General features: G+C 72.7%; 41 protein-coding genes and 1 pseudogene (1 of these 42 only partly in view). 17 read left to right on the top strand and 25 right to left on the bottom strand.

Going from position 1 to position 57671, the window contains the following annotated elements; genetic code table 11:
* Both ISP_RS24180 and ISP_RS24175 read left to right on the top strand, forming a co-directional pair.
* Positions 1-200 carry the 3' portion of a lipoprotein gene (locus ISP_RS24180; protein WP_013226470.1) on the top strand. Its footprint begins 814 nt before the window's first position, so the window shows 200 of its 1014 coding nt (coding positions 815-1014); its start codon lies beyond the left edge, outside the window; the stop codon is at positions 198-200.
* The gene (locus tag ISP_RS24175) at positions 197-421 is read left to right on the top strand and encodes a DUF5703 family protein (protein WP_004561940.1); all 225 of its coding nucleotides are present in this window, start codon (positions 197-199) and stop codon (positions 419-421) included. Before ISP_RS24180 ends, ISP_RS24175 begins: the two co-directional genes overlap by 4 nt.
* Here the strand turns inward: ISP_RS24175 and ISP_RS24170 are convergent.
* From ISP_RS24170 to ISP_RS24160, 3 genes are read right to left on the bottom strand one after another with little or no spacing between them, the layout of a single operon-like run.
* Positions 418-1155, bottom strand: a complete 738-nt coding sequence (locus tag ISP_RS24170; RefSeq protein ID WP_013226469.1) for an SRPBCC family protein — start codon at positions 1153-1155, stop codon at positions 418-420. The two genes, ISP_RS24175 and ISP_RS24170, sit on opposite strands and share 4 nt — an antisense overlap.
* A gap of 1 nt (position 1156) precedes the next feature.
* Positions 1157-1744: an ArsR/SmtB family transcription factor gene (locus tag ISP_RS24165; RefSeq protein WP_176742088.1), complete on the bottom strand. Its 588-nt coding sequence runs from the start codon at positions 1742-1744 to the stop codon at positions 1157-1159.
* 31 nt (positions 1745-1775) lie between these two features.
* Positions 1776-2153 (bottom strand): MerR family transcriptional regulator, encoded by a 378-nt coding sequence (locus tag ISP_RS24160; protein WP_014467140.1) that lies wholly within the window; start codon positions 2151-2153, stop codon positions 1776-1778.
* Positions 2154-2181: 28 nt separating this feature from the next.
* Here ISP_RS24160 and ISP_RS24155 point away from each other — a divergent pair, with 28 nt between their 5' ends.
* A complete protein-coding gene (locus ISP_RS24155; protein WP_013226466.1) occupies positions 2182-2871 on the top strand; it encodes a methyltransferase domain-containing protein in 690 nt (229 codons plus the stop codon).
* A 2-nt stretch (positions 2872-2873) separates the two neighbouring features.
* Here ISP_RS24155 and ISP_RS24150 read toward each other — a convergent pair whose 3' ends face one another.
* The gene (locus ISP_RS24150; RefSeq protein ID WP_013226465.1) at positions 2874-3755 is read right to left on the bottom strand and encodes an alpha/beta fold hydrolase; all 882 of its coding nucleotides are present in this window, start codon (positions 3753-3755) and stop codon (positions 2874-2876) included.
* Positions 3755-5077, bottom strand: a complete 1323-nt coding sequence (locus tag ISP_RS24145) for a M20/M25/M40 family metallo-hydrolase (protein WP_013226464.1) — start codon at positions 5075-5077, stop codon at positions 3755-3757. Before ISP_RS24145 ends, ISP_RS24150 begins: the two co-directional genes overlap by 1 nt.
* 143 nt (positions 5078-5220) lie before the next feature.
* Between ISP_RS24145 and ISP_RS24140 the strand changes: the two genes are divergently transcribed.
* Positions 5221-5832 (top strand): HAD family acid phosphatase, encoded by a 612-nt coding sequence (locus ISP_RS24140; protein ID WP_013226463.1) that lies wholly within the window; start codon positions 5221-5223, stop codon positions 5830-5832.
* Positions 5833-5839: 7 nt separating this feature from the next.
* Here the strand turns inward: ISP_RS24140 and ISP_RS24135 are convergent, their stop codons facing one another.
* Positions 5840-6781, bottom strand: a complete 942-nt coding sequence (locus ISP_RS24135; RefSeq protein WP_013226462.1) for a substrate-binding domain-containing protein — start codon at positions 6779-6781, stop codon at positions 5840-5842.
* Between the two features lie 153 nt (positions 6782-6934).
* Between ISP_RS24135 and ISP_RS24130 the strand changes: the two are divergent.
* Positions 6935-8110: pseudogene (locus tag ISP_RS24130) on the top strand (CaiB/BaiF CoA transferase family protein).
* A gap of 175 nt (positions 8111-8285) precedes the next feature.
* Positions 8286-8447, top strand: a complete 162-nt coding sequence (locus tag ISP_RS24125) for a hypothetical protein (RefSeq protein WP_165476099.1) — start codon at positions 8286-8288, stop codon at positions 8445-8447.
* Positions 8448-8453: 6 nt separating this feature from the next.
* Here ISP_RS24125 and ISP_RS24120 read toward each other — a convergent pair whose 3' ends face one another.
* The 7 genes from ISP_RS24120 to ISP_RS24090 form a co-directional block, all read right to left on the bottom strand.
* On the bottom strand, positions 8454-9122 hold the full coding sequence (locus ISP_RS24120) for an HAD family hydrolase (protein ID WP_013226459.1): 669 nt from the start codon (positions 9120-9122) through the stop codon (positions 8454-8456).
* Positions 9119-10000 carry a LysR family transcriptional regulator gene (locus ISP_RS24115; protein WP_013226458.1) on the bottom strand — a complete coding sequence of 294 codons (882 nt, stop codon included), beginning with the start codon at positions 9998-10000 and terminating at the stop codon, positions 9119-9121. Before ISP_RS24115 ends, ISP_RS24120 begins: the two co-directional genes overlap by 4 nt.
* A gap of 14 nt (positions 10001-10014) precedes the next feature.
* Positions 10015-10383, bottom strand: coding sequence for a DoxX family protein (locus ISP_RS24110; RefSeq protein WP_013226457.1), 369 nt, complete (start codon positions 10381-10383; stop codon positions 10015-10017).
* 57 nt (positions 10384-10440) lie between these two features.
* The gene (locus ISP_RS24105) at positions 10441-12756 is read right to left on the bottom strand and encodes a glycosyl hydrolase family 95 catalytic domain-containing protein (protein ID WP_013226456.1); all 2316 of its coding nucleotides are present in this window, start codon (positions 12754-12756) and stop codon (positions 10441-10443) included.
* 96 nt (positions 12757-12852) lie between these two features.
* Positions 12853-13617: an SDR family oxidoreductase gene (locus ISP_RS24100; protein ID WP_230468923.1), complete on the bottom strand. Its 765-nt coding sequence runs from the start codon at positions 13615-13617 to the stop codon at positions 12853-12855.
* A 58-nt stretch (positions 13618-13675) separates the two neighbouring features.
* On the bottom strand, positions 13676-17260 hold the full coding sequence (locus tag ISP_RS24095; RefSeq protein ID WP_013226454.1) for a CARDB domain-containing protein: 3585 nt from the start codon (positions 17258-17260) through the stop codon (positions 13676-13678).
* Between the two features lie 205 nt (positions 17261-17465).
* The gene (locus ISP_RS24090) at positions 17466-17906 is read right to left on the bottom strand and encodes a winged helix-turn-helix transcriptional regulator (RefSeq protein WP_013226453.1); all 441 of its coding nucleotides are present in this window, start codon (positions 17904-17906) and stop codon (positions 17466-17468) included.
* 130 nt (positions 17907-18036) lie between these two features.
* On the opposite strand from ISP_RS24090, the gene ISP_RS24085 reads away from it, so the two are divergent.
* The gene (locus tag ISP_RS24085; protein WP_013226452.1) at positions 18037-19233 is read left to right on the top strand and encodes a thiolase family protein; all 1197 of its coding nucleotides are present in this window, start codon (positions 18037-18039) and stop codon (positions 19231-19233) included.
* Between the two features lie 216 nt (positions 19234-19449).
* On the opposite strand, the gene ligD is transcribed toward ISP_RS24085, so the two are convergent.
* Positions 19450-20394, bottom strand: coding sequence for a non-homologous end-joining DNA ligase (gene ligD, locus ISP_RS24080; protein ID WP_013226451.1), 945 nt, complete (start codon positions 20392-20394; stop codon positions 19450-19452).
* A gap of 40 nt (positions 20395-20434) precedes the next feature.
* On the opposite strand from ligD, the gene ISP_RS24075 reads away from it, so the two are divergent.
* A complete protein-coding gene (locus tag ISP_RS24075) occupies positions 20435-21271 on the top strand; it encodes a PHP domain-containing protein (RefSeq protein ID WP_013226450.1) in 837 nt (278 codons plus the stop codon).
* A gap of 118 nt (positions 21272-21389) precedes the next feature.
* Here the strand turns inward: ISP_RS24075 and ISP_RS24070 are convergent, their stop codons facing one another.
* From ISP_RS24070 to ISP_RS24040, 7 genes are all read right to left on the bottom strand, one after another.
* On the bottom strand, positions 21390-23420 hold the full coding sequence (locus ISP_RS24070) for an MDR family MFS transporter (protein ID WP_013226449.1): 2031 nt from the start codon (positions 23418-23420) through the stop codon (positions 21390-21392).
* An 80-nt stretch (positions 23421-23500) separates the two neighbouring features.
* Positions 23501-24337, bottom strand: coding sequence for an SDR family NAD(P)-dependent oxidoreductase (locus tag ISP_RS24065; protein ID WP_013226448.1), 837 nt, complete (start codon positions 24335-24337; stop codon positions 23501-23503).
* Positions 24338-24461: 124 nt separating this feature from the next.
* Positions 24462-25631 carry a glycosyltransferase gene (locus tag ISP_RS24060; protein WP_013226447.1) on the bottom strand — a complete coding sequence of 390 codons (1170 nt, stop codon included), beginning with the start codon at positions 25629-25631 and terminating at the stop codon, positions 24462-24464.
* Positions 25631-26437 carry an alpha/beta fold hydrolase gene (locus ISP_RS24055; protein WP_013226446.1) on the bottom strand — a complete coding sequence of 269 codons (807 nt, stop codon included), beginning with the start codon at positions 26435-26437 and terminating at the stop codon, positions 25631-25633. The genes ISP_RS24060 and ISP_RS24055 overlap by 1 nt, the downstream gene beginning before the upstream one ends.
* Complete coding sequence (locus ISP_RS24050) at positions 26434-26739, bottom strand: acyl carrier protein (protein WP_013226445.1); 306 nt, start codon at positions 26737-26739, stop codon at positions 26434-26436. The genes ISP_RS24055 and ISP_RS24050 overlap by 4 nt, the downstream gene beginning before the upstream one ends.
* Positions 26736-31088 carry a type I polyketide synthase gene (locus ISP_RS24045; RefSeq protein WP_071831474.1) on the bottom strand — a complete coding sequence of 1451 codons (4353 nt, stop codon included), beginning with the start codon at positions 31086-31088 and terminating at the stop codon, positions 26736-26738. Before ISP_RS24045 ends, ISP_RS24050 begins: the two co-directional genes overlap by 4 nt.
* A 5-nt stretch (positions 31089-31093) precedes the next feature.
* Complete coding sequence (locus tag ISP_RS24040) at positions 31094-37924, bottom strand: type I polyketide synthase (protein WP_013226443.1); 6831 nt, start codon at positions 37922-37924, stop codon at positions 31094-31096.
* 737 nt (positions 37925-38661) lie between these two features.
* Here ISP_RS24040 and ISP_RS24035 point away from each other — a divergent pair.
* The 3 genes from ISP_RS24035 (at position 38662) to ISP_RS24025 (ending at position 43888) form a co-directional block, all read left to right on the top strand.
* Positions 38662-39771: a threonine synthase gene (locus ISP_RS24035; protein ID WP_013226442.1), complete on the top strand. Its 1110-nt coding sequence runs from the start codon at positions 38662-38664 to the stop codon at positions 39769-39771.
* Positions 39768-40385, top strand: coding sequence for a helix-turn-helix transcriptional regulator (locus ISP_RS24030; protein ID WP_013226441.1), 618 nt, complete (start codon positions 39768-39770; stop codon positions 40383-40385). Before ISP_RS24035 ends, ISP_RS24030 begins: the two co-directional genes overlap by 4 nt.
* 89 nt (positions 40386-40474) lie before the next feature.
* Positions 40475-43888 (top strand): DEAD/DEAH box helicase, encoded by a 3414-nt coding sequence (locus ISP_RS24025; protein WP_013226440.1) that lies wholly within the window; start codon positions 40475-40477, stop codon positions 43886-43888.
* 1 nt (position 43889) lies between these two features.
* Here the strand turns inward: ISP_RS24025 and ISP_RS24020 are convergent, their stop codons facing one another.
* Positions 43890-44795 carry a glutaminase gene (locus tag ISP_RS24020; RefSeq protein WP_013226439.1) on the bottom strand — a complete coding sequence of 302 codons (906 nt, stop codon included), beginning with the start codon at positions 44793-44795 and terminating at the stop codon, positions 43890-43892.
* 145 nt (positions 44796-44940) lie between these two features.
* Between ISP_RS24020 and ISP_RS24015 the strand changes: the two genes are divergently transcribed.
* The 3 genes from ISP_RS24015 to ISP_RS24005 all read left to right on the top strand — a co-directional run bounded on the left by ISP_RS24015 (position 44941) and on the right by ISP_RS24005 (position 50383).
* Positions 44941-46329, top strand: a complete 1389-nt coding sequence (locus tag ISP_RS24015) for an amino acid permease (protein ID WP_013226438.1) — start codon at positions 44941-44943, stop codon at positions 46327-46329.
* Between the two features lie 136 nt (positions 46330-46465).
* Complete coding sequence (locus ISP_RS24010) at positions 46466-47437, top strand: LacI family DNA-binding transcriptional regulator (protein WP_013226437.1); 972 nt, start codon at positions 46466-46468, stop codon at positions 47435-47437.
* A 114-nt stretch (positions 47438-47551) separates the two neighbouring features.
* The gene (locus tag ISP_RS24005; RefSeq protein WP_013226436.1) at positions 47552-50383 is read left to right on the top strand and encodes a glycoside hydrolase family 2 TIM barrel-domain containing protein; all 2832 of its coding nucleotides are present in this window, start codon (positions 47552-47554) and stop codon (positions 50381-50383) included.
* Positions 50384-50417: 34 nt separating this feature from the next.
* Here ISP_RS24005 and ISP_RS24000 read toward each other — a convergent pair whose 3' ends face one another.
* A complete protein-coding gene (locus tag ISP_RS24000; RefSeq protein ID WP_037374425.1) occupies positions 50418-51260 on the bottom strand; it encodes a TetR family transcriptional regulator in 843 nt (280 codons plus the stop codon).
* Positions 51261-51347: 87 nt separating this feature from the next.
* On the opposite strand from ISP_RS24000, the gene ISP_RS23995 reads away from it, so the two are divergent.
* Complete coding sequence (locus tag ISP_RS23995) at positions 51348-52493, top strand: FAD-dependent monooxygenase (RefSeq protein ID WP_013226434.1); 1146 nt, start codon at positions 51348-51350, stop codon at positions 52491-52493.
* A gap of 34 nt (positions 52494-52527) precedes the next feature.
* Here ISP_RS23995 and ISP_RS23990 read toward each other — a convergent pair whose 3' ends face one another.
* The gene (locus ISP_RS23990; protein ID WP_013226433.1) at positions 52528-53205 is read right to left on the bottom strand and encodes an NUDIX hydrolase; all 678 of its coding nucleotides are present in this window, start codon (positions 53203-53205) and stop codon (positions 52528-52530) included.
* Positions 53206-53283: 78 nt separating this feature from the next.
* Here ISP_RS23990 and ISP_RS23985 point away from each other — a divergent pair, with 78 nt between their 5' ends.
* The gene (locus ISP_RS23985) at positions 53284-54285 is read left to right on the top strand and encodes an SPFH domain-containing protein (protein WP_013226432.1); all 1002 of its coding nucleotides are present in this window, start codon (positions 53284-53286) and stop codon (positions 54283-54285) included.
* Positions 54282-55151: an NAD(+)/NADH kinase gene (locus ISP_RS23980; RefSeq protein ID WP_013226431.1), complete on the top strand. Its 870-nt coding sequence runs from the start codon at positions 54282-54284 to the stop codon at positions 55149-55151. The genes ISP_RS23985 and ISP_RS23980 overlap by 4 nt, the downstream gene beginning before the upstream one ends.
* Before the next feature lie 62 nt (positions 55152-55213).
* Here the strand turns inward: ISP_RS23980 and ISP_RS23975 are convergent, their stop codons facing one another.
* Positions 55214-57439, bottom strand: coding sequence for a glycoside hydrolase family 15 protein (locus ISP_RS23975; RefSeq protein ID WP_013226430.1), 2226 nt, complete (start codon positions 57437-57439; stop codon positions 55214-55216).
* Positions 57440-57671: the final 232 nt, after the last annotated feature.

The raw sequence follows: 57671 nt of genomic DNA, 5'->3' as shown, positions 1-57671 counted from the left end.
ACGCGACGCGCAGCCTGGCGTGGGTGACGCTGACCGAGCGGAACGAAGTGGCCGGGTTCGACGTCCGCGGCGGCGAGCCCGTGGAGAAGTACCGGTTCCCCACCGTGCGCCAGCCGGACTCGGTCGGGGTGGACGAAAAGAGCGGCCGGGTGATCGTCGGCTCGGCCGCCGGAGAAGGGACCCAGGTGATCCAGCCATGACAGCGGTCAGCGAGGCGGTGGTCGAAGGGGATTGGGAGTATCGCCGTCTGCACCTCCCCCCGGGCGTGTCCCGGCGTGCGGCGGCGATCCAGCTCTCCATCCACGCGGAGTTCGCGGGCTGGGAACTGCGCACCGTGCGGCTCTACGCCGACGGGACGCGCCGGGTCTGGCTGCGCCGCAAGAAGACGGCCCAGAGCCTGCCCGGCGCCCTGCCGACCTAGCCGAACACCCGGTTCAGCCACTCGCCCCAGGCCTTCTCCTCGGTCCCGGGGTCGGTTCCCGGCGTGAAGACGTGGTGGGAGGCGACCATCGGCCCGTGGAAGCCGCGCAGGAACCGGTACATCGCTTCCCCGGTGCGCACGCCCACGGCCTGGTCGTTGACGAGGTAGACCACACCCTCCCGGCCGCCCGGCTCGATCCGCACGCGGTCGCCTTCGGCGGGCCGCGCCGGCAGGCCGAGGGCCGTGCCCAGCCGCGTCCACACCTGCTCCCAGTCCCCCACCGGCGGCCCGAACGCGGTCACCGGCACCGCCGTGCGGCCCGCGAAGTACGTGACGTATTCGACCAGGGTGCGGAAGAACAGCGCGCCGCCCGCGGTCATCGCCTCGAACTCGTCCTCCCAGTCGTCGCCGGGCAGGAAACCGCTGGTGACGCAGCGGATCACCGAGCTGCCGCCCGCGCGGCCCTCGACGAGGAACTCGTAGGCGATCCGCCGTCCGTCCGGCGCGGTCTCGCTGCCGTAGGCCAGTTTTCCGGGTGGTTCCCACTCGCGGATCCGGTACTCCGGCTCGTAGCCGCCGAAGGCGCCGCGGACCGTGCCGCCGGTGCCGCCCTCGACCTCGTTGCGGCCCATGAACCACGAGTCGATGCCGGGGCCGGTCGCGATGGCGGCCCACACCTGCTCGGGCGTGGCGCCGACCTCGGCGGTGTCGACGAGTTCGAATTCGGGCCCCATCTCAGGACTCCTCCGGGACGCTCGGGTGCACGGCGACGACCACCCGGTGGCGGCGGCCCTTCCCGGCCGTCTCGTCGTGGTACTTGGCCACCAGCGTCGTGACGGCGGTGGTGAGCTCCTCGGCGAACGCGGCCCGGTCGGCGGCGGAGGCGAACCGCACCTCGCCGTCGAGCGCGAAGGTCGCGACGCGCTGCTGGGCCTTCGCCGCGCCGGTGATCAGCAGGCCGACGTCGCGCACCAGCCGGCCGGCGACCGCGAGCAGCCACCGCGCCGAGAGCCGGTCGGGCGAGCGGGCCGGGTCCGGCTGGACCGCGGCCAGCGCCGTCGGCGAGATGACGTACGAGGCCGCCGTCGCCCGCATCATCCGCTCGGTCACGTTGCCCTTGCGGCGTTCCTCGACCAGCTCCACCAGGCCGTGCTTCTCCAGCGCCCGCAGGTGGTAGTTGACCTTCTGGCGCGGCAGGCCGACGCGGGTGGAGAGCATCGTCGCCGACGCCGGCTCGGCCAGTTCGGCCAGCAGCCGGGCCCGGACCGGGTCCAGCGACACCTCGGCCGCCGCCGCGTCTTCGATCACCGCCACGGGAAACATCCGCCCAGCATCCAGCCGAACAGAGAAGTTGTCAAGAACGCTCGAGCTGTCGGCCGAGCAGGTCCTGGAAGTGCGGGCACGCCATGAGGTCGTCGTGCCGGCAGTCGCCCTCCAGGAGCTCGAGTGCGGCCTGTGCCCGGGCGATCCGGGCCCGCAGCCGCTCGCGCTGCCGGGCCGCCATCGCCGCGCGGTCCGCCGCGGACCGGGCGGTCAGCATCGTCCGGATGTCCGCGAGCTCGAAGCCGGCTTCCTTCGCGACCAGGATGGCGGCCACCCGGTGCACGTCCGCATCGGTGTAGCGGCGCCGCGGACCCACGCGGGCCGGGCTCAGCAGCCCTTCCGCCTCCCAGTAGCGCAACACGTGGGCGGGCAGCCCGAACCGGGCCGCCACTTCGCCGATTGACTTCATCCCGGCATTAAGTCGCAGGATGGGCGCCATGTCCACGTTGCTCACGCTCCTCGACGCCCTCGACGACCGCCCGCAAGCCGTCGACCTGCGGGAACGCACCTACTCGGCCCTCGGTGACGTCGTGGTCGACGTCGGCTGCGGCAGCGGCCGGGCCGTCGGCGAACTGGCCGCCCGCGGGGTGCGGGCCATCGGCGTCGACGCCGACCCGGCCATGATCGAGACGGCCGCCGCCCGCTGGCCCGCCGGCGAGTTCCACGTCGCCGACGCCACCGCCCTGCCCCTCCACGACGGCTCGGTCACCGGCTACCGCGCCGACAAGGTCCTGCACGTCCTGCCCGAACCCGCGCGCGCCGTCGGCGAGGCCCGTCGCGTCCTGGCCCCGGGCGGCCGCGCGGTGCTCACCGGCCAGGACTGGGACACCATCGTGATCGACTCCGACGATCCCGCCCGCACCCGGTCGATCGTCCACGCCCGCGCGGACGGCATGCCCCACCCCCGGATCGCGCGGCGGTACCGGAACCTCTTGCTGGACAACGGGTTCACCGACGTCACCGTCGACGTCCACACGCTCGTGTGGACCGACTCCGCGGCCCTGCCGGTGCTCGCCAACCTCGGTGGCGAAGGGGCCTGGCTGGCCGAGCAGGCCGCCCGGGCCCGCGACGACCGGCTGTTCGTCGCCGTGCCGATCTTCCTCACCGCGGGGACCCGCGCCGGGTGAGCTCAGCTCCGCCGGCTGGCGTTGACCAGCGCCACGATCCGCGGCAGCACCTGGGCCGCGGCCTCCAGCGGCACGACGTGCCCGACGCCGGGCAGCACCACGGCCGTCCCGTTGCCGAGGCCGCGGACCCACTGCTCCACATCGGACGCACGGACGATCCGGTCCCGCTCCCCCACGATCGCCGTCACCGGCAGGTCGGCGACCTGTGCCAACGCCGCTTCGCGGGCATAGGCGTCCATGGCCGGGCGGAACAGCGACACGGTGTGCGGCCAGTTGCCGCGGATCATCTTCACGGTCAGTTCGACGAGGTCCGGGTCCGGGTCGTCGCCGAAGAGCCACCAGCGCAGCCCCGCGTTGACCGCCCGGCTGGTGCGCTCCCGCACGACGCCGAACAGCTTGGAGCCGAGCACCGCCTCGAGGTCACGGGCCAGCTTCCCCAGCGCGTTCGGCCAGGCCGCCGAGACCTCCGCGGCGAGCGTGCCCGACGACGTCGCCAGCAGCACCAGCCCCGCCACCCGCGCGGCGAACAGCTCGGGGTGCCGCTGCGAAAGCGACATGATGGCCAGGCCGCCCATGTCGTGGCCGACCAGCACCACCTGGCCCGCCGGCACCTCGCGCGCCAGCAGCTCGGCGAGGTCGTCGCCGAGCTGGGCCATGGTCGCCGTCCCGCGCCGCGCCCGCTCCGAGCCGCCGTGTCCGCGCTGGTCGTAGGTCAGCACGGCCACCGGCCCGCCGGCGGCGTCCGGCACCAGCGGCGCGATCCGGCCCCAGCTGCGCTGGTCGAGCGCGTAGCCGTGGACGAACACCACGGTCACCGGCGCGCCCGGGTCGCCCCTGCGGATCACCTGCAGGAGCGTGCCGTCGGCGAGCGCGAACCCGGTCATCAACTGGTGCGCAGGAACCGGTCCAGCACGCGGGTGCCGAACTTCAGCGCCTCGACCGGAACCCGCTCGTCGACGCCGTGGAAGAGCGCCGAGAAGTCGAGGTCCGCGGGCAGCTTGAGCGGCGCGAAGCCGAAGTTGCGGATCCCCAGCTCCTGGAACGACTTCGCGTCAGTGCCGCCGGAAAGCATGTACGGCAGCGTCTTCGCGCCCGGGTCTTCGGCCAGGACCGCCGCGCTCATGGCGTCCACGAGCGCGCCGTCGAAGGTCGTCTCGACCGGCGGGAGCTCCATCCACTCCTTCTCGATGTCCGGGCCCAGCAGCTCGTCGAGCTCGCGGTCGAAGGCCTCCAGGCGCCCCGGCAGGATCCGGCAGTCGACGGCCGCCTCGGCGACCGACGGGATGACGTTCGACTTGTACCCGGCGGTGAGCATGGTCGGGTTGGCCGTGTCGCGCAGGGTCGCGCCGATCATCCGGGAGATGTTGCCCAGCTTGGCGACCGAGCCCTCCAGGTCGTCCTCGGGGAAGTCCCAGCCGGTGATCTCGGTGACCCCGGCGAGGAATTCCTTCACCGAGTCGGTGAGCACGAGCGGGAACCGGTGGTTGCCGAGCTTCGCCACGGCCTCCGCCAGCTTCGTGACCGCGTTGTCGCGGTGGATCATCGAACCGTGCCCGGCGGTGCCGCGCACGCGCAGCTTCATCCAGCGGATGCCCTTTTCCGCGGTCTCGATGAGGTAGGCGCGGACGTCGTCCTTGAGCGTGATCGAGAAGCCGCCGACCTCGCTGATCGCCTCGGTGACGCCCTCGAACAGCTCCGGCCGGTTCTCGACCAGCCACTGGGCGCCGTACTTGCCGCCGGCCTCCTCGTCGGCCAGGAAGGCGAAGACGAGGTCGCGCGGCGGCACGACGTTGTGCAGCTTGTAGTGCCGGGCCAGCGCGAGCGCCATCCCGCACATGTCCTTCATGTCGACCGCGCCGCGGCCCCAGACGTAGTCGTCCTGGATCGCGCCGGAGAAGGGGTGGACCGACCACTCCGACGGATCGGCGGGCACGGCGTCGAGGTGACCGTGGATGAGCAGCCCGCCCCGCTCGCGATCCGCGCCTTCCAGCCGGACGATCACGTTGTGCCGGTTCTTCCCACCCGACTCGACGTAGGTGATCTCGTAGCCGGCGTCGGTCAGCTTCTCCGCGACGAACTCGGCCGCCGCCCGCTCGCCGACCAGCGTGTCGGGATCGCCGGTGTTGGTCGTGTCGATGCGGATGAGCTCGCTGGTCAGCGTGACGGCCTCGGCCGCGGCGGCTTCGATCAGGTTCGGTTCGGTCACCGGCCATTCCTATCACCCGGATGGCCGGGTGCGCTGGCCGTGGGAACACCGGGTGCCGTCCACAGTGCACCCCGGCAGAACATGAAACAAATTCGGCTACTTGCCGGTACGCTCCGCCGCGGCGGGCTGGTGGACTGTCAGCCATGTCGTCCACTTCGAAGGCGCGGCTCGCCGTCGCCGGCGTCGCCTCCTCCGTCCTGCTGCTGCTCGGCAGCGCCGGCACCGCCGATGCCCGTTCCGCGGCCGCGCCGGCCGCCGTCTCGGCCGCCGCTCCCGCCTACGCCACCTGGATCGCGGATGTCACCGCGGTCACCACGCCCGCCGCCGACTACCTCGCCGGGCGGCTCGACGTGCCGGGCGGCCGGACCGCGATCGTGCTCGACATCGACAACACCAGCCTGGAGACCTACTACTCCGGCGGGATCACCACCCCCGCGGTGAAGCCGGTCCTGGCGCTCGCCGAGCTCGCCAAGTCCAAGGGGGCCGCGGTCTTCTTCGTCAGCGACCGCACCGAACTCCTCCGGTGGCCCACGGAAGGCAACCTGAAGGCCGTCGGCTACCCGGTCGACGGGCTCTACCTGCGTCCCCTGTTCAACTTCGATCCGGTCCAGGCCAACAAGACCAAGGCCCGGGCCGCCATCGAACAGGCCGGGTACACCATCGTCGCGAACGTCGGCAACAACCGGACCGACCTCGATGGCGGGCACGCCGAGCGGACCTTCAAACTGCCCGACTACGACGGCGTCCTGTCCTGACCCCGGTTCAGGCGACGGGAGCGATCGTCTCCCCGGCCACCGGCGGGCAGGTGAGCAGCCGATGCTCCCCTGCCCCCGTGCCCACCACCACCGACGCCAGCAGCCGCACCGCCTCGCGCCCGAGCGCGCGCCGCGGCAGTTCGAAGCCGCTGATCTCCGGGCCCGCCGTCCCGGACGGCGGGCGGCCCAGGACCGCCAGGGAGACTTCGCCGGGCACCGTCGCCCCGGCCGCCCGCAAGGCCCGCTGCGCCGGGGCGACCACGGCCTCGTCGACCACCAGCGCGGTCACGCCGTCGTCGAGCCAGCCGCGGACCGCCGCCGCGTCGAGGGCGGTGGCGTCGGTGCCGAGCACCAGGCCGGCCGTGCCGGCCGTGGTGCGGATTCCGCGTTCGCGTTCGCGCGCGGCCGGGGTGTCGGCCGGCTCGCGCAGGTAGCGGATCCGCCGGTGGCCCGCCCGCACCAGCCGGGTGATCACCTCGGCCGAGGCCGACGCGTAATCGGCGTCGACGCACGGAACGCGGCCGCCGAGCTCCGCCCGGCGGCCGATGTGGACGATCGGAAAGCCGCCGGTGAGCAGCTCCACGGGAACGGAACCGCCGACGAACAGGCAGCCGTCGGCGAGCCGGGTGCGGCGGACGAGCGCGGGACCCGAGGCGGCGAACATGATCAGGTCCTTGCCGAGCGCGGCCGCCTCCGCCGCGATACCGGCCAGTACCGCCTGGTGCGCCTCGAACACCGGGCCGGCGGCGCAGATCCCGAAGAGGTCGTGGCCCGCCTGCCGCTTCGCGAGTGGATCGGCGTAGCCCAGCCGCTGGGCGGCCTCCAGCACGCGCAACCGCGTCGACTCGGCGAGCCGGACTCCGGTGCGGTTGCCGCCGAGCACCACCGACACGGTCGCCTGGGAAACCCCGGCCACGCGCGCGATGTCGGCCTGCCGCACCCTGCCCATCGGGCACCTCGCTCGCCGCTCGCCGGAGTCAGCTGATCGATTCAGATTGCAAGCCGGGTCGGGGGCCGTCAACGGTTTTGCCCGAAACTCCAGCGGATCCGGCCCGCTCGTCCGCGCACGATCACGCCGGGGTCCGGGTGGCAGGATGCGGCCATGCGCTCCTTGCCCCTCGACGGCGTCACCGTCGTGTCGTGCGAACAGGCCGTCGCCGCGCCGCTGGCCACCCGGCACCTGGCCGACCTCGGGGCCCGCGTGCTCAAGATCGAGCGGCCGGGCACCGGCGACTTCGCCCGCACCTACGACGAAACCGTGCACGGCCTCTCCAGCCACTTCGTCTGGCTGAACCGGTCGAAGGAGAGCGTCACGCTGGACCTCAAGAGCGACGCGGCGGCCGGCGTGATGGCCGCGCTGCTGGACCGCGCCGACGTGTTCGTGCAGAACTTCGCACCCGGCGTCGCGGAGCGGCTCGGGTTGGGCGCGGCCGCCCTGCGCGCGACCCGGCCCCGGCTGATCACCTGCTCGGTGTCGGGCTACGGTTCGACCGGGCCGTACCGCGACGCGAAGGCGTAAGACCTGCTCATCCAGTCCGAAGCCGGGCTGGTGTCGGTCACCGGGTCCGCCGAAGAGCCGGCCAAGAGCGGCATCCCGGCCGCGGACATCGGCGCCGGCATGTACGCCTTTTCCGGCATCCTGTCCGCGCTGTACGACCGTGAGCGGACCGGGCGGGGCACCGAGCTCGAAGTCAGCCTGTTCGACTCGCTCGTCGAATGGATGGGCTTCCCGCTGTACTACGCCGGGTACGGCGGGACACCGCCACCGCGGACGGGCACCAGCCACGCCGCGATCGCCCCCTACGGCACCTTCTCCGCGGGCGACGGGACCGAGCTGGTGCTGGCGGTCCAGAACGACCGCGAGTGGGCGGCGTTCTGCGAGCACGCGGTCGGCCGCCCGGACTGGGTCACCGACGCCCGGTTCGCCACGGGCAGCGCGCGGGTGACGAACCGGGCCGCGCTGGAAGCCGGGATCGACGCGATCTTCGCCGAGCTCACCGGCACCGAGCTGGAGACGCGGCTGGAGGAGGGCCGCATCGCGCACGCCCGCCGCCGCGACCTGCCGGACGTCCTGGCCCACCCCCAGCTCACCGCGCGCGACCGGTTCGCCGAGGTCGCGACGCCGGCCGGGTCGATCCGGGCGACGCTGCCGCCGATCACGGTCCCGGGCCGGGCGCCGCGGATGGACCCGGTGCCGGCACTGGGCGAGCACACGGACGCGGTCCTGAGGGAGTTCGGCTTCGACGCCGAAGTGCTGCGACGCCAGGGCGCGGTGTAGCGCGGCCGGCGTTCGGCAGCGTCGACCCGGCGGCCCAGCTCGCCGGGCACGAAGGGGAACGGCGTCGCGGCCACGAGTGCGGGTAAGGGGTCGGCCGGCGCCGGACTGCGCGTTCACCCGATGCCGGCGCCGGCCCCTCAGGACGATCGTGGGCTCCACGACGAAAGGAGCCGCCGTGCGAGGCGACTGGATCCACGACTGGGTGCAGGTGGAGATGGACTACCGGGCCGGGACGCGCCCGGCACCGGTGCCGAGGGAGCGGCACCCGGCGAAGCCGTGGAAGAACCTGTGGGCCGCGGTGTTCCCGCCCCGCCGGGCCGGGGTGCGCCACCCGTGACGGCGGTCAGCGGGCTCCGGCGTGCACCCGCTCGACCGTCTCGGCCAGGCCGCCGAGATCGGGCAGGACCGCGTCCGCCACCGCCGGGTCCTGCGGACCGGCGTGCCGGTTGACCCACACGCGCGGGATGCCCAGCGCCTGGGCCGGCACCATGTCGTGGAAGTGGCTCTGCGCCACGTGCACCCAGTTCGCGGCCGTGGCGTCGAAGGACGCGGCGAACCGCCGGAAGTGACCGTGCCCCGGCTTGTACTCGCCGACGTCCTCCGCGGTCACGATCGCGTCGATCGGCACCGCGAGCCGCCGCTGGGTCTCGCCGATGAGGTCGCGGTCGCAGTTGGTCAGCAACGCGAGGCGCCAGCCCGCTTCCCGCAACGCGGCCAGCGCCGGCCGGGTGTCCGGGAAGACCGGCCAGTACGGCAGCCCGGTCCCGAGCACCGAAGCGTCGTCCGCCACCAGCTCCAGCCCGGCTTCGGCCGCGGTCCGGCGCACGGACTCGGCGAGCACCTCCCGGTACCGCCGCACCGGCACCTCGGCCTGCACCTGCGGCTCGAACCGGTTGTAGACCTCCAGCAGCTCCGCGCCGCGGCCGGGGTACAGCAGCTCGAGCCCGGTGGCGATGCCGTGGCGCCAGTCCACCAGCGTGCCGAAGCAGTCGAACGTCGCCCAGCGGATCATCGTGTCCTTTCCCCTGCGCCGGCCAGGTCCGCGAAGATCTCCGCGAACTCGAAGATCACCCGCGACCGACGGCCGGATACCCACGCCAGGCACACCTCGTTCGGCGGCAGGTCCTCGACCGGCACGCGCGCCACGTCGGACCGGGTGTAGTACTCCGACGTCGACCGCGGGACGACCGCGATTCCCCGCCCGGCGGCCACGTGCTCGAGCTTCTCCTCCACGCTCCGGAAGCCCCGCCGCGCCGGTGCGGTGCCTTCGCGCAGCTCGACCGCGACATCGCGCCACTCCGGCACCGCGTCCGGATCGTTGAGCAGGTGCTCGTCCGCGAGGTCGCCGACCCGCACCGATTCCTTGCCGGCCAGCCGGTGGCCGGCGGGCAGCACGGCCACGCGCGGCTCGCGGAACAGCGGCCGCACGCTGAGCCCGCGCCGGTCCACCGGCAGCCGGATCACGCTGACGTCGGCGCGGCCGTCGTGGAGGACTTCGGTCTGGTCGTCCCACGTCGTGCGCAGGAGCTCGACGGTGAGGCCGGGGTGCCGCGCCGAGAGCTCGCGGACCGCGCCGGTGACCGTGATGCCCGGCATGAACGCCACGGTGAACGCCGAGGTACCGCGCGCGGCCGTGCCGACCCGGCGGCGGAGGGCGTCGGCCGAGGCCAGCAGCGGCCGCGCGTCCTCCAGCAGCTGGAGCCCCGCCGCGGTGAGCTCGGTGGACCGCCTGTCGCGCCGGAACAGCTGCGCCCGCAGCTCGCCTTCCAGGGCCCGGATCTGCCGCGAAAGCACCGGCTGCGCGATGTGCAGCCGCACGGCGGCGCGCCCGAAGTGCAGTTCTTCGGCGACCGCCACGAAGTAGCGCAGCTTGCGCAGATCGACGTCCATCGGGTTCCAGGGTATTAGCCCGCGAACCGGCCCACCGCCACGAACGCCGCCAGCAGGAGCAGCACGACGTTCATCGGCAGGGCCTTCGTCTCCTTCCGGCGCGCGTGCACGACGATCGCCCCGGCCTGGACGAGCACCAGCCCGGTGGCCGCCAGCGGCGTCAGCACCGGGGCGATGTCCAGCGCCCGCGGCAGGATGAGCCCGAGCGCGCCGAGGACCTCCACCGCGCCGATGCCCTTCACCGCCGCCGCGGAAAAGTCCGCCGTCCAGCCCATGTTCGGGTTTTCCAGCAGCTTCTCGCGCGGGGTCGCGAGCTTCATGCCCCCGGCGAACAGGTACATCACGGCGAGCAGGCCCGCCGCGATCCACAGGACGACGTTCACGGTTACCTCCGGTCGGAAAAGTAGTTGAACCCTACACCGTTTTCCGGAGGACGTGTCTCAACTTGGCCGGACCGTGACCGACGCACCGGGCCGCAAGGTGATCGTTCGCCGCCAAGTCCCGGCCCGGACCTCGAGCCGGGTGCCGCCGACGCTGCGGATCATCGCCTGCGTGACCTTGCCGGCCCGCCATTCGAGGTCGACCTCGAACCCGCCCCGCGCGCCGATCCCGGTCACCCGGCCCGAAGCCGCCCACGCCGAAGGCAGCGCCGGGAGCAGCTCCAGCACCCCCGGCCGCGAGTGGACGAGCATTTCGAGCATCGCGGTGGGTGCGCCGAGGTTCGCGTCGATCTGGAAGATCGTGTAGCTGCCCTGGCTGTACATGTCGAAGAAGTTGGGCGCGGTGCCGTTGCCGTTCGCCACCGACGGCCGCAGCACGGTGAGCAGCAGCTGGTACGCGCGATCGGCGTCCTTGAGCCGCGCCCAGCACGCCGAGCGCCACGCGGTCGCCCAGCCGAAGCTGTCCATCCCGCGCGCGATCAGCAACGCCCGGACGCCGTCGAGCAGCTCGCGCGGGGCCGAGTCGGCCGCGATGCGGTCGCCCGGGAAGAAGCCGATCAGCGGGGACAGGTGCCGGTGCGTGGTCTCGCCGAGGTTGTCCGGCGACATCCACTCCTCGAGCCAGCCGGTCGACGGGCTCACCTTCGGCAGGTACAGCTTCTTCTGCAGCCCGGCGATCCGGTCGCCGTACGCGCGGTCGCGGCCCAGCACCGCGGTGGCCTCGCGGTAGTGCTCGAACAGGTCCCAGACGATCTCCTGCGCGTAGGTGATCCCGCGGGCGTCCTGCGGACCGTGTTCGGGCGACCAGTCGTGGTCGTCGACGAGCACCTCGCGGCCGTCGACGGTCATCGGGATCAGCCGCGCCTCCCAGAACTCGGCCGCCCCCTTGAGCAGCGGGTAGATCCGCGCGAGGTACGCCTTGTCCTGGGTGAAGGCGTAGTGGTCCCAGAGCGAGTTGCACAGCCACGCGTTGCCGCCGGGGTGCCACCACCAGCCGGAGCCGCCGTAGATGTTCGTGGAGAACGCGACCGCCCAGCCGGCCACCTTCCCGCTGGTGTTGCGGAACCGGTTGCGAGAGTCGTTGAACAGCCGGTTCGTGCTGTCCGCCCACACGGGAAGCTGCGCGAGGCAGTAATCGGCCAGGGCAGTGAAGCTCCCGGGCAGCGCCGCGCGGTCGGCCAGCCAGTAGTTCATCTGGAGGTTGATGTCGGTGTGGTAGTCGCTCATCCAGTCCGGCGTGTTGGTGTTCTGCCACAGGCCCTGCAGGCCCATCGGCAGGCCGTCGCGCGAGCCGGTGATCGTCAGGTAGCGCCCGAACTGCAGGTAGCTCGCCTCCAGCTCCGGGTCGGGCACGTCCGGCTGGTCGTGGCGGGCGACCAGCCGCGACCACGTGTCCAGTGCCCGCTTCGCCGACGGTGACTGCCCGAGGTCCACGCTCATCCGGTCGTAGAGACGCCGGTAGTCGGCGACGTGGGTGGCCCGCAGCGCGCGAGCGCCGGCGGCGAGGGCCCCGGCCGCCTTCCGCTTCGCCAAGGCCAGGGGGTCGAGGGATGCGTCGAGGAACTCCCGCGCCGCGTCGGGGACGTAGTTCGTGCCGCCGCTGAGCACGACGACGACCTCGCTGCTCCCGCTGAAGGCGAGACCGCCGGACGTCGTCACCGTGCAGGCGTACTTCAGGCCGTTGGCGAACGTGCCGGTGAACGCTCCGGCACCGGCCGCCGGTTCGCCGCGGGTGGGTTCCAGCGTCACCGAGCCGGTGACGGGTCCGCCGCTGAGCCGGACCACCACGACGTCGTCGGGGTGGCTCGCGAAGTACTCGCGGCGGTACTGCACGCCCCGGTACCGGTAGGTGATCACGACCAGGCCGTTGGCCAGATCGAGGGTGCGCCGGTAGTCCGTGACACCCGTGTGCGCCGGGACCGCGATCCGCAGCTTCGCGAGCAGGCCGAGCGTGCCGAACTTCTCGGTCTCGTACGGGAATTGGCCGTCGTCCTGGAGGACGTCGTTGGCGCCGCCGGTCCACAGCGACGCGTCGGCGAGGTAGAGGAAGTCGGCCGCCGGGTCACCCCCGACGAGGGCACCGATCCGACCATTGCCGATCGGCAGACCCTGTTCGATGATTTTCGACTCGCTCGCGGGCGCCGGGTACCACAGGGTGCCGGCCGGCGACGGCGGGGCGAGGTCTTCCCCGGCCGGTCGGACGACATCGGCTTTGGCAGTAAAGGGACGTAAGCCACCCAGCGCAACACCGGCGCCGACCGCGCCACCGAGCTTGAGGAAGGACCGCCGCGACGGCGGGAGAGGCAGTTCCGGCATGAGTCATCCGTTCGGCGTTGGCGGAAAACGGCCGTGAAGCCCGCCAAACATAGGATCTATCCACGCCGGTGGTCAAGAATCACCGGGATGGGCCGGTTATCCGTGATCGGCTCGCTCGGCCAGGTACTCGCGGAACGTGATTTCGCCGTCGCGGTGCCCGGGGGCCAGGTGCCCGCCGTCGGCGTAGGCCCGGAACGTCTCCCCCGGCACCTTGAGCGGCACGATCCGCCGGCGCCGCGCGCTCGCCTCGGCAACCGCCTCGGCCAGCTCGGCCGCCGAGAGGATCTCCGGGCCGCCGAAGTCGGGCGCCCGGCCGGCCGGGTCGTCCAGTGTGTGGCCGGCAAGGCGGCGGGCGACGTCGCGGACGTCGACCGGCTGGAACGAGATGCGCGGCACCGGCACCACCGGCAGCCGGGACGCGCCCGCCAGCAGGGTGCGGACCAGGCCGTGGAACTGGGTGGCCCGCTGGATCGTGTGCGGCAGGCCCGAGGCGGCGAACAGGTGCTCGGTCTCGAGTTTGGCCCGGTAGTAGCCGAGCGGGACCCGGTCGACGCCGACGATCGAGACGTAGACCAGGTGCGGCCCGCCGGCCCACCGCGCCGCCTCGATCAGCGTGCGCGCGAGCTGCGCTTCCCGCCCGAGGTAGTCGGTGGCGCAGTGGACGACCACGTCCACCCCGGCGACGGCGGTGTCGACGCCACGCCCGGTCCGCAGGTCGCCGCGGACGACGTCCGGGGCGGCCCGGCGGCTCAGCACGCGGACCTCCTCCCCCGCCGCCCGCAGCCGGGCCACCACCGCAGTGCCCAGAGCTCCGGTGCCGCCGGTGACCAGGATCCGCACGTCGACCACCTCCGGCGTCATCCTGGCACGGTGCGGGCCCGCCGGGGAACGGTTTCCCGGCGGGCCCGCGCGGCTTTGCTCAGTTGCGGTTGATGGTGAAGGTGGTGGTGCGGTTGCGGATGTCCTCGGCGTTGTCGGCCAGGGTGAGCCCGGTGAAGGTCGCCGAGCCGACGGCCGGGCCCTGGCCCGGTTCCGGCAGCTCGTTGGCCCAGATCCCGATCCCGGACTTCGCGTCGAAGGCGTCCCCGCTGCGGTGGGCGCCGGTGATCGACACGTTCGTCAGCACGGTGTCCTCGACCGGGTGCTCCGGCGTGGTGCCGTCGTACTTGGTCTGGAACATGACGCCGCTGTAGGTCGGACTCTGGATGTCCACATCGGACACCCGGATGCCGCGGAACTCCTTGGACGCGGAGAACAGCCAGATCGCCGGGAACGTCTGCTGGCCCCAGAAGTGGCCGCCGTCGCGGACGAGGGAGGCGTTCTGGACCGTCGTCGGCTGCGGCCCGAACCCGAGGAACGGGTAGCCGAAGTCGAGCGAACTGATCGTGATCGCCGAGTAGGTCAGCGTGTCCGCGATGTAGAGGTTCCGGAAGGTGTTGTCGTACCCGCCGTACACCGCGAGCCCGGCCGCGCGCCACGGGGTGAGCGCGGTCAGGTTCTCGAACACGTTGCCGTACTGGTTGCCCTGGTTGATGTCCGTCGCGGCGAACAGCGCGAAGCTGTCGTCGCCGGTGGACCGGGCTTCGTTGTTGACGACGTGGTTGCCCGTGCTGCCGTTGGTGAGGTTGACGCCGTCGGCGAAGGTGTCGCGGATCCGGGAGTTCTTGATCGTGGTGTCATCCACGTTGGTGCCCCAGACCATGACCACCTGGTGCTCCACCCAGAGGTCGTCGATCGTCAGGTTCGCCACGTTCGTCAGGTTGAACACCTTGCCGGGGCCGTCGATGCGGGAGGTGTAGTTGCCGAACACGGCGAACCCGCTGAACGTCGACCCGTTGGCGCTCGACTGGACGTCGACGCCGATGTCGGTGTTCTCCTGACCCGAAGGCGCGGAGAACTTCGTGAACCACGGTCCCGCGCCGGTGACCGTGACGGCCTTGCCGTACACGTTCAGCTTGCTCGACAGCGGGTAGTTCCCGGCCGGCAGGTAGACCCCGGTGAGGGTGGCGTCCTGCCGGACCTTGTCGAGGGCGTTCTGGACGTCCTGCTGGGTGAACCCGGCAGGCACCGCGAAGTGCGCCGGGTCGGGGTTCGCCTTCGCGGTCGCCTGCTCGAGGCTGACGAAGTCGATCGCGTAGTTCGTCGTGTTCGCCGCGTCCTTCTGCAGCTTGATCCGGCTGCCCGCGGGCACGGTGGTGCCGAGCAGCGTGCTCGCCTCGTCGTAGAGGTGACGCGGCCCGGCGCCCGGCGAGTTGCCCGGGCCGGTTTCGGCGCCGTAGAGCCACGCGTAGTGCGAGGTCAGGTCGATCGCCTTGAGGAAGGTGCCGTTCACGTACACGTTCAGCGTCGAATCGATGCCGCCACCGCCCGCCGCGTCCGGGATGGAGAACCGGGTGACGAGGGTGTTGGTCGCCGCGCGGGTGGTGAATTCGACCGAGGAGCCGGTCGAGTTCAGCGTGACGGCCTTGCGGCCCGACGCCTCGCCGGCGAGGTCGCCGATCGTGCGGTTCGGGCCGACCACGGCCGCGCCGCCCGCGACGACGCCGTCCTCGGCTTCGTACATGTCGTACGGCATGTTGGCGCCCCGGCCGACGAACAGCTGCTGCGTGCTGGTGTTGTTGCCCTGCTTCACCGGCAGCTCGTTGGCGTCGTTCGCGACGACCGTCTTCACGGTGTACCGGCCGTTGGCCGCGGTCCAGGTGCCGACGGTGACCGGCGCCGCGGTGGCGCCGGCGGCGATCGTCCCGGTGTAGCTGCCGGTCAGCGTCTTGACGAGGGTGCCGTTCTGGTCGCTGATCGTCACCGTGACGCCGTGGGCGCCGCCCGCGGACGCGATCGTGCCCTGGTTGCGCAGGGTCGTGGTGAAGGTGACCGTGTTGCCGGCCGAGGGGTTGCCCGGTGACCACGCGGTCGCCGCGACGAGATCGGAGCTCTGCACCGGGCTGACGACCAGGACCGTCGAGGCGGTGTAGGAGTTGTTGGCCTCGTTCTGTTCGATGACGGCGTTGGCCTCGTCGACCTTGGCGGTCAGCGAGTAGCTGCCCGCGTCCCGGGTCCCGATGTTCGCCGCCACGGTCGTCGACGCCCCGGCGGCGAGCGCGCCGACGTTCGCGGTGCCGACCTTGGTCGTGCCCAGGTAGAAGTTGACGTTGGTCGCGCCCGAAGCCGCCGTCCCGGCGTTGCGGACGGTCGCCGACGTCGTGATCGCGTCGGTCTCCACCGGGTTCTGCGGCGACCAGGACACCCCCGAGATCGTCAGGTCCGGGTTGGGCGCGGGGACGCCGAAGACCTGGAACTCCGCGGCCTGCCCGCCGCCCGCGCCGGAGTTGGCGGTGACGCGCAGGCGGACGTCGGCGGCGCGGCCGCCGAGCGGGATCGTCACGGAGTTGCCGGTCGCGGGGCTGAAGCTGTAGGTCTGCGCGGCGGCGAGGGTGGTGAACGCGGACGCGCTCTGCTCCCGGCCTTCGACGGCGATCGTCTGGGTCCGCGGACCCCACGCCGGATCGGGGTTGAGCTTCACGACCACCTGGTTCAGGTCGGCGTTCGCGCCGAGTGCGACGGTCAGCAGGTTCGGGTAGGTCCCGCCACCGCCTTCCCAGTACGTGGCCAGGGAGTCGTCGTTGGCATTGCCCGCGACGTACGTCCATTCCGTCGAGGACGCCGTGATCGGCTTGCCCAGCGCCAGGTTCGTGCCGGCCTGGGTGCCGGTGCGCGTCACCGTGTTGCTGTCCGCCGACTGGTTGCCCGCGGCGTCCTTCGCGCGGACGAAGTACGAGACGGTGGCGCCGTCGGGCTGGGCATCGGTGTAGGTCAGGACGTTCCCGGCGACGCTGCCACGCAGCTGGTTGTTCGCGTAGACGTCGTAGCCGGCGACGCCGGTGTTGTCGGTGGACGCCGACCAGGTGAGCCGGATCTGGCCGCTCGCGGGCTGGGTGTAGGCGAGGTTGCCGGGTGCCGACGGCGGCTGGGTGTCGCCACCGGCGGGGCCGTGCACCTCGAACTCCGCCAGCTGCGCGGCGGGCCAGCCGGTGTTCGCCGTGACGTTCAGGCGGACGTATCGGGTGTTCGCGGTCAGGTTCACCGTGACCGTGTTGGCCGTCGTGGGATCGAACCGGTAGCCCGCCGACGGGACCAGGTCGCTGAAGCCCGTGCCGGTCGTGCTGCCCTGGACCGCGAAGGTCTCGGTGCGGGCCTCCCAGTTCGCGGGCAGCTTCAGCACCAGCTGGGCGACGTTCGTGGCGGTGCCCAAGTCGGCTTGGACCCACTGCGGGAACTGGTTGTTCGTGCTCTCCCAGTAGGTGGCCTGGTTGCCGTCGCCGACGTTCGCAACGGGATAGCCGGCGAGCTGGCTGCTGGCGGTGTAGGTCGCCGCGGCGGCCTGGACGGCGACCCGGGTGGCCGCGGATGTGGCCGGAGCAGCGCTCGCGGCCACGGCGGGAGTGGCGAGGAGCAGGGACAGGGCGGCGTAGGTGGCCGCGCGCGACAGAAGCCGCTTCGTTCTCATGGAGTTCCTCTTGATCCGGGGAGGAGGGGAGACGACTCGAGCGAAGACCGAGGGCTTCCTGACCGCTGCCGTGATTTCTCGCGGCGCTGTCAGGTTCTTGCGGTGATTCGTTCAAGAGTTACAGTGACGTGGGTCTCAAGTCAACGGCCGGACGCGGAAAAGGCCTCCTCGCACCGATGCGAGGAGGCCTTCGGAGGAATGGGGGTCAGGCGTGCACGGCGCCCAGGCGGATCGCGTGGGTGCCCGGGGCGTTCACCGGGTCGCCGCAGTGGACGCAGACGGTGGCCGGTTCCAGCACCTCACCGCAGGCGTGGCGCCAGAGGGTCGGCGGTTCACCCTGGTGGACGTACTTATCCCCCCACGCCATCAGCCCGAGCAGGACCGGCTGGAGCGCGCGGCCGGCTTCGGTCGGGTGGTACTCGTGGCGCGGCGGGTGGTTCTCGTACTGGACCTTCTCGAGCACGCCCGCGTCGACGAGCTTGCGCAGCCGCGCGGCCAGGATGTCCCGGCTGGCCCCGGTGTTCTCGGCGATCTGGTTGAACCGCCGCTCGCCCAGCATGATCTCCCGCAGCGCGAGCAGGCTCCACCGTTCGCCGACGATCTCCAGCGCCTCGGCGACCGAACATTCGCGACCACGCCGGACCATGCCACCTCCACGGGGTTGAAAATCCAACCTAGCACGTCAGCAGGGTGTGACGTGCGGAACAGCTGAGTTGTGGATTCCAACCGACCCGGCGTATACCGAAGACATCCCCATCTGCGAGGAGGCAGACGCCATGACGGACGCGGTGATCGTCGACGCGGTACGGACCCCGATCGGCAAGGGCAAGCCGAGCGGCACGCTCGCCGGGGTGCACCCGGTCGACCTGCACGCCCACGCCCTGCGCTCGCTCGTCGAGCGCACCGGCGTCGATCCGGTCCGGATCGACGACGTGATCAGCGGCGCGGTCGGCCAGATCGGCGAGCAGAGCATGAACACCGCGCGCTGGGCCGCGCTCGCCGCCGGACTGCCGGAGTCGGTGCCCGCGGTGACCGTCGACCGCCAGTGCGGCAGCAGCCAGCAGGCGATCCACTTCGCCGCACAGGGCGTCATCGCGGGCGCGTACGACGTGGTGATCGCCTCCGGCGTCGAGTCGATGAGCCGGGTGCCGATGGGCAGCCAGGTGGCCGGCCGCGACCCGTTCGGCCCGCAGATCGCCGCGCGCTACCCGGACGGGCTGGTGCCGCAGGGCATCAGCGCGGAGCTCATCGCCGCCAAGTGGGGCTTCACCCGGGCCCAGCTGGACGAGTTCTCGGCGGAAAGCCACCAGCGCGCCGCAAAGGCGTGGGCGGACGGCAAGTTCGCCGGCGAAGTGGCCCCGCTCAAAGCGCCCGGGCCTGACGGAACGCTGCGCGAGATCACGACCGACGAGACAGTCCGGCCCGGCACCACGTCGGAGATCCTCGCCGGCCTGAAGCCCGCGTTCCGCGCGGACGTCTGGGAGCAGCGCTTCCCGGACCTAGGCTGGCACGTAACCGCGGGCAACTCCTCACCGATCAACGACGGCGCGGCGGCGCTGCTCATCACCAGCGCCGAGACGGCGAAGGCGCTGGGACTAAAGCCGCGAGCCCGCATCCACAGCTTCGCCGTAGCCGGCGACGACCCGCTGTTCATGCTGACCGGAATCATCCCGGCGACCCGCAAGGTCCTGGCACGCGCGGGCCTGGAGGTCTCGGACATCGACGCGTTCGAGGTCAACGAGGCATTCGCCAGCGTCGTACTGGCCTGGCAGCGCGAAATCGGAGCGGACCCGGCAAGGACCAACATCAACGGCGGCGCAATAGCCCTCGGCCACCCCCTGGGCGGAAGCGGCGCCCGCCTGGCCACAACGCTGCTGTCGGTGCTGGAGCAAACGGGCGGCCGCTACGGCCTGCAGACGATGTGCGAGGCGGGCGGCTTGGCCAACGCGACAATCATCGAACGCCTGAACTGACAGCACGGCAGGCCACCCGCCGGCGGCAGACCGACCCACCGCCGGCAGACAGCGCAAAGCGTCCCCGAACGGAACCCAGACCCCCCGCAACCCCGATCCGAAGCCAAAACACGGCCGGCGGTGCCGGGTCAAGGCACGCTTTCCCGCCTTGACGCGGTACCGCCGGCCGTAGTCACGATCGCGGCTTCGGGGTTGCGGACAGCAGGAAAGAACGCATCAAGCCGGCTCAGGCGGCTCCTCAACCCCATCCCGATCAGCCCACTCCAGCAGCGGATCAAGAGAGAAAACGGCATCATCCATCCCGGCATGAAGATCCCCCACCTCGGCAAACCGCGCCGGAACGGTGGCAATCGTGAAGTCCCCGGGCTCGGCATCATCGATCTCCGTCCACCGGATCGGCGTCGACACGGTGCCTTCAGGATTACCCCGGACCGAGTAAGCGCTGGCAATAGTGTGGTCCCGCGCGTTCTGGTTGTAGTCGACGAACAGCAGCCGCGGATCCCGATCCTTCCGCCACCAAGTCGTGGTGACGTCATCCGGAGCACGCCGTTCCACCTCATGAGCAAAAGCCAGCGCAGCCCGGCGGACGTCGGTGAAGCCCCACCGCGGTTCGATCCGGACATAAATGTGCAGACCACGCCCCCCGGAGGTCTTCGGCCACCCGACTGCACCAAGCTCGTCGAGGATCTCGTGGGCCACGTGCGCAACCCGGCGAACCCGGTCGAAGCCGCAATCAGGCATCGGGTCCAGGTCGATCCGCCACTCATCAGGCTTCTCGGTGTCGGCCCGGCGGGAATTCCACGGATGGAACTCCACTGTGGACATCTGCACGGCCCAGGCGACGTGCGCGAGCTCGGTGACGCACAGTTCGTCCGCGTGCCGGTTGTAGCGCGGGAAGGTCACCCGGACGGTTTCCAGCCACGGCGGCGCGCCGTTCGGGACGCGCTTCTGGTGCACCTTCTCCCCCGCCACGCCGGACGGGAACCGGTGCAGCATGCAGGGGCGTTCGCGCAGGGCGTTGACGATGCCGTCGCCCACCGAGAGGTAGTAGTTGACCAGGTCGAGCTTCGTCTCGCCGCGGGCCGGGAAGTAGACCCGGTCCGGGTTGGAGATCCGGACGGTCCGGTGCCCGACTTCGAGTTCCACAGCCTTGTCCGCCATGGGTCAGACGCTAACCCAAATCGCCGCTACGGTGGGCTCGGTGAGCCTCCCGACGGACGGTCACGTCCACACCGAATGGTCATGGGACACGGTCACCGGCTCGATGATCGGCTCGTGCGAGCGGGCGCTCGAGCTGGGGCTGCCGTCCGTGGCGTTCACCGAGCACGCGGACCTGACGCCGTGGCTGATGCCGGAGCCGATCCGGCCGCTGCTGCCGGACCACTTCCGGGTGCGGCTGCGTCCGGACGGCGTCCTGGAGCCGCCGGAGCTCGACGTCGCCGGGTACCTGGCGTGCGTCGAGCAGTGCCGTGCGCGGTTTCCCGGGCTGCGGATCCTGTCCGGAGTGGAGCTCAGCGAGCCGCACTGGCACCGTCCGCGCGCCGACGCGCTGCTGGCGGCCCACGACTTCGACCGCGTGCTCGGCTCGGTGCACTCCCTGCCGGACGGCGAGCACCACCGTGAGCTGACGGCCGTGTCGGACCGGCCACCGGGCGAGCTGCTGCGGGCCTACCTCGGCGAGGTGCTGGGCCTGGCCGAGTCGACGGCGGACTTCGCGGTGCTCGCCCACATCGACTACGCGCTGCGGTCGTGGCCGGGCGAGGGCCCGCCGTTCGTGGCGGCGGACTTCGAGGCGGAGTTCCGCGCGGTGCTGCGGGCGCTGAAGGCGAGCGGCCGCGCACTGGAGGTGAACACGAAGGTGCCGCTGCCGGGCGAGGTGGTCCGGTGGTGGTTCGAGGTGGGCGGCGACGCAGTGGCGTTCGGCAGCGACGCCCACGAGCCGGGGCTGGTCGGCCACGGCTTCACGGACGCAGCGGCGCTGGCCGAGGCGTGCGGCTTTCGAAGAGGCCGCACCCCGCACGACTTCTGGCGCCGCTGACCCGGCCGCGGCTCGCCCCAAGCGCCCCAATGTGGCCTTGGGTGCGTTGAACGCACCGAAGGCCACATTGGGGCGCTGGCACCGGGCCCGTAGGCAAGCCGGCCCCGAGCGGCGGGGGTCAGGCCAGGGCGTGGCGCCCGGAGGTCCGCGATTCCGCGCTCTGGTCCATCAGCCGCGCCGCGACCCGGCCGATGGCCGCGTCCAGTTCGGCGCGGTCGCTCGTTCCCCAGTCGCCGAGGCGCTCGGCCAGCCAGTCGTGCCAGGCCTGGACCACCTTCCCGAACTCCTCGCGGCCCGCGGACGTCAGCTCCCAGCCGTCGCGGGCGTACCGGAGATGTCCGGTCAGCTCCAGGCGGTTGAACGCCGGTTCCAGCACCGGCGCCGGCACGCCGAAGTCCTCGCCGATCGCCCGGAGCGTCGCCGGCGAACCGCGGCGTTCCCGCAGGTGGACCTGCAACAGGCACCAGATGCCGCCCTCGTCGAGGTCTCCCCCGGCCCGTTCGACGATCGCCGGTGCCACCTTCCGGCGCTCGCGGAAGAACAGCGTCGCGACCGCGCGTTCGAGCTCGCGGTCGTCGGTGCGGGCTTCCGGCATCGCGAAGCCGTCGCCGAGGTCGGGGGCCGCCGCGCGGGCCGTGTCGCGCAGCGGGACCTCCTTGAGGAAGAACGCCAACGCGAACGCCACCAGGCCGACCGGGGCCGCCGCGAGGAACACGACGTGCAACGAGTCGCTGTAGGCCTTGATCACCGGTGCCGAAACCGCCTCCGGCAGTGCGTGCAACGCCGTGGGCACCTGCAGCGCCCGCGGGTCGACCCCTCGCGGCACTGGAAGCGCGGCCAGCTGGGGCGTCAGCTGGTTCGCGTACACCGTGCCGAAGATCGCCGCGCCGAACGAGCTGCCGATCGAGCGCAGGAACGTCACGCCCGAGGTGGCGACGCCGAGGTCGGCGTAGTCGACGGTGTTCTGCACCGCGATGGTCAGCACCTGCATGCCGAGCCCGATGCCGAGCCCCAGCACGGCCATGTACGCCGAGGCCTCCCAGAAGCCGGTGTCGGTGTCCAGCCGGGACAGCAGGTACAAGCCGATCGTCATGCCCGCGGCCCCGGCGAGCGGGAAGATCTTGTACCGGCCGGTGCGGCTCACCGCGTTGCCCGCGGCGATCGACGCGACGAGCAGCGCCAGCACCATCGGCAGCAGCCGGACCCCGGACGTCGTCGCGGACGTGCCCTGGACGTACTGCATGTACGTCGGCAGGTAGGACAACGCGCCGAGCATCGCGAAGCCCACGACGAAACTCATGATCCCGCCGACGGTGAACACGGGGTTGCGGAACAGCCGCATCGGCAGCATCGGCTCTTGCGCCCGCAGCTCCACGAAGACGAACGCCGCGAGCAGCACCACCGAGCCTGCCGCCATCCCGATGATCACCGGCGAGCCCCACGCGTACTGCGTGCCGCCCCAGCTGGTCACCAGGGTCAGGCCGGTCGCGGCGAGGCCGATGAGCAGGATGCCGAGGTAGTCGATCACCGGCTTGACCGCGGCCCGCGCGTTCGGCATCGCCGAGGACGCCACCACCAGCACCACGACGACGAGCGGGATGTTGACGTAGAACGCCCAGCGCCACGACAGGTGGTCGACGAAGAAGCCGCCGAGCATCGGGCCGGCCACGGTCACCACGCCGAACACCGAGCCGAGCACGCCCTGGTACTTGCCGCGCTCGCGCAGCGGAACGACGTCGGCGATGAGCGCGGTCGAGGTGACCATCAGCCCGCCGCCGCCCAGGCCCTGCACCGCGCGCCAGACGATCAGCCAGACCATGCTGTCGGCGAACCCGGCGCAGAACGAGCCGATCCCGAACACGATCACCGAGAGCTGGAACATCAGCTTGCGGCCGAAGAGGTCGCCGAGTTTGCCGACGACCACGGTCATGATCGTCTCGGCCAGCAGGTAGGACGTCACGACCCAGGACAGGTGCCCGGCGCCGCCGAGGTCGCCGACGATGGTGGGCAGCGCCGTCCCGACGATGGTCTGGTCCAGCGCCGCCAGCAGCATGCCGAGCAGCACGGCGCCGAACACGGCGTTGATCCGGCCGCGGCTCAGGGCGGGCGGCACCGCGGCGCCGGGGGTGACCTCCGCGGTGGCCGTCATCTCCGCCCTCCTCGCTCGGCCTCCAAGCTAGTGCGCGAAGTCCACTGTGGATAGCCACCCGTTCCGGTGGTCCGGGCCGTTCAAAGGGTCCAGCGGTCCCCCGGCGGCGATTCGAGGACGAGCTCGCCGGCGACGGCCGCGGCGATCTCCTCCACCGTCCAGCTCTCCCGGTGCAGGACCGGCCGGATGATGGCCGGCTGCCGGACGGCGTGCAGGTGCCCGTCGGCGAGCCGCAGCACCTGCCCGGTGACGCCGGCCGAGAGGTCGCTGAGCAGGTAGGTCACCAGCGGCGCCACCCGTTCGGGCGGTGGTGCGGCCGGGTTCCCGTTCGGGTCGGCGGCCATCAGCCGGGTCCAGGCGATCGGGCTGACGGCGTTGACCCGCACGCCGTGGTTCGCCAGGTCCCCGGCCCACGAGTAGGTCATCGACGCCACCGCGCCCTTCGACGCCGAGTACGCGGCGGCCCGGCGCTGCCCGATCATCGACCCCGACGTCACGTTGACGATGACACCGCGGCCTTGGGCGCACATGACCTTCGCGGCCGCCGTGCCACAGTGGAGCGGACCGAGCACGTTGGTCTCGACCAGCGCGCGGGCCCGCTCGGCGTCGTCGTCCTCCCACGGCGGCGCGTGGTAGCCGACCGCGGCGTTGTTGACGAGCCCGTCCAGCGTCCCGAACTGCGTGCAGCACTGGCTGATCAGCGACCGGGCGTAGGCCGCGTCGGCCACCGACCCGACGCTCGCCACAGCGGTCCCGCCGTCCGCCACGATCGCCGCCACCGTCTCGCGGGCCGGTTCCGCGTCGACGTCGTTGACGACGACCGCGGCCCCGTTCTCGGCCGCGTGCCGGGCGAACGCCCGTCCCAGCCCGCGTCCGGCACCGGTGATCACGACGGCCCGCCCGTCCAGGAAACCCATGGCGTCCAGTGTGACCCGGGACCGGCCCGGGTGCGCGGTCAGACCACCGGAAACGCGTGCGCGCAAAGGAAAAGCGCGACTGCACGGGCGTTCTGCGCGGACGCCTGCACGGTAGGTCCGGCGGTCAGGCCCGCAGGTGCGCCAAGCCCTCCAACGCCAGCTGTTCCAGGTGCCCCGCGGCCGCCGGGCTGCCGCCCGCCGCGTGGAACGAGGCCGCCACCGTCTCGGCCGCACGCCGGTACGCCGGTTCCGTCAGGACCTCCTCGACCGCCGCCGCGATGCGGGGTGCGTCCGCGCGGCCGAACCGCAGGCGGATCCCCGCGCCCGCCGCGACCACCTGGGCCGCGACGATCGGCTGGTCGTCCCGGATCGGGGCGACCACCAGCGGCAGGCCGTGCCACAGCGTTTCGCAGACCGTGTTGTGACCCGCGTGGCACAGCACCGCGTCGACCCGCGACAGCAACGGCAGCTGCGGGACCTGCGGCCGCACCAGGACGTTCGGCGGGACCTCGCCGAGCACGCCGCCCGGGTCGGCGATCACCGCCCGCGCGGGCGATCCGGCGAAGGCCGCCGCTGTCGCCGTCAGGAAGCCGGCGCCCGCGGCGGTGTTCGCCGTGCCGAGGGAGACCAGCACCGTCGGCCGGAGCGGGTCGAGCCACTCCCACGGGAAGTCCGTCGTGGACGGCCGCGCGCCGAGGGCGGGCCCGACGAGCCGGACCGAGGGCGGCAGGGCCGCCGGGCCGAGCAGTTCGCGGGTGGTGAAGGCCAGCACGCCGTGGGGTGAGAACCGCGGGTCCGCCGCACCCCGGCCGCCGGCGATCCGCACGCGCAGCTCGTCGAGCAGCGAGCCGACCCACTCCCCGACCTTCGGCATCCCGGCCAGGGGGTCGACGAGTTCGGCCGACGTCGTCGCCGAGGTGACCCACGGCAGGCCGGCGGCTTCGGCAAGCAGGCCACCGGCCAGTGCCTGCTGGTCGGCGACCACGACGTGCGGTTCGAAGGCGTCGAGGGCCGCGGCCACGCCGGGGGCCATCGCGTCGGCCAGGGGAACGAGGAAGTCCTGCCAGAGGAAGCGCAGGGCCGCCGGGCCTTTCAGCCCGGCCGGGCGCTCGGGCAGGTCCCCCGGCACGGCGCACGAGAACACGAGTGCCTCGGGGCCGGCCAGCCGCCACAGCAGTTCGTCGTGGCCCGCCCAGGCGACCTCGTGGCCGCGCGCGGTGAGCTCGGCCGCCACGCCGGCGGCCGGGTTGACGTGCCCCACCAGGGGCGGAACGACGAAAAGGAACCGGGCCACTACCGCACCCGGACGCGTGTACGTGCGGTGTCGCGGACCCACCCGAAGATCAGCTCGGTGACCTCCGCGGTCCGCTCGACCAGCACCGAGTGCCCCTGATCGGGCAGCACGACGCAGCGGCAGCGCTCCAGGTGCGTCTCGAAGTGCGGTACCTGCGCCGACAGCCCGGAGTCGCCGCCGAAGATGGCGAACACCGGGCAGCGCACCGCCGACAGGTCCGCCGCGATCGTCGCGCTGCGCGGGATGTCCTCGGCGATCGTGGTGGTCTGCAGGATCTTGTTCGCGGCTTTGGACAGCCGTGCGGTGTGCGCGCCGTGGTTGTCGGCGATCCAGCCGATCACCTCGTCGATCGCCAGCCGGGTCTTGGCGTCGGCGAGCCCGTCGGCCATGTGCCGGGTCCACTCCTCGGTCGGAGGCTCGCCCTCGAGCACGACCACGCTGGCCACCCGGTCGGGCCGCGCGGCGGCCAGCCCGAACGCCACCGAAGCGCCGAAGGAGTTGCCGACGACGTGCACCGGACGGGTGACGTCACACGCGTCGAGGACCGCGACGAGGTCGTCGACGAACCGCTCCAGGTGGTAGCCGGACGGCGGGCGCGTCGTGCGGCCGTGCCCGCGCAGGTCGTACATCAGCACGTCGAGCCCGCGTGCGGCGAAGGCCGGGCCGAGCGTGAAGTAGTAGCTGGCCAGGCTGTCGGTGAGCAGGCCGTGGACACAGACCACGATCGGTGCGTCCCCGTCCAGCGGCACGTCCGGGGTGAGCCGCTGGACGTGCACGTCCAGCTCGCCCGCGCGGATGCGGCTCACGCGGTCGCCCGCAGGGAGGCGACGATGTACCGCACGAGCTCGCCGACCGTCAGCGCGATGATCTCCTCCAGGTCGCGCTCGGCGATGAAGGTCGCGAAGTTGACGCGGTCGCCGTAGTGCTCGCGCAGCTGCCCGGACAGCGCCACCAGGTCGACGCTCTCCAGTTCGAGGTCGTCGTGGAACGTCGTGTCCATGGTGATCTCGGTGTCGTCGAGGCCGTACTCCTCGAGCAGTTCCCGCAGCATCCCGCCGAGCTGGGCGAGCACGGTCACCTCGTTCGCGGTCGTGGTCTCGATGCTCATCCGGCACTCTCCTTCGTCTCTTCGGTCCAGGCGACGACGTAGCGGCGCGGCGGCGCACCAGGGGGGTTCTCGATGTCGGCGCAGCACACGCGGTACTCGCCGCCCGCGACGCGGACGGTCAGCTCTTCCGGGGCCGCCGCGACGACCTCGAAATCCCGGGGTTCGCCGCGCAGGCCGGTGCCGCGCAGCTTCGCCACGGCCTCCTTGGCCGTCCAGAACCGGGCGAACCACTGCTCCGGGTCGCCGGGCAGGCTCGCGAACAGCGCCAGCTCGCTCGGCCCGAGCGCGGCCTCCACAGTGGACTCCGCGCGCGGTACGACCTCTTCGACGTCGATGCCGCAGTGCCCGTGGCGGGCGATCGCCACCCCGGCTTCGGCGCGGTGCGCCACGGAAACCGTCACCGGCGGCAGCTCCCGGCCGTAGGCGCCGGTCGCGAACGGCCGGCCAGCCTCGTCGTTGCCGATGCGGAGTTCGGCGGGGAACATCTCGGGTTCGCCGCGGGCCCAGAGGAACTGGCGGACCGCGTCCTTGGCCGCGATCCGGCCGAGCAGCCACTGGCGCCGCCCGCGCGGGGGACGGCGTTCGTAGGCGTCGCGCTCGGGACCGGCGAGGTAGTTGCGCATGATCAGCTCGCGGGTGGCCAGGTCCGGCCACTGCTCGTGCACCAGCGCCCAGCCGCCCGGCTGCTCGTGCGACAGCGTCGAGCGCTCGGGCGTGCGGTCGGCCTGGCGGATGTGCGGGGTGCTGTCGAACCGCCGGTCGCGCCAGCCGGTGAACTCGGCCCAGACCTCGCCGCGGTGGACGAGCTGCATGTCCGCTTCGAGGAACTCCTCCGTCAGCCCGGTGATCCGGACCAGGCACTCCAGGCGCTCGCCCGGGGCCGGGTGCGGGCCGTGGAAGCGGATTTCCCGCATGGCGACCGGAAAGACGGTGGTTCGCTCGGGCAGCCGGGACATGATCCAGTAGCCGAGCACCTGGCCGACGTTGTCGAGCAGCGCGCCGGGCGCGGCCGGCGTCGTCAGCACGGCCCGGACGTGCCGTTCGCCGACGGCGGTCAGCTCCGTGACGCCCTGGAACCGCGGACCGTGGAACATCCAGCGCTCGTCGTAGAGCTGCGCCGCCGTGGTCTCGGGGACCTGTTCGGCCGACGCCGGGAACCGCCACGGTGCCGGCGCGCCGGCCGGGTGTTCCGGCGCGAGTTCCACGACGGCCTGCGAGTAGCCGGCGATGGCCGCGTGCACGCGATCGGGGCCTTGTGGCCGGACGCGCACCGGCACGGTGACCGCCGGGACCGCGGTGATCCACTGGCTGAGCCGGACGTCGTGCACGGCGACCGCGCGGCGGCCGGGCGCGGCCTGCTCGGCGAACCGCATCAGGTGGTCGATCACCGTGGTGGCCGGGACCACCGGCCAGCGGTCGCCCGGATCGGCCTGCGGCGGCTGTTTGAAGAAGCAGTGGTCGAGCAGGTACGGCATCGCCTCCAGCGACACCGTGAGCGTGGTGTCCAGGCTTTGCGGCGCCGGAAGGCGGCGGGCCGGTCCGGCGAGCACCGTCGACGCCAGCTCGGCGGTGTCGGCCAGCAGGGCGGCGAACTCCGCGGCGAGCGGGCCCTTCGCGGCCAGGTCGTCCACTCCGGCCCGGCGGACGGCGGGCAGCGCGATCCGGGCCCGGACCTGTTCGTCGAGGGAGATCAGCCGGCCGCCGAGGTCGAGCTTGACCGCCTTGGGGACGGCCGGGCGCTCGCCCAGCAGGCGGGCGAAGGCGGTGTGACAACCGGGGCTCCGCCCCGGGCCGGGGGCTCCGCCACCCGGAACCCCCGAAAGCGGGCCGTCGAAGCCGTCGGCCCACAGCGCGGTCGCGACCCGGCGCAGCTGCGCGAGGCCGGGGCGCTGCGCCGAGTGCGCCGCCACGACGAGGTGCTCCTCGCCGTGCAGCGTGTCCCCGACCAGGGAGCCGAGCTGCCCGGCCCCGACCTGGACGAACGCGCGGAACCCGGCGGCGTGCAGCGCTTTCACGAGCGGGCGGAACCGGACCGGCTGCAGCAGGTGGCGCACGAACAGCTCGCGGACCTCGGCCTCGGCCGCCGGGTATTCCGACACCGTGGTCGCCGACCAGAGCGGCAGGGCCGGCGGGTGCAGCGTGAAGCGCTCGGCCGCGTCGCGGATCGGGTCCAGGTAGGGCCGCAGCATCGGGGTGTGGAAGCCGGACCGGAACGGCAGCACCTGCGCCACGACCCCCGCGTCCCGGAACCGCTGCACGAGCGCGCCGACCTCCGCTTCCGGGCCGCAGATCATCGCCTGGTTCGGGGAGTTGTCGTGGGAGAGGACGACGTCCGCGCGCCCGGCCAGCTCCTCCAGCACGCGTGGCGCGGGCGCGCCGATCGCGGCGAAGGCGAGCCCGGGGACGACGAGCGCGTCCGGGTCGAACCCGGCGAGGAAAGCGTCGACCTCGTCTTCGGCGTGCACGCCCGCCACCGCCATCGCCGTCCACTCGCCCAGGCTGTGCCCGGCGACGGCGTCCGGCGTGACGCCGAGCCTGCCGAGCGCCGCGTGCAGCAGCCGGCCCAGCTCGAACACCGCGGCACCCTGCCGTCCGACGTCGCCGACCTCGACGTCGGCGTGCTTCCAGTGCAGGCCGAAGTGGCGGGCGACGTCGCCGCAATTGAGCGTGAGTTCCGATTCCAAGCCCGGGAAGAGGAACGCGATCTTGCCGCCGCCCGGGCCGAGCAGGGGGCGGTCGGCGAACCACACGTCGTTGCGGCCGCGCCAGGGCCGGCCCCGCGTCAGGACCTTCCTGGCCAGGGCGAGCCGCTTCTCCGTCGGGTCCACGATGCCGAGCCGGACCGGCCCGTCGCCGGTCTCCGGCAGACCCGGCCGGTCGAACGCCTCGCGCAGCGCGTCGAGGGTGGGTGCGGCGAGCCGCAGCACGCGTTCGGGTTCGCGCACCACGACCGGCTTCGCGCGGCCCGGCGCCTGTTCCAGGACGACGTGGGCGTTGATCCCGCCGAAGCCGAACGCGTTGACTCCGGCCCGGCGCACCGGCGCGTCCCACGGCTCGGCGGCGTCCAAAGTGGAGAACCGGGTGCGGGCCAGCGCCGGGTGCGGGTCGTCGCAGTGCAGGGTGGGCAGCAGGACGCCGTGGTGGATCGCCAAGGCGACCTTGACGAGCCCGGCGATTCCGGCCGCGGGCATCGTGTGGCCGATCATCGACTTGACCGAGCCCAGCACGGCCGAGCCCGCGCTTCCGAACACCTCCGCGAGCGTGGCGAGTTCCGCCGCGTCACCCGCCGGGGTGGCGGTGCCGTGGGCCTCCAGCAAGCCGATCGAGTCGGGGGCGGCCGGGTCGAGGCCGGCTGCGGCCCACGCCTGCCGGACGGCCCGGACCTGACCGCCGGAGTCGGGGCTGGCCAGGCTCGCGGTCCGCCCGTCGGAGGCGACGCCGGTGCCGGTGATCACGGCGTAGACGCGGTCGCCGTCGCGCTGGGCGTCGGCGAGGCGCTTGAGGACGACGACGCCGGTGCCTTCGCCGATCAGCACGCCGTCGGCGTCGCGGTGGAACGGCCGGATCCGCTCGGAGGGCGACAGCGCGCCGAGCTGGGTGAACACGCTCCAGAAGGTGATGTCGTGGCAGTGGTGCACGCCGCCGGCGAGCACGACGTCGCACCGGCCGGTGGCGAGCTCCCGCACGGCGTGGTCGACGGCGATCAGCGAGGACGCGCACGCGGCGTCCACCGTGTACGCCGGGCCGCGCAGGTCGAGGCGGTTGGCCAGCCGCGACGCGGCCAGGTTCGGCACCAGCCCGATCGCCGACTCGGGCGCCTCCGGGCCGAGCTGGTCGGTGAAGGCCTGCCGGACGGCGTCGAGCCGGTCCGCGTCCAGGTCCGGCAGCAGCTCGCCGAGGGTGCGGACGAGCTGGCTCGCGGTGCGGACGCGCTGGTCGAGACGGACCAGCCCGGGGGTCAGATAGCCGCCGCGGCCGAGGACGACACCGACCTTCGCGCGGTCGGCGGGCAGGCGGTCCGGGCCGCCCGCGTCCGCCACGGCCTGCGCCGCGACGCGCAGGGCGATCAGCTGGTCGGGCTCGGTGGCGGGCACGGAGTTCGGCATGATCCCGAAGCCGGTGACGTCCACTTCGGCCAGTTCGTCGACGAACCCGCCGCGCCGGCAGTAGAGCCGGTCCGCCCGGCGCTGCTCGTCCGGCGCGTAGTGCGCGAGGTCCCACTTCCCGGGCGGCACCTCGGTGATCGCGTCGACGCCGCCGGCCAGGTTGCGCCAGTAGCTCGCCAGGTCGGGGGCGCCGGGCAGCAGCACCGACATCCCGACGATGGCAACACGGCCGGCAACACGCATGTCGGTCACCACCCGGACGCGGTGTGGACGACGGCGCCGGTGTCGGCGCGGCCCCACGCCAGCTCGCGCAGCAGGCCGAGGCTGCCCTCCTCCGGGTCGATCAGCGCGATGCCGCGGCGGGCGTAGTCGCGCATCAGCTCGGGCGTCACCATGCCGTCGTGCTCGCCGGTCGGCGCCCACGGTCCCCAGTGGACGGTCACCGCGCGCCCGGCGGGCCACCGCCGGCCCAGCGCCTCGAGGGCGTCGTTGGCGGCGGCGTAGTCGGTCTGGCCGCGGTTGCCGAGGGTGGCGGCGATGCTGCCGAACAGGACCACGAACGCCGGCTCGTCGGGCAGGTCGGCGGTCGCCTCCAGGAGGGTGCGGGCCCCGTCGACCTTGGTGCCGTACACGCGCTCGAACGACTCCGGCGTCTTCTCGGCGACGAGCTTGTCCTCGATCACGCCGGCCGCGTAGACGATGCCGTCGAGGCGGCCGTGCTCGGCGTGGATCTCCTTGACCGCGCGGTGCACGGCTTCGGCGTCGAGCATGTCGACCGACTGGTAGCGCACCGGGCTGCCGAGGGCTTCGAGGCGGGCCAGGGTCTGCCGGACTTCGCGTTCGCTCCGGATCCGGCGGACCGTCCGTTCGATTTCGGCGGGGCGCTTCAGCCCGGCGCTGATGAGCGCGGCGCGGAGGTCCTCGGTGGTCATGGCTTGGGGGTGTTCGTCTTCCGCCGCCGGGACCGGCGTCCGCCCGAGCAGTTCGATCCGGCAGCGGGCGGCGCCGGCGAGGGTCGCGGCGAACCGGGCGGTGATGCCCTTGGCGCCCCCGACGAGCAGGACCACCGAGTCGCGGTCCAGCCCGATCGCGGCGGCTTCGGCGGCGCCGTCGCCTGCGGGGCCTGCACCGCTGCTGCCGAGCGGGCCGAGGTCCTGCTCGGCCATCCGGAAGCCTCTGCGGTGCGGGCCTTCGCGGACGACGACCGGTTCGCGGTCTGTTGTGGACAGTTCTTCGACCAGCGCGGCCGCCTGGACCTCGGGCGTTTCGGCCGGGAACAGCTCGACCACGCGGGTGAGGGTGTCCGGGTATTCGCGGGCGAGGCTGCGGTGGAAGCCGCGCAGGCCCTCGCCGGGTCCGGCGGTCAGCAGCCAGGCGGGCTTCCTCGCGAGAGCGGCCTGGTACTGCGGGAAGGCGGCGGGCAGCACCGGTCCGTCGCCCGGCAGGCGAAGGATCCCGTCGAACCCGGGACGGACCTCGTCGGCGATCTCGGCGGACGCGCCGAGCCCGGTGAGGTGCGCCCGGACGGCCTCGGCGAGCGGGCCGCGGCCCAGAAGCAGGAACTTCCGCCCGGTGACATCGGGGGCTTCGGCGGCAGGGAGGTCGATTTCGGCCATCACCAGGCGTTTCGGCGCAACGATGAGCGGCGCGGGCTCGGCGGGCTCCAAGCGCCCCAATGTGGCCTTGGGTGCGCTCAACGCACCCAATGTGGCCTTCGGTGCGTCCAACGCAACCAAGGCCACATTGGGGCGCTCGCCGTCGATGAGCTCCGCGATCGCCGCGGCCGTCCGGGCTTTGGCCAGCTCCTCGACGTCGCCGCCCGTGTCGAGGTTCAGGCGGGTGGCCAGTTCCCCGGCGATCTCGGCCCGCTTGATCGAGTCGACGCTCAGGTCGGCTTCCAGATCGAGGTCCGGCTCGATCATCTCCACCGGATACCCGGTCCGCTCGCCGATCACCGCCACGACGGTCGCCAGCACCGAGGCCGCTTCCGGCTCCGCAGCGGGACGTTCGTCACCGATCAGCTCGGCGATCGCCGCGGCCGTGCGGGCTTTCGCGAACTCCTCCACGTCTCCACCGGCGAGCCCCAGCCGGGACGCCAGCTCGCCGGCGATTTCGGCCCGCTTGATCGAATCCACGCTCAGGTCGGCTTCCAGATCGAGGTCCGGCTCGATCATCTCCACCGGATACCCCGTCCGCGCCCCGATCACCTCGACCACCGTCTCCAGCACCGAGGCCGTCCTGGGCGCCGCGACCGGAACGACCACGGGCGGCTCGATGACCGGCACCGGGATCGGGGCCGAAACCGGCAGGGGAGCTTCGGTGCCGAGGAAGCCCAGGAGCACGTCACGCTGGGCGGCGATCATCTCGCGGCTCGTGCGCAGGAAGTCCGCGACCATCGCCTCCGACGTCGCCGCCTGCGGGGCCGCGGCCGTCACCCCGAACGAGACCCGCTCCGCCGGGCGGAGGGCGCCGGCCGGGATCGTGCCGTCCGCCGTGCGGAGCAGGTGGCCGTCGACCGTCCACCCGGGACGCTTCGGACGGGGTGCGGCGAACGCGTCGACCGCGTCGCGGCCGCGGAACAGCCAGCCCGTCTCGATGGTCACCCCGGCCACCGCCAGCTGCGCCAGCGCGCCGAGGAAGCCCGGCAGGCCGCGGCGGCCCGGCTGTTCGAAGCCGACCGTCCGGTGCGGCCGGTCGCCGAGGATGGCGGCGACCTGCTTGGCCAGCACGGCCCCGGGCCCGGCCTCGACGAACACCCGCGCCCCGGCCGCGTACATCGCCTCGACCTGCTCCACGAACCGGACCGGCGCACCCAGCTGGGCGGCCAGCTCGCCGCGGATCGCGTCCGGGTCCGCCGGGTACGGCCCGGCCGTCCGGTTGCCGTACACCGGGACCGCGGGCCGCACGACGCCGATCGCGTCCAGGGCCCGGCCGAACGCCTCCCCCGCCGGCGCCACCAGCGAGCTGTGGAACGCACACGCGACCTGGATCCGCTTCGCGCCGAGCCCGGCGGCCCGCAGGTGCCCGACGGCGGCTTCGACGTCGGCGGTGGGCCCGGAGATCACCGTCTGCTTGGGCGAGTTGTGGTTGGCCAGGACGACGGCATCGAGTCCCGCGTCGGCGAGGACCTTCCCGGTTTCCGCGGCCCCCGCCGAGACCGCCGCCATCGCGCCCGGGTCGTCCGCCGGCACCGCGTCGACGATCGCGCCGGCCCGGGCGTGGCTGGCGTGCAGCAGGGCTTCCGGCGTAAGGGCGCCCGCCGCGGCCAGCGCTGTCAGCTCGCCGTAGCTGTGGCCGCCCAGCATCGCGGGCCGCACGCCGGCGCGGCTCAGCAGGCGGAACGCGGCCAGCCCGGCCAGCCCGAGCGCGGGCTGGGCGACGCGCGTATCGGTGACCCGCTCGACGGCGTCCCGCCGCGCCGTCTCCCCGAACACCGCCGGGCCGAAGACGACCTCGGCCGTTGCCGGGTCGAGCCGCAGGTACCGCTGCAGCTCGGGGAAGGTGACGAACAGCTCGGCGAACATGCCCGGCTGCTGGCTGCCCTGCCCGGGGAACAGCACCGCGACCTCGCCCGCCACGGCGTCGTCCGCGCGGAACACACCGCGTGCGTCGTGGCCGGCCAGTGCCTCCCGCAGCAGCCCGGTCAGTTCATCCACAGTGGACGCGACGACGGCGAGCCGTGCCGGACGTCCTTGCGCCCGCTGGGCCGCCGCCAGCGCCAAGTCCCGCAGCCGCCACGGCGACGAGACTTCCGAAGCCATGGCCAGCAGCTCCCGCGCCGCCGACTCCGTCGTGAAGGTGAACAGCTCGGCGGGCCACTCGTCCGCGGCCTGCGCGGGTGGCACGCTGTCGTGCGCGCCGAGCACGACGTGGAAGTTGGTGCCGCCGAAGCCGAAGGCGCTTACCCCGGCGAGCCGCTCGGCCGGCGGCGCGGTCCACGGCTGCGCCGCCGACTGGAAGACGAAGGGGCTCGTCGAAGGGTCCCACGCCGGGTTCGGCGACGTCAGGTGCAGCGTCGGCGGTTTGACGCCGGTGTGCACCGCCAGTGCGGCCTTGATCAGCCCGGCCAGGCCCGCGGCGCACTTGGTGTGCCCGATCTGCGACTTCACCGAGCCGATCGTGCACCCGCCCGGCGCGGCGCCGGCCTCGGTGAACACCTTCGTCAGCGTGCCGAGCTCGGTCCGGTCCCCGACGACGGTGCCGGTGCCGTGCGCCTCGACGAGCCCGACGCGCGCGGGCGAGACGCCGGCGTTGCGGTAGGCGCGGGTCAGCGCGGTGTGCTGGCCCTCGGGCCGGGGCGCGGTCAGGCCGAGCGCGCGGCCGTCGGAAGCCGCGCCGACCCCCTTGATCACGGCGTACACCCGGTCGCCGTCGCGTTCGGCGTCGGCGAGGCGCTTCAGGGCGATGCACGCGACGCCCTCGCCGAGCGCGATGCCGTCGGCCGCGCTGTCGAACGTCGCCGACCGCCCGGTCGGCGAGAGCGCGTGCGCCGAAGCGAACAGGAGGTAGTCGTTGATGCCGTTGTGCAGGTCGGCACCGCCGCAGAGGACGAGGTCGCTGGTGCCCGCGGTCAGTTCCTTGCAGGCGACGTCGACCGCGGTCAGCGAGGACGCGCACGCGGCGTCGACGGTGTAGTTGGCCCCGCCCAGGTCGAGCCGGTTGGCGATCCGCCCGGCGATCACGTTGGCGAGCACGCCCGGGAAGGAGTCTTCGGTGATCTTCGGCAGCCGTTCGTCCAGTTCGGACGGCAGTGCGCCCAGGTAGGACGGCAGCACCGAGCGCAGCGTCATCGCGTTCGACAGGTCGCTGCCGGCTTCGGCGCCGAAGACGACCGACGTCCGCGTCCGGTCGAACGCGCGGTCGGCGTAGCCCGCGTCGGCCAGTGCGCGGTGCGCGGCCTCCAGTGCCAGCAGCTGCACGGGCTCGATGCTGGCCAGCGACGACGGCGGGATGCCGTACTTCAGCGGGTCGAAGCCGATTTCCGGGAGGAACCCGCCCCAGCGCGACGGCGTCCGCTCGCCTTGGCCGTCGGGGTCGTAGTACAGGGCGGTGTCCCAACGCTGCGGGGGCACTTCGGTGACCGCGTCGGCGCCGGCCAGGACGTTCGCCCAGAACGCGGCCAGGTCGGGAGCCTGCGGGAACATGCAGGCCATGCCGACGATCGCGATCTCGAGCGGCTCGGGCGCGGGCGGCTCCGCCTCGGTGACGCCGAACACGGCGGCCCGCGCGCGCAGGAACGCATTCGCCCCTTCGCCCACCGAGTGGTGCAGATCCGCGATCGTGGTGACGGCCGAGCGCAGCACGGCGACCTCGCCCGCCATGAACATGCCTTCGGCCAGCTGACGGTCTTCGGCGACGTCCCGCAGCTCGGCGCCGACGCGTTCGATGCCCTTGCTCGCCAGCCGGAGCCGTCCGACGTTGAGGGTTTCCAGGTGCTCCCAGGCGTCGCGGCTCGGCACGCCGCGCTCGGCGAGGTCCGCCTTGATCGCGGCGTACTCCTCGGTGAACGGGCTGCGCACGCAGCGGGTGGCGTGACCCGGCGCGGTTTCGAGGAGGTCGGTCCGGTCGGCTTCGAGGAGCCGGCGCTGGAACAGCGGGAGCACGGCGCCCGCGTCGACGGCCTCGCGGGTGAAGAGGTAGGCGGTGCCCATCAGCACCCCGATCGCCGCCCCGCGCGCGGCCACCGGCGCGGCGAGGGCGGCCACCATCGCGGCCGAGCGCTCGTCGTGGATGCCCCCGGCGAACAGCAGCTGCAGGTCCGCGGCCGCGGCCGGGGTGGCCGCGAGGAAGTCGGCGAGCACGCCGAGCTGGGCCTCCCACAACGGGAAGCTGGTCCGCGGGCCGACGTGGCCGCCGCACTCGGAGCCTTCGAAGACGAACTTGCGGGCGCCCGCCTCGAGGAACTGCTTCAGCAGTCCCGGCGAGGGCACATGCAGGAACGTGGCGATGCCGGCGTCTTCCAGGGCCACGGCCTGGGCGGGGCGGCCGCCGGCGATGATCGCGTGCGTGGGACGCAGTTCGCGGATGACCGCCAGCTGCGCGGCCTTGACGTCGTCGGCGGCGAAGCCGAGGACACCGACGCCCCAGGGTGCGTCGCCCACCGCCGCGCGGGTCCGTTCCAGCACTTCGCGGGTCTGCTCCGGGCCGGACAGGGCCAGCGCGATGAACGGCAGCGCGCCGCCCGCGGCGACCTCGGCCGCGAAGGCGGGCTGGTCGCTGACCCGGGTCATCGGCCCCTGGACGACCGGCAGCGCCGTGCCGAACGCCCGGCTGCCCGCGCTGCCGGGGCCCAGCACCGCGTCCGGTACGCGCAGGGCCGCGCCGACGGCTTCCGCCAGGCCGCGCACCGCCGCGGTCACGGTGCCCCAGCGGTCCCGGAACCGGGTGGCGAGGAAGACGTCCTGACCCGCTTCGAGGGGCTCGGTGCCCCGCCGGGCCAGCACGCGGACGCCGTCGGCGACGGTCGTTTCCGAGCCGTCGAGGCCGGTGACGGCGGTGGTCAGGGCCGAGGGCAGTTCGGCTTCCGGCAGCAGGGCGAGCTGGGTGTCGACGACGACGCCGGCCGCGCCACCCGCGACGGCGGCCGCGGCGGTGTGCGGTCCGATGCCGCCCGCGGCCCACACCGGGACGCCGAGGCCGTCGTCATCGAGCAGGGCCTGCAGCAGCACAAAGGTGGACAGTTCCCCGATCCGGCCGCCGCATTCGTGCCCGCGGGCGATCAGGCCGTCGGCACCGGCGGCGACCGCCCGGACAGCCGCCGCGCGGGAAGTGACTTCGGCCAGCACCCGCCGGCCCGGGAAGTCCCGCGGCGTGCAGGCGGCGTCTTCGGTCAGCAGCACGGTCGTCACGGCATCGGGCAGGTCCGCCGGCCGCGCCAGCCGGACCCCGAACGCCGGGACACCCCATTCCCCCAGCAGCGCGAGCTCGTCCGCCGCCGCGGCGACCCGGGCCGTCAGGTCGAGCACGCCGAGCCCGCCCCCGCGCGCCGCGGCGGCGACCCCGCGCGCCGACGGCCATCGCAGCGGCGACACGGCGACGACCAGCTCGGCCGGCACGGAGTCGTCTTTCGAGAGACGCATGGGAACTCCCGCTACGCACGAAAGGGTGAAGGGTAACGGGAGTACTTAAGCGGGTTCCTTCCGTGCCGTCAACAACCCGCCGCGATTTCATCGCCGAGGTTCAGAAAATTCGGGATCGACCAGGCAGACGGCGCAAGAATTTAACGTCGCCGTCACGTTCCCGATCCGGCAACCGGGCCGGCGGCGGACCGGTTCCGCGGCGTGGTCCACGCGGCTTGCACCACCGGACGGCGCAAGCCATCCCGCCTGGTGGACGCGGAGCCGTTGCCCGTTCCGGACCACGTCGACCGTAGGGTGCGAAGTTCCCTTCCCGTCTCGCACGCTTATCCCGCCGGTAAAGCTGACGTACGAAGACGTTCGCTTCACCGATCCGAACACGGCACTCTTCGCCGGTGGCCTCGGTGATTTTCGGCGCTTTTCCGGAACGGCGAAAGAATCCACCAGAAGAATAGCCGAAGCAGCCCCGCAGTCCATTGTGGATCGGCCACGCAACGGGGATTCTCGGTGCTCACAAGACCACGAACGGGGACGTCGGTGGCCGATCTTCCACCACCGGACCCACCCGGCGACATTCGGGCGTCCACCAGCCGTACGCCTCCGAGCCCCCGTGATCGAAATTTTCCACCACCGCGTTACAAGCTTTTCCTGAGAAGAAGCTGAAGACATTTCGCGTACTCCGGAGTAGCCTTGGACAGTACGTCTAGACTTGGACTGTTCGTCCAGCCAGGGAGGTGGCGGTGGAGTATTGGTACACCGACGAGCGGTCAGGGGCGCGGTACCCCGGTGATCCGCTGCGCTGGCGTGGTGACGACGGTGCCCCGCTCACCGTCGCCGCCCGGCCCGGCCTGCGCCCGGAGGACGTCGACACCGGCGTCCGCTCGCTCTGGCGCTACCGGGCGGCGCTGCCCGGCGACCTCCGCCCGGTGTCGCTCGGGGAAGGCTGCACCCCGCTCGTCCCGCAGGTGTGGGGCGACGCCGAGGTCCGGTTCAAGCTCGAATGGTTCAGCCCGACCGGCAGCTTCAAGGACCGCGGCACCAGCGTCATGGTCTCCGCGCTGGCCGGCGCCGGGGTGCGCGAGCTGCTGGAGGACAGCTCCGGCAACGGCGGCTCGTCGGTGGCGGCCTACAGCGCCGCGGCTGGGATCGCGGCGACCGTCCTCGCTCCGGCGGGGACGTCGCCGGCGAAGGTGCTGCAGACCCGCGCGTACGGCGCGGCCGTCGAGCTGGTGCCGGGCACCCGCGACGACACGGCCGCCGAAGCCGTCCGCCGCTCGGAGGCCACCACCTACGCCAGCCACAACTGGCACCCGTTCTTCCTGCAGGGCACCAAGACCCTGGCCTACGAGCTGTGGGAGGACCTCGGGTTCCGCGCGCCGGACGCCGTCGTCACGGCGGCCGGCGCCGGCAGCATCGTGCTGGGCTGCGATCTGGGGTTCGGGGAGCTGCTGGCCGCCGGGTCCATCGCGCGGCGCCCGCGCCTGCTCGTCGCCCAGCCGCGGAACTGCTCCCCCGTCGACGCGGCCTGCCACGACCGGGAGCCGCCGGAGTTCGCCCCGACCATCGCCGAGGGGACGGCGATCCGCCGTCCGGTGCGGCTGCCCGAAGTCGTCGCGGCGATCCGGCGCTCGGGCGGGGACACCGCGGCGATCACCGAAGACGCCATCGCCGCGGCGGCCCGCCGCCTGGCGTCCCTCGGCCTCTACGCGGAGCCGACCAGCGCGACCGCCGCGGCGGCGATCGACGTCTTCCGCGCGCGGGGTGCCATCCGGCCCGGCGAGACCACGGTGGTCGTGCTCACCGGCTCGGGCCTGAAGGCGGCTGACAAGCTGAGGGAGCTGATCGGATGACCGAGGACGAGCTGCTGCTGCGCGAGGCGGAGAAGATCGCCCACGCCGTCGGCCGGATGTTCCCGGGTCTGTGCGAGGTGGTGCTGCACGACCTGCGCGACCCGGCCCACGCGGTGCGCGCGATCGAGGGCGGCCTGTCCGGCCGCGCGGTCGGCGACCCGGCGACCGAGCTGGGCCTGGCCCGCATCGCCGACCCGGCGTTCCCGGACGTGCTGCAGAACTACCCCAACCGGTTCCCCGACGGCAGGCCCGCGAAGAGCACGTCGATCGGCATCCGCAACGCGGGCGGCGAGTACGTCGCGGCCCTGTGCCTCAACCTCGACGTCTCCCTCCTCGGCTCGGCGGCCCACGCCCTGGCCCGCCTGGCCGCCACCGACGAGCAGGCCCCGCTCACCGAATCCCTGCGCGCCCGGACGGCCGACGAGCTGCGCGCCCTGGTCGAGGACTACGCCACCGAGCGCGGCCACACCCCGCGCAGCCTTCCGGCGGGCGCGAAGAAGGACTTGGTGCGGTCGCTGAAGGAGCGGGGGTTCCTGGAGCTGAAGAACGCGGTGCCGGCCCTGACCGACCTGCTCGGGATCTCGCGGGCGAGCGTCTACAACTACCTGCGCTGAGTTCAGTACACCGACAGGGTCACCCGGTTGGTGACCCGCTGTGACGGATATGGCGTACAGTGACTCCCGTCACAGACCTGAGGGGGCTCATGCAGGGGGACGACCGGGCGCGCACGGTGGAGTTCTGGCGTGCCGTCGAAACACTCAGCCCGGCCACCGCGCCCAAGCTCGACCGGCGCGGTGGCCCGCGCGCCGACCAGCTCGTGTTCGACCTCGACCCGCGGGAGCAGACGCCGTGGTCAGACGGTCACCCGCTCACGGCACGTCCGCTGCCGGCGACACTGGCGTGGCAGTTCACGGTCTACGGCGGCCTGTACGAACTGACGGCGATCCACGACACGCTGGCGCGGGCGTTCGGCCACGACGCCACCCCTCCGGACGGACGCAGTTCCGGCCAGGCGGCCCTGTTCGCGTTCACGGTGGCCGCCGACGGCTTCCTGGTCGAGGGCTCCGGCGCCCTCTCCGCCTGCGCCTTCGCCCTGGGCCGGCTGAGCCGGGAGGGCCCGGACGCCGACTGGCTCGACGGGTTCGAAGCCGAAGAGCGCGGCTTCGCCGACGGCTTGGACCGGCTCGCACCGCCCTCCCGCGAAACCCGGGGCGGGGCCACGGCGGGCAAGGTCGTGCACGAACTGGGCGAGCACGCGAAGGAGGCAGCGCGCGAAGCGGCCGGAGCCGGGGCCAAGGCGACGGGTGCGGCGGTCACCACGGCCGCGGCCACCGCAGTCACCTCGCTGGCCGGCCCGCTCGTCGGCGGCATCGCCGGAGCGGTGGCCGGAACCTTCGCCGAGAAGCTGCTGACCCCGAAGAAGAAGACGGCGGGGCCGGGGACCGCTGCCCGCACGCCGCGTTTCGAGCTCACCGCGGATGCGCTGCACGAGTTCACCGCGGAGCTGGCCGAGGCACTGGGCATCACCGACGCGCTCGATCCCCGGGGCATCCGCGTCCACTGTTCGAAGGTGCGGGTCCGGGACGCCGCCGACGCCGGTGACAGCACGTTCCTCAACAGCTTCCACGGGGCCGACCTCGCCAGGATCGCCAAGGCCGTGCGTGCCGGCGAAGTAGGCACCGGCCTCCGCGGCTTCCTTTCCGACGCCGGCGCGGTGCCGGTCGGCGACCGGGTCGACGTCCGCACCACACCCCAGGCCGTGCTCGCCGGGGTCGAACCCGCCCGGCTGCCACTCGGCCGCTGGCCCGGCGACCCGGCGCGGCCACTGGTGCTCAGCCAGCAGTTCGCGGTCGACCGGATCATGGTCCAGCTCGGCCCCGCCGACGGGCTGTTCGCCGTCAACGGCCCGCCCGGTACCGGCAAGACCACCTTGCTGCGGGACGTGATCGCCGCCGTCCTGGTACAGCGTGCCCAGGCGCTCGCGGGGCTGTCCGCGCCCGCCGATGCCTTCTCCGACGCGCTCGAGCGGGTCAAGATCTCCGAGCGGTACTCGGCGTCCGTCCGGGCCCTCTCGCCCGCCGTGACCGGCGCGGAGATCCTCGTGGCCACCTCCGGGAACAAGGCGGCCGCGAACGTCACGGCGGAGATTCCCGGCGTCGAGGCGGTCAGCGGCGCCGAAGAGGCCGCGGTCGCCGTCGACTACTTCCGCGGGCCGGCCACGCACGTGCTCGACAAGCCGGCGTGGGGCCTGCTCGCCGCCACGCTGGGCAACCGCAAGAACTGCGGCCAATTCGCCCAGCGCTTCTGGTGGGGCCAGGAACCCGCGAAGCCGGGCGACCCGGGCATCCCGGGCATGCGGCGGATCTTGCGAGCGGCCCGCGACGAGCCCGGCTCGGTGGACGACTGGGCGACGGCGGTCCGGCGTTTCCGCGACGCCGAGGCAACGAGCACGCGCCTGGCCGCCGAACGCGAGCAGGTCGCGCGGGCCCTGATCGATCGCCCCGTCCTGGAAAGCGGCCTGCGCGAGGCCGAAGCGGCCTTGGCGCAGGTACAGCACCAGCAGGCGGCCTTGGGCCAGCGCGTCGCGGAAGCGCGGCGCGGACACGCAGCCGCCGCGGCAGCGCTGCAGCACGCCACGGCGGTCCACCGCGACCACCGCGCGGACAAGCCCGGGTTCTGGGTCTCGCTCTCGACGCTGTTCCGGGCCGGCCGCGCGTGGCACGCGGAACACGATCGGCTCCGCCGTCAGCGTGACCACGCGGCGCAGGTGCTGGACCAGTGGTCGGCTGCGCTGGGCACCCTGGCCGCCGAGGGTTCGGCCCTCGACGCGCGGCTCCGTGAGGCCGCCGTCCGGCTGGATCGGGCCCGGTACGAGCTGGGCAAAGTCACCTCGGTCATCGCCAGCGCGCACAGCCGCTGGCCCGGCCACGTCCCCGATCCCGCGGCATTCGCCGGCGACGACGCCTTCCAGCTGTGCGCGCCCTGGGCCGACCCGGAGTTCACCGCCGCCCGCAACCGGGTCACGCTCGAAGCGCTCCGGCTGCACAAGGCCTTCGTGCTGGGGGCGGGCGCGCCGATGCGCGACAACCTCACCACGGCCGCAGCGGTGCTCGGCGGGAATCCGAAGCTCCGGGACGAAACGCTGCTCGCGGTCTGGCAGACGCTGTTCCTGGTGGTGCCGGTCATTTCGACGACCTTCGCGTCCCTTCCGCGGCTGTTCGGCCGGCTCGGTCCCGAAGCGCTGGGGTGGCTGTTCATCGACGAAGCGGGGCAGGCCACGCCCCAGCAGACGGCCGGCGGTATCTGGCGGGCCCGGCGGTCCGTGCTGGTCGGTGATCCGCAGCAGCTGGAACCGATCGTGACGCTGCCGTCCACCGCGCAGGCAGCCCTGCTCAAGCGCTATCGGGTCGCCGAGGAATGGTTGCCGGACGCGACTTCGGCGCAGCGGGTCGCCGACCGGCTCAACCGGTTCGGAACCGCCCTGCCCGATCCGATCGGTGAGGGATCGACCTGGGTGGGCGCACCGCTTCGCGTACACCGCCGGTGCGACCGGCTGATGTTCGAGATCTCCAACCGCATCGCCTACGGCGGCGAGCTCATGGTCTACGGCACGGCCGAGCGTCCTCCCCACCCCGGCCGTGACGAGTGGATCGACGTCCCGGCGACCCGCTCCGAAGGGAATTGGGTACCGGCCGAAGGACACGAACTCGGGCTGCTGCTCGACGAGCTCGCCGGCCTCGGCATCGAACCCGGCGCCATCCGGGTGGTCAGCCCGTTCGTGAACGTGGTCCGAGGTGCTCAGCGCGTCGTCCGGCAGAAAGCCGGCCGCGGGCCGGCCGCGGTCGAGGTGGGCACGGTCCACACCGTGCAGGGTCAGGAAGCCGACGTGGTCGTGATCGTGCTCGGCAGCGACCCGGCCAAGGACGGCGCGCGCCGGTGGGGCGCGGCCAAGCCCAACCTGCTCAACGTCGCGGTGTCACGGGCGAAGCGCCGGCTCTACGTCATCGGTGACCGGCGCCGCTGGCAGGACCAGCGGTACTTCGACACGCTGGCCGCGGCCCTGCCCGTCCGGAACGGAATGGCCGCCGTCGCCGATCCGGAGAACGGCCGGCGCTGACTCAGAAGATCGACCAGCCGGTCAGCGTCGTGAACCGGTCCAGGGCCGCCACACCGGCCACGGAGTTGCCGCGCGCGTCCAGCCCGGGGCTCCACACGCAGACCGCGCACCGGCCCGGGACGATCGCCAGGACGCCGCCGCCCACGCCGCTCTTGCCCGGGAGGCCGACGCGGTAGGCGAACTCGCCCGCCGCGTCGTACGTGCCGCACGTCAGCATCACCGCGTTGATCCGCTTCGCCGCGCTCAGCCCGAGCAGCCGCGAGCCGTCGTTGCGGACGCCGTGGCGGGCCAGGAACAACGCCGACCGGGCGACGTCGGCGCAGCTCATCGCGATCGAACACTGGCGGACGTACTGGTCCAGCACCGACGGCACCGGGTGGCGCATGTTGCCGTAGGACGCCATGAAGTACGCGAGGGCGCGGTTGCGGTCGGCGTGCCCCGCCTCCGACGCCGCCACCTCGGGATCCACGGCGATCCCCGCACGGCCGCTCTCCTGCCGGAGGAAGGCGAGCAGCGCGTCCACCGCGTCGCCGTGGCGGGCGAGTTCGTCGGTCACCACCAGCGCGCCCGCATTGATGAACGGGTTGCGCGGAATGCCGTCCTCGTGTTCGAGCTGCACCAGCGAATTGAACGGATCACCCGACGGTTCGCGGCCGACCCGCGCCCACACGTCGTCGCCGCGGGAAAGGGTCAGCGCGAGGGTGAACACTTTGGACATGCTCTGCACGGAGAACGGGTGCTCCCAGTCGCCGACGCCGTGCACCGCACCGTCCACTTCGGCCACCGCCATGCCGAACCGCCCCGGCGCCACCCTGGCCAGCGCGGGAATGTAGTCAGCGACGGCGCCGCGGCCGACCTCGGGCGCGACGTCGTCGGCTATCCGGTCCAGCAGCGCCGCGAGGTCCACGGCCGTAGCGTAGAAGGCTCTCCCGGCCGGACGGCACGCGGCCCGGTCAACTCGGAACCGGTCTCCATCGTGATTTCCGGCACACCTTAAGTCTTCCTTAGCCTGCTTGGTGACCCGCCGCACACGGCTCTAGCGTCCGATAACCATGGATTCCTCGCTGCTCACCGAAAACGGTGAAAGCTACTCGAAAGCGCTGGGCAACCGCCAAGTGCAGATGATCGCCATCGGCGGTGCGATCGGCGTCGGGCTGTTCCTCGGCGCCGGCGGCAAGCTCCACCAGGTCGGCCCGTCGCTGATCTTCTCCTACGCGATCTGCGGGGTGGCCGCCTACTTCGTGATGCGCGCGCTCGGCGAACTCGTCCTGCACGAGCCCAGCTCCGGCAGCTTCGTCACCTACGCGCGGAAGTTCATCGGGCCGTGGGCCGGCTTCGCCTCCGGCTGGATGTACTGGCTGAACTGGGCGATGACCGGGATCGCCGAGATCACCGCGGTCGCCATCTACGTCCACAAGTGGCTGCCGGACGTGCCGCAGTGGATCACCGCGCTGATCGCCCTCGGCGTGCTGCTGGCGGTGAACCTGCTGTCGGTCAAGGTGTTCGGCGAGCTGGAGTTCTGGTTCTCGGTGGTCAAGGTGCTGGCCATCGTCGTCTTCCTGGTCACCGGCGCGGGTCTGGTGCTGACGAGCGCCGACATCGGCGGCACGCCCGCCGGCGTGTCCAACCTGACCGGACACAGTGGACTGTTCCCGGCCGGCATCGGCATCGCGCTGATGACGTTGCAGGCGGTCATCTTCGCCTACTCGGCCATCGAGGTCGTCGGCATCGCGGCCGGGGAGACCAAGGACGCGCGCAAGGTGCTGCCGAAGGCGATCAACGGCGTGGTCTGGCGGATCGGCGTGTTCTACGTCGGCTCGGTGCTGCTGCTGGCGATGCTGCTGCCGTGGCCGTTCTACAGCGGCGACGAGAGCCCGTTCGTCACCGTGTTCAGCCGGCTCGGCATCCCGGGCATCGGCGACGTGATGAACGCGGTGGTGCTGACCGCGGCGCTGTCCAGCGTCAACTCCGGCCTCTATTCGACGGGCCGGATCCTGCGCTCGCTGGCCGAAAAGGGCGAAGCACCCTCGTTCGTCAGCCGGATGAGCAGCCGTCAGGTGCCCTACGGCGGCATCCTGTTCACGTCGGTGGCGTACGTGCTGGGTGTGGTGCTGAACTACCTGGTGCCGAAGGAGGCGTTCGACATCGCCATCGCGATCGCGTCCCTCGGCGTGATCAGCACCTGGGCGACGCTGATCTTCTGCCAGCTGCGGCTGCGCCAGGCCGCCTTGCGGGGCGAGCTGGAGCGCCCGTCGTACCGGATGCCGTGGGCGCCCTACAGCGGCTGGGCGACGCTCGCGTTCCTGGTCCTGGTGGTGGTGCTGATGGGCTTCTCCGACGGTGCCGAGAAGATCGCGTTCTCTTCGATCCCGGTGCTCGCGGTGGTCTTGGCGGTGGGCTGGCGCTTCGTGAAGCGCCGCGAACGCACCCCGCTCGGGTAGCGCCCCCGGCCACCTGCATGCAGTGAATGACTCATTCCTGACGTCCGATGCCAGGAATGAGTCATTCACTGCATGCGCGCTGGGGCTGGGCGGGCATACTCGACGGGTGTCTTCGAGCAGCACGGAACCCCGGCGGGTGACGATCCACGACGTCGCCCGCTCGGCCGGGGTCTCCCGGCAGACGGTGTCGCGAGCGCTGAACGACAAGGGCGAGATCGACGGCTCGACCAAGCAGCGCGTCCTCGACGCCGTCCGCGAGCTCGGGTACCGCCCCAGCCGCTTCGCCCGCGGCCTGGTCCGGCCGGACACCACCACGATCGGCCTCGTCGTGCCGGACCTGCTCAACCCCTTCTTCACCGAGGTCGCCTCCGGCGCGCTGGAGGCGGCCCGGGCCCGCGGCTGGCACGTCGTCGTGCACGACACCGCCGACGACCCCGAGCAGGAACTGGCCACGCTCCGGGTGATCGGCACCCAGGTCGACGCGGTCACCGGTTACTTCGGCCGGTCCGACGAGGACCTCGACCGCCTCACCGCCGGGATCCCGGTCGTCCTGATCGGCCGCGAGCCGCACACCCCGCGGTTCAGCGGCATCGGGATCGACGGGGAGGACGGCGTCCGCGAGGCCGTCGCCCACCTCGTCTCGCGCGGGCACCGGCGGATCGGCATGCTCGACGGGAACCCCGCTCCGAGCGTCCGCCGTCAGTGGTTCCTGCGGGCGGCCGCGGAGTGCGGGGTCTCGGTGCACCCGGGCTGGATCACCACCGGCGCCCAGACCGTCGAGGGCGGCGGTGCGGCACTGGCCGCCTTGCTCGCCGCGCATCCCGACGTCACCGCGCTGTTCGCCTTCAACGACGTGATGGCCATCGGCGCGCTGCGCGAGGCCCGCCGGTTCGGCCTGCGCGTGCCCGCCGACCTCGCCGTGATCGGGTTCGACGGGCTCGCCCTTGGCACCCTGGTCGAGCCGGAGCTCTCGAGCGTCGCCATCGACACGCGCGCGGTCGGCGCGCTGGCCGTCGAGCAGGCCGCCCGCCTGGTCACCGGCGCGGTGCCCCTCGAACCCGCCGAGCTGATCGTCCGCGCCCGGCTCCACCTGCGCGAATCCGCCTGATCCCTTGACACCCGGTCCCGCCGCGAAGCACACTTCGGAGCGGTCCGTGAACGTTCACGGGAACGTTCTCGGACAGCATCGCGAGCCCGGCGTGCCCAGCGCGGAAAGGACCTCATGTCGTACCTCGAAGACCCCGGCCCCGGCCGCGGTGCGCTTCCGCCGCGCGCGGCCTTCACCTCCGACGCGCCCACGCTGTCGCTGAACGGCACGTGGCGGTTCCGGCTGTCGCCGAGCCTCGCGGCCGCGCCGGCGGGGATCGAAGCCGGGGAGTTCGACGACTCGGCGTGGGACGAGCTGCCGGTGCCGTCGCTGTGGCAGCTGCACGGCCACGGGCGGCCGGCCTACACGAACGTGCGCTACCCGTTCCCGGTCGACCCGCCGCACGTGCCGTCGGACAACCCGACCGGCGACCACCGGCTGCGGTTCGACCTGCCCGCCGGCTGGCCCGCCGGGTCCGCGGTGCTGCGCTTCGACGGCATCGACTCGTGCGGCCGGATCTGGCTCAACGGCACCGAACTCGGCGTCACTCAGGGCAGCAGGCTGCCGTCGGAGTTCGAGGTCGGGCCGCTGCTGCGGCCGGCCGGGAACGTCCTCGTGGTGCGGGTGCACCAGTGGTCGGCGGGCAGCTACCTCGAAGACCAGGACATGTGGTGGCTGTCCGGCATCTTCCGCGCCGTCACCCTCCTCGCCCGCCCGGACGGCGGCATCGGCGACTACTGGGTGCGCGCCGATTACGACCACACCACCGGCCTCGGCACGGTCCGGGTCGAAACCGGCCCGGACGTCGTGCTGGACATTCCCGAGCTGGGCGTCTCCGCGCACCCGGCCGGGGAGGCGCTGGAGCTGCCGGTCGAGCCGTGGAGCGCCGAGACCCCGCGGCTGTACGAAGGCACGCTGGCCACCGCGGCCGAGCGGGTGCCGGTGCGGATCGGGTTCCGGACGGTGCACATCGAGGACGGCCGGCTCAAGGTCAACGGCCGTCCGCTGATGCTGCGCGGGGTGAACCGCCACGAGCACGACCCGCGCACCGGGCGCGTGGTGTCGCCGGAGACGGCACTGGCCGACGTGCTGCTGATGAAGCGGCACAACGTCAACGCGGTCCGGACCAGCCACTACCCGCCCGACCCGGCGTTCCTCGAGCTCTGCGACACCCACGGCCTGTGGGTGATCGACGAGTGCGACCTGGAGACGCACGGCTTCGAGCCGCTGGGCTGGGCCGGCAACCCCAGCGGCGACCCGATCTGGGCCGAGGCGTACCTCGACCGGATGCGGCGCACGGTGGAGCGGGACAAGAACCGGCCCAGCGTGATCCTCTGGTCGCTGGGCAACGAAAGCCACACCGGCGAGAACCTGGCGCGGATGGCCGAGTGGGTGCGCCACCGCGACCCGACGCGGCCGGTGCACTACGAAGGCGACCACGAGTGCGCGTACGTCGACGTGCACAGCCGGATGTACGCCACGCACGAGGACGTCGAGCGGATCGGCCGCCGGGAAGACGCCAACGAGCGCCGGCGGGACCTGCCGTTCCTGCAGTGCGAATACGGGCACGCGATGGGCAACGGCCCGGGCGGCCTGCTCGAGTACCGCGAGCTGTTCGAGCGGTACCCGAACTGCCAGGGCGGGTTCCTCTGGGAGTGGATCGACCACGGGCTCGCCGCCGAGGGGCACTTCGCCTACGGCGGCGACTTCGGCGAACCGATCCACGACGGCAACTTCGTCATCGACGGCCTGCTCTTCCCCGACCGGACGCCGTCACCGGGGCTGGTCGAGTTCGCGAAGGTCATCGAGCCGGTCCGGATCGACGCGGACGCAACCGGGATCCGGGTCAGCAACCACTACGACTTCGTCAGCACCGGGCACCTCACGTTCACCTGGGTGCTGGAGGAGGAAGGAACCGCGGTCGCCCACGGCGTCCTCGACGTGCCTGCTGTCCATTCCGGACAGAGCACTTCGGTCCCGCTGCCCGGGCTGCCCGCGACGAGAGGTGAGTCGTGGTTGACCGTGTCGGCGTCGCTGACCGCGGCGACGGCGTGGGCGCCGGCCGGGCACGTCGTCGGCTGGGGACAGCTCGCGGTGTCGGCGGCCCCCGCCGCGGCGCCGCTCCCTTCGCGCGGGCCGGTGTTCCGCACCGGCGGACGGCTGGTGCTGGGCGTCGGCGAGTTCGACCCGGTGACGGGCAGGTTGGCGACCCTCGGCGGGCACATCGTCCACGGGCCGCGGCTCGACGTGTGGCGCGCGACGACCGACAACGACCGCGGCACGTTCGCCGGGCGGCCGGCCGCCGACCAGTGGCGCGAGGCCGGGCTGCACCGGATGCAGCACCGCGTGATCACGGTCGACGCCGACGGCGAGGAGCTGGTGGTGCGCACCCGGGTCGCCCCGCCGGCCCAGCCGTTCGGGCTGTTCGCCGACTACACGTGGACGGCGTTCGGCGACCGCCTGCGGCTGCGCGTCGAGGTGACCCCGGACGGCGAGTTCCCCGGCACCCTCCCCCGGCTCGGGCTGGCGATGGCGATCCCGGGCGCGCTCGGCTCGGCGGAGTGGTTCGGCGGCGGCCCGGGCGAGGCGTACCCGGACAGCCGCCAGGCGGCGCGGATCGGCCGGTTTTCCAGCAGCGTCGACGGCCTGCAGACGCCGTACGTGTTCCCGCAGGAGAACGGCAACCGCACGGCGGTCCGCTGGGCGCGGCTGACGGCCCCGGACGGCACGGGCATCCGGGTGGACGGCGAACCGGTCTTCGACTTCACGGCCCGCCGCTGGACCGCGGCGGCGCTGGAGGAGGCCCGGCACACCGACGACTTGGTGCCGGGTGAGCTGGTGCACCTGACGCTGGACGTGGCCCAGCACGGCCTCGGGACGGCGTCGTGCGGGCCGGGGGTGCTGCCGCGGTACCGGCTGGTGGCGCAGAAGACCGAGTTCACGTTGTGGTTCCGCCCGGCGGCCTAGCGGCCCGTCTCAAAAATTCTCATAAGTCGTCTCATTAATCGGCGACCGGCAGGTGGCGGTAGATCGTCGCCCGGGAGACCCCGAGCGCGGTCGCGATGTCGGCGGGAGCGCGCCCGGCGTCGTAGAGGCGCCGGGCGGCCTCGATCACTTCGGGTTTCATGGCGGGCGGCCGGCCGCGGCGGCTCTTGCGTGCGGCTGGGGTGATTCCGGCCGCGGCCGGCGCGCCGAGGTGGGAGTTTCGCTCTGCGGCCACACCGGACTCGCGCCCCTCCGGCGGTTCGCTGTCGTCCACTGCCGAGGCGGTCCGGATCGTGCTCGCTCCCGGCTCGCCGCGACCACTCCCCTCCCCTCCCGCCGCCGTGAACAGCCGGTCCACGCCGTCCAGGATGGCCGCACGCAGTTCGGCCTGCGAAGCCTCCGCGAAGAGGACCACCGGGTCGCTCAACATGGCGATCGCCTGTGCCGCGCGGACCCGGTCCGCGAAGTCCGCGTCCGGCCCCGCGACCAGGCCGTTCGCCCGGAGCATGCCGTCGCGGAAGCGCTCGAACACCACCTCCGAGGCGGTCAGGCCGAGGTCGCGCAGGTTCATCCGCAGCAGGTACCGATGGGTCAGCCAGACCTCCAGCAGCCCCTCGACGGCCGCCCGGCGGGTGTCGGACGCCTCCGCCGCCTGCGCCAGCGCGGCCTCGAAGTCGGCCAGCATCGGCTCGGCCAGCGCCGTGACGATGTCCGCCTTGCCCGGAAAGTGGTAGAGCACCGCGGTCTTCGTCACGCCGACCCGCTCGGCCAGCTCCCGCACCGACGTCTCGTGGAAACCGCGCGCCGAAAACTCCTCCAGCGCCGCGCGCAGGATCTTCGCCCGGGTGTCGTCCGTCATCGGCCCAGCCTAGTCCCTTGCCTGACCGATGGACAGGAGAGTACGGTCGTGACTGACCGATGGTCAGGACCGAGATGGGGGCACACCATGACCGAACCGACCGTGCTGATTTCCGGGGCCGGCGTCGCCGGGCCGACCCTGGCGTACTGGCTGGCCCGCGCCGGCTACCGCCCCACCGTGGTGGAACGCGCCGCCGGCCTGCGCTCGAGCGGGAGCCCGGTGGACGTCCGCGGGCCGGCCTCGCGCGTCGCTGACCGGATGGGCATCACCGCGAAGCTGCGCGAAGCGAGCACGAGCGCGACAGCGCTGAACTTCGTCGACGACGCGGGGCGGCGAACCGGCCGGATCCCGATGCGGCTGCTCGGCACGGACGGCGACATCGAACTCCCCCGCACCGACCTCGCCGCGATCCTCCACGACGCGGCGCGCGAACACGCCGAGTTCGTCTTCCACGATTCGATCACCGAACTGCACGAAGACGCGGGCGGCGTCGACGTCACGTTCGAACGCGGCACCCCGCGGCGCTTCGACCTGGTGATCGGCGCCGACGGCCTGCACTCGGCGGTCCGCCGGCTGGCGTTCGGCCCGGAGCAGGCGTTCGTGGAGCACGTGGGTGTCTACATCGCAACGCTGCCACTGGCCGGGCCGCCGTCCGCCGCGACCGCGATCGAGATGTACAACTCGCCCGGCCGGGCGGTGGCGATCCACCCGTCCCGCGGCCACGGCATCGCGGCGTTCATGTTCCGCGGCGACGCCGTGCCCGGGTTCGACCACCGGGACACGGCGCTGCACCGGCGCATGCTCGCGCAGGCCTACGAGGGCGCGGGCTGGCGGGTCCCGGAGCTGCTGGAGCAGGTGCGCACGGCGGACGACCTGTACTTCGACTCGGTGAGCCGCGTCCGGATGGACCGCTGGAGCACGGGCCGGATCGCACTGGCGGGTGACGCGGCCTCGTGCGTGTCCCTGTTCGGCGACGGCTCGACGCTGGCCATGGCGGGCGCACACACGCTGGCGGAAGAACTCGGCCGGACCCCGGAAGACCCGGCGGCGGCGTTCCGGCGGTACGAGACGGCGCACCGGAAGCTGGTGGAGCCGAAGCAGCGGGCGGTGTCGACGGCGGCAGCGATGGTGATCCCGGCGACCCGCGGCGGCCTGGTGGCCCGCAACTTCGGCACCCGCCTGCTGCCGATCGTCTCGGCGGTCCGCCGGCTGGTTCCCGCCCGGGCGGCATGAGCGTCGGATCGGTGCGGTACGGCGGGCCGCGACGTCAGCTCCGCAACATCGGCGGGTACAGCACTTCCGCCGCACCCCGCCGGTAGAGCCGGGCCGGGCGGCCGCCGTCGCGGGTGGTCGTCCGGCCCGTCGGCTCCAGCAGGCCGTCCGTGCCCGTCACCTTGCGGTGGAAGTTGCGGGGGTCGAGCCGGGTGTCCCAGACCAGTTCGTACACCCGGCGCAGCTCCGCGACCGTGAACTCCGGCGCGCAGAACGCCGTCGCCAGCGGGGAATACTCCAGTTTCGCGCGGGCGCGCTCGACGCCGTCGGCCAGGATGCGGTCGTGGTCGAACGCCAGGCGCTCGGCCCGCAGTGTGCGCACCGGTGCCCAGCGGGCCTCCGCCGCGTCCGTGCCCGCGCGCGGGACCGGCAGGTCCGGCGCCAGCGCCAGGTACGCCACCGTCACCACCCGCATCCGCGGGTCGCGATCCGGGGCGCCGTAGCCCGCCAGCTGTTCGATGTGGACGGTCCCCGGCGCCAGCCCCGTCTCCTCCGCCAGCTCGCGCCGCGCCGCGTCCGCCAGGTCCTCGTCCGCCCGGACGAACCCGCCCGGCAGCGCCCACTCGCCGAGGTACGGCTCCACTCCCCGGCGCACCAGCAGCGCGCACAGCTCGTCCCCGGTCAAGGTGAGCACGACGAGGTCCACGGTGACGGCGAACGGTGGGTGACCCATGCCACCCACCCTAATCGTCAGCTTGACGATTAGCGAGCCGACCCCATATCGTCACCACGACGATAAGAGGAGGGCTCCATGGCCGACATCAACCGCAGGTTCGGGTTCCGGCACCTGCGCGGTGCGCCCACCGTGCACATCCGCCACTACCGCCGCGGCAAGCTCGCGCACGACGGCCTCGGGCTGTCGTTCTGGTACCGGCCGCTGACGGCCGTCGTCTCGGAAGTCCCGGTCGACGACCGCGAACTGCCGCTGCTGTTCCACGCCCGCACGGCCGACTACCAGGACGTCACCGTCCAGCTCGCCCTCACCTTCCGGATCGAGGACCCGGCGCTGGCCGCGCAGCGCATCGACTTCTCCATCGACCCGGACACCGGCCGCTGGCGAAGCGACCCCCTGGCCCAGATCAGCGGGCTGCTGACGGAAAACGTCCAGCAGTACGCGGTCGAGGTGCTGACCCGCACCCCGCTCGAACAAGCCCTCGTCGACGGCGTCCGCGCGGTCCGCGACCGGATCCGCGCGGGCCTGGCCGAAGAGGACACGCGGCTCGCGCAGACCGGTTCGGCGGTGATCGACGTCCGGGTCGTCGCGATCCGGGCCGAGCCGGAGGTCGAGAAGGCGCTCCAGACGACCGCGCGGGAGAAGGTGCAGCAGGAGGCCGACCGCGCGACCTTCCAGCGGCGCGCGCTCGCCGTCGAACGTGAACGCGCGATCAGCGAAAACGAGCTGCAGAGCCAGATCGAGCTGGCCCGCCGGGAGGAGCAGCTGCTCGCCCAGCGCGGCGCGAACGCCCGGCGCCAGGCCGAAGAAGCCGCGGCGGCGAACCGGATCGAGACGGAGGCGCGGGCTTCGCGCGAGCAGCGGCTCACGCAGGTGCAGGCCGAAGGGAAGCGAGCGCTCGGCGAGGCGGAAGCGGCCGGTGAAGCAGCCCGGCTGGCGGCGTACCGCGACCTGCCCGAGGGCGTGCTGACCGGGCTGGCGCTGAAGGAGCTCGCGGGGAACCTGCCGCAGATCGACAGCCTCGTGCTCACCCCGGACCTGCTCACGCCGCTGCTGACGAAGCTGGGTGTGCGCTCGTGAGCCTCGCCCCGCGGGTCGTGCTCGTCCACCGCCGCACCGAGCTGGCCGAGCTCGTCGCCCGCCACGGCACCCGCGGCCAGGCCGAGTTCTTCCTGCGCACCCGCGGCCGCGACCTCGCCGAGGTCACCGCAGCGGACGCGGCCGTGCGCGCCGCCCTCACCGCGGCCAGTGCCGCCATCCCGCTGGACTGGCGCCGCGGCGAGGTCGAACGCGCGGACCTCGACCGGTTCCTGTTCACCCCGGAGGACGTCGTCGTGGTGGTCGGGCAGGACGGCCTGGTCGCCAACGTGGCCAAGTACCTCGACGGCCAGCCGGTGATCGGCGTGGCGCCCGGCGAGCCGGGTGTCCTGGTCAAGCACCCGGTCGAGGCGTTCGCGGACCTGGTGCGGTCCGCGAACGACGTCGAGCACCGGACGATGGCCGAGCTCACCGCGGACGACGGCCAGCGGCTGCTCGCCCTCAACGAGATCTACCTCGGGCACGCCGGGCACCAGACGGCCCGCTACCGGCTGGGGGTCGGTGGCGGGCGGGCGGAACGCCAGGCGTCGTCGGGAATCCTGGTCGGGACGGGCACCGGGGCCACCGGCTGGTGCGGCTCGGTGTGGCGGGAACGCCGCAGCGGGCTGCCCCTGCCGTCCCCCGGCGAGGCCCGGCTGGTCTGGTTCGTGCGGGAGGCGTGGCCGTCGCCGTCGACCGGGACCACCTGCACCGAGGGCGACCTGACGCAGGCGCCGCTGACGGTCGAGGTCGAATCCGACCGCCTGGTCGCGTTCGGCGACGGGCTCGAGGCCGACACGGTCGCCCTCACCCGCGGCCAGACGGCGACCTTCGCCCCGGCGGCGAAGACCGTCCGCCTGGTGCGGTGACGGAACGCGTGCTTGAACGGACGACACGCGTGATTGGAGGGACGACACGCCGAGAGGGCGTGTCAGGTGCCGTAGCGGGCCTTGACGATCGAGGGCGTGTCGAGGTTGTGGCCCGCGTCCATGCTCTGCGCCAGCCGCAGGTACTGGCCCTCGGCCCACATCAGCGGGCCCGCGCTGCCGGTCGGCCGGCCGAGGCCGAAGCAGCCGACGTCCGCGCGGTCCCAGACCTGCTCGGGCACGAAGTAGCCTTCGTTGGCCGAGTCCGCCATGGACTTGAGGTAGACCGCGGCGGAGCGGCCGTTGGCGAGCTCGTACTGCCCGCGCTCCCCCGACAGCACCGGCCACAGCCGGCCGAACCGCTGGGCACCGCCGGCCGGCCAGCCGCTGCAGTTCGCGGTGCTCTCGCCGTAGTTGTCGTGCGGGTACCGGTGGAAGTAGACGTCGCCGTTCGGCAGCGTCACCTGCAGCGCCGAGTTGCCGTCCGACGCCGCGGCCGTCGGCGCCACCGAGTTGGCGATCGTCGCGTCCCCGGCCGGGCGGATGCCGAGCCGCACCAGGTCGAGGAAGCCGAAGTCGGTCACGTCGTGTTCGTAGAAGCAGCCTTCGTCGAAGCAGATCGTCGCGGTGTCGTTCGGGTTGCCGGCGCGGTCGAGGCGCTCGTAGTAGGTGTGGCCGCCCCAGTAGCCGGACGTCGTGACGGTCCAGCCGGCCAGGGAGTTCCGCCACGAGTCCGCCGTGGACTCCCACGACGACGCGCTCGCCGTGTCGCCGTTCGCCCGCGCGATGGCCCCCGCCGCGATCAGCCCGGCGATCTCCGCGGCCACCGAAGACGGCGACTTGCCGTACTGCTCCTCCCACCGCTCGGTGGTGTCCGGGCCGGTGGCGACGATGTGGTTCGCCGTCGTCTTGACCTTGGCGTAGGTCGAGGCGTCGGTGAGGCCGGTCAGCCAGGCCAGCAGGATCGCGTCGGCGTCCTGGTCGAGCTGTTCGCAGCAGCCGAGCTGCTGGGCGCTCGCCCCGGCGACGCCGGACACCGGGCTGTAGCGCGGGAAGGACCCCGCCGGGTACGTCATGCCGTCGCCGGCCGTGGGGCTGCCGATCCACTGCGCGTTCCAGAGGAACTGGGCCATCCGCTTGGCCTGCGCGCTGTCGCCCGCGGCCAGGAGCCCGGTGGCCTGCTGGTAGAGGTCGCGGCCCCAGACGCGGTGGTAGCCGTCGTTGAGCTGGTCACCGTTCGTGAAGTTGCCCCAGGGGGTGGCGAGGCCTGCGACGCTCGCGCCGGGGTGCTGTTTGTCTTCGGCGGTCTTCAGCGCCATGGCCGCGACGTAGTAGGCGCGACGCCGCTGCGTGTCTCCGGAAACGCTGGCCGGAGCGGGTTTGAGGGAGTTCACGTACGCGTTCCAGCCGCTGCGGTAGGAACTTGCCACCGCGGTGAACCCGCTGCTCAGCGAGCCGCTTGCGGCGGACGTCGCCGCTGCCGTCGTGTCGCCGTAGCCTTGCGCGACGGTGAAGGTCGTGTCGGTGCCCACCGGGATCTGTCCACACTGGACGACGTTGCCGGTGCCGGAGACGGCGTCGAACTGGTTGGTCAAGGTCTTGTCGGCGCGCAAGTCGACCAGGCAGTCGCTGGCCGCGCCGCTGTAGCCGTTGTCGTGTGCGGTGAAGCCGGTCGAGACGCGCAGCGCGGAGACGACCGTCGTGGCCGTGCCGCCGAACAGCGTTTCGGTTCCGCTCGCCATCAGGGCTCCGGTCGAGTCCCACCAGGCGTTGTCGTTCGCGCCGCCGCCCGCCATCGACGGGTTGGCCAGCAGGTAGAGCCGGTAGCTGCCGCCGTCGAGCGACTGGAAGCGGGTGTTCGTGACCAGTGTGGCGCGGGCCGGGTCGGTGACGTAGTCGGTGGTGATCCGGTATTTGCCGCTCTTGGCCGTGTTCGTGATCGTGTACTGGAGTGCCTTCTCGTCGGGCACGGTCACCACGTGGTTCGTGGCGTCGCGCTCCAGGTCGACGAACGTCGAGCCGTCGGTGACGATGAACTGGCGGTCCTGGGAGTTGGGGATGTCGGCTCGGGGGTAGAAGACCTCGGATGTGATGCCGTCGGCGACGGTGAACCAGACTGGGCTGGTCGTGGTGGTGGCGGTGCCGAGGGCGGACTTGTTGCCGGTTGCCCAGGAGGCTCCGCCTCCGCAGCAGTCGGTTGCGGTGCCGGTGGCCAGGGCCGTGGCGGGGAGGGCTGCGGCTAGGAGGATTGCTGTTCCGGTGCAGGCCAGGAGTGCTTTCCAGCTGATCATCGGGCCCCTTTGACGGCTTTGTCGGGGTGGATATGTTGTGGGCGGCAACATATTGGGCGTGTTTGGGGTTCGGGGCAATGTCTGATCGGACTGGATCGATTCTGTTGGGAGGTTCGCGGCCGCCGTTGCCGCTCTCCGCAACCCCCGCCGTGCCGTGCCGCTCTCCGCAACCCCGCCTTGCCGCTCTCCGCAACCCCGCCTTGCCGCTCTCCGCAACCCCGCCTTGCCGCTC

This window comes from Amycolatopsis mediterranei, from assembly GCF_026017845.1.
Taxonomy (GTDB): Bacteria; Actinomycetota; Actinomycetes; order Mycobacteriales; family Pseudonocardiaceae; genus Amycolatopsis; species Amycolatopsis mediterranei.
Note: the sequence above shows the minus strand (reverse complement) of the source record. Positions and strands in the feature narration are given on the sequence as shown.

Excerpts from the sequence above, each read along its gene's own strand:
- ISP_RS24175 (WP_004561940.1), top strand. The coding sequence starts at position 197 with ATGACAGCGGTCAGCGAGGCGGTGGTCGAAGGGGATTGGGAGTATCGC.
- ISP_RS24170 (WP_013226469.1), bottom strand. The coding sequence starts at position 1,155 with ATGGGGCCCGAATTCGAACTCGTCGACACCGCCGAGGTCGGCGCCACG.
- ISP_RS24165 (WP_176742088.1), bottom strand. The coding sequence starts at position 1,744 with ATGTTTCCCGTGGCGGTGATCGAAGACGCGGCGGCGGCCGAGGTGTCG.
- ISP_RS24160 (WP_014467140.1), bottom strand. The coding sequence starts at position 2,153 with ATGAAGTCAATCGGCGAAGTGGCGGCCCGGTTCGGGCTGCCCGCCCAC.
- ISP_RS24155 (WP_013226466.1), top strand. The coding sequence starts at position 2,182 with ATGTCCACGTTGCTCACGCTCCTCGACGCCCTCGACGACCGCCCGCAA.
- ISP_RS24150 (WP_013226465.1), bottom strand. The coding sequence starts at position 3,755 with ATGACCGGGTTCGCGCTCGCCGACGGCACGCTCCTGCAGGTGATCCGC.
- ISP_RS24140 (WP_013226463.1), top strand. The coding sequence starts at position 5,221 with ATGTCGTCCACTTCGAAGGCGCGGCTCGCCGTCGCCGGCGTCGCCTCC.
- ISP_RS24135 (WP_013226462.1), bottom strand. The coding sequence starts at position 6,781 with ATGGGCAGGGTGCGGCAGGCCGACATCGCGCGCGTGGCCGGGGTTTCC.
- ISP_RS24120 (WP_013226459.1), bottom strand. The coding sequence starts at position 9,122 with ATGATCCGCTGGGCGACGTTCGACTGCTTCGGCACGCTGGTGGACTGG.
- ISP_RS24115 (WP_013226458.1), bottom strand. The coding sequence starts at position 10,000 with ATGGACGTCGATCTGCGCAAGCTGCGCTACTTCGTGGCGGTCGCCGAA.
- ISP_RS24105 (WP_013226456.1), bottom strand. The coding sequence starts at position 12,756 with ATGCCGGAACTGCCTCTCCCGCCGTCGCGGCGGTCCTTCCTCAAGCTC.
- ISP_RS24100 (WP_230468923.1), bottom strand. The coding sequence starts at position 13,617 with ATGACGCCGGAGGTGGTCGACGTGCGGATCCTGGTCACCGGCGGCACC.
- ISP_RS24095 (WP_013226454.1), bottom strand. The coding sequence starts at position 17,260 with ATGAGAACGAAGCGGCTTCTGTCGCGCGCGGCCACCTACGCCGCCCTG.
- ISP_RS24090 (WP_013226453.1), bottom strand. The coding sequence starts at position 17,906 with ATGGTCCGGCGTGGTCGCGAATGTTCGGTCGCCGAGGCGCTGGAGATC.
- ISP_RS24085 (WP_013226452.1), top strand. The coding sequence starts at position 18,037 with ATGACGGACGCGGTGATCGTCGACGCGGTACGGACCCCGATCGGCAAG.
- ligD (WP_013226451.1), bottom strand. The coding sequence starts at position 20,394 with ATGGCGGACAAGGCTGTGGAACTCGAAGTCGGGCACCGGACCGTCCGG.
- ISP_RS24070 (WP_013226449.1), bottom strand. The coding sequence starts at position 23,420 with ATGACGGCCACCGCGGAGGTCACCCCCGGCGCCGCGGTGCCGCCCGCC.
- ISP_RS24065 (WP_013226448.1), bottom strand. The coding sequence starts at position 24,337 with ATGGGTTTCCTGGACGGGCGGGCCGTCGTGATCACCGGTGCCGGACGC.
- ISP_RS24050 (WP_013226445.1), bottom strand. The coding sequence starts at position 26,739 with ATGAGCATCGAGACCACGACCGCGAACGAGGTGACCGTGCTCGCCCAG.
- ISP_RS24045 (WP_071831474.1), bottom strand. The coding sequence starts at position 31,088 with ATGCGTGTTGCCGGCCGTGTTGCCATCGTCGGGATGTCGGTGCTGCTG.
- ISP_RS24040 (WP_013226443.1), bottom strand. The coding sequence starts at position 37,924 with ATGCGTCTCTCGAAAGACGACTCCGTGCCGGCCGAGCTGGTCGTCGCC.
- ISP_RS24030 (WP_013226441.1), top strand. The coding sequence starts at position 39,768 with ATGACCGAGGACGAGCTGCTGCTGCGCGAGGCGGAGAAGATCGCCCAC.
- ISP_RS24025 (WP_013226440.1), top strand. The coding sequence starts at position 40,475 with ATGCAGGGGGACGACCGGGCGCGCACGGTGGAGTTCTGGCGTGCCGTC.
- ISP_RS24015 (WP_013226438.1), top strand. The coding sequence starts at position 44,941 with ATGGATTCCTCGCTGCTCACCGAAAACGGTGAAAGCTACTCGAAAGCG.
- ISP_RS24005 (WP_013226436.1), top strand. The coding sequence starts at position 47,552 with ATGTCGTACCTCGAAGACCCCGGCCCCGGCCGCGGTGCGCTTCCGCCG.
- ISP_RS24000 (WP_037374425.1), bottom strand. The coding sequence starts at position 51,260 with ATGACGGACGACACCCGGGCGAAGATCCTGCGCGCGGCGCTGGAGGAG.
- ISP_RS23995 (WP_013226434.1), top strand. The coding sequence starts at position 51,348 with ATGACCGAACCGACCGTGCTGATTTCCGGGGCCGGCGTCGCCGGGCCG.
- ISP_RS23990 (WP_013226433.1), bottom strand. The coding sequence starts at position 53,205 with ATGGGTCACCCACCGTTCGCCGTCACCGTGGACCTCGTCGTGCTCACC.
- ISP_RS23985 (WP_013226432.1), top strand. The coding sequence starts at position 53,284 with ATGGCCGACATCAACCGCAGGTTCGGGTTCCGGCACCTGCGCGGTGCG.
- ISP_RS23975 (WP_013226430.1), bottom strand. The coding sequence starts at position 57,439 with ATGATCAGCTGGAAAGCACTCCTGGCCTGCACCGGAACAGCAATCCTC.